The organism is Bordetella genomosp. 4 (assembly GCF_002261185.1).
GTDB lineage: Bacteria > Pseudomonadota > Gammaproteobacteria > Burkholderiales > Burkholderiaceae_B > Bordetella_A.
Map to the genome: position 1 here is coordinate 230,687 of NZ_NEVQ01000012.1, position 57,671 is coordinate 288,357.

The 57,671-nt window shown below is 60.2% G+C and carries 43 protein-coding genes (1 of these 43 cut by a window edge); 29 read left to right on the plus strand and 14 right to left on the minus strand.

Going from position 1 to position 57,671, the window contains the following annotated elements:
* The 4 genes in view from CAL20_RS08955 to CAL20_RS08970 are tightly spaced (at most 2 nt apart) and all read left to right on the plus strand, a layout consistent with a single transcriptional unit that may run on beyond the window.
* Positions 1-727 carry the 3' portion of an ABC transporter permease subunit gene (locus CAL20_RS08955; protein WP_094820751.1) on the plus strand. 194 nt of this gene lie to the left of the window's left edge, so 727 of the gene's 921 nt are visible here — the last part of the coding sequence; its start codon lies off the left edge, out of view; the stop codon is at positions 725-727.
* Complete coding sequence (locus CAL20_RS08960; RefSeq protein WP_094820462.1) at positions 724-1,533, plus strand: ABC transporter permease subunit; 810 nt, start codon at positions 724-726, stop codon at positions 1,531-1,533. Before CAL20_RS08955 ends, CAL20_RS08960 begins: the two co-directional genes overlap by 4 nt.
* Positions 1,530-1,889, plus strand: coding sequence for an arsenate reductase (locus tag CAL20_RS08965; RefSeq protein WP_094820463.1), 360 nt, complete (start codon positions 1,530-1,532; stop codon positions 1,887-1,889). The genes CAL20_RS08960 and CAL20_RS08965 overlap by 4 nt, the downstream gene beginning before the upstream one ends.
* Before the next feature lie 2 nt (positions 1,890-1,891).
* Entirely contained in the window at positions 1,892-2,587 is a 696-nt protein-coding gene (locus tag CAL20_RS08970) for a DNA-3-methyladenine glycosylase (RefSeq protein ID WP_094820464.1), read from the plus strand.
* Here CAL20_RS08970 and CAL20_RS08975 read toward each other — a convergent pair.
* Positions 2,566-3,237 carry a YrbL family protein gene (locus tag CAL20_RS08975; RefSeq protein WP_373558286.1) on the minus strand — a complete coding sequence of 224 codons (672 nt, stop codon included), beginning with the start codon at positions 3,235-3,237 and terminating at the stop codon, positions 2,566-2,568. The two genes, CAL20_RS08970 and CAL20_RS08975, sit on opposite strands and share 22 nt — an antisense overlap.
* A 363-nt stretch (positions 3,238-3,600) precedes the next feature.
* Here CAL20_RS08975 and rmuC point away from each other — a divergent pair, with 363 nt between their 5' ends.
* From rmuC to phoU, 4 genes are all read left to right on the plus strand, one after another.
* Positions 3,601-4,905, plus strand: coding sequence for a DNA recombination protein RmuC (rmuC, locus tag CAL20_RS08980; RefSeq protein WP_094820753.1), 1,305 nt, complete (start codon positions 3,601-3,603; stop codon positions 4,903-4,905).
* 70 nt (positions 4,906-4,975) lie between these two features.
* Complete coding sequence (locus CAL20_RS08985) at positions 4,976-6,730, plus strand: acyl-CoA dehydrogenase family protein (RefSeq protein ID WP_094837663.1); 1,755 nt, start codon at positions 4,976-4,978, stop codon at positions 6,728-6,730.
* Between the two features lie 95 nt (positions 6,731-6,825).
* Positions 6,826-7,503, plus strand: a complete 678-nt coding sequence (gene rpiA, locus CAL20_RS08990; protein WP_094820471.1) for a ribose-5-phosphate isomerase RpiA — start codon at positions 6,826-6,828, stop codon at positions 7,501-7,503.
* A gap of 138 nt (positions 7,504-7,641) precedes the next feature.
* On the plus strand, positions 7,642-8,379 hold the full coding sequence (gene phoU, locus CAL20_RS08995) for a phosphate signaling complex protein PhoU (RefSeq protein ID WP_094820472.1): 738 nt from the start codon (positions 7,642-7,644) through the stop codon (positions 8,377-8,379).
* 53 nt (positions 8,380-8,432) lie between these two features.
* Here phoU and CAL20_RS09000 read toward each other — a convergent pair whose 3' ends face one another.
* Both CAL20_RS09000 and argA read right to left on the minus strand, forming a co-directional pair.
* Positions 8,433-8,705, minus strand: a complete 273-nt coding sequence (locus CAL20_RS09000; protein WP_094820473.1) for an oxidative damage protection protein — start codon at positions 8,703-8,705, stop codon at positions 8,433-8,435.
* 165 nt (positions 8,706-8,870) lie between these two features.
* Positions 8,871-10,226, minus strand: coding sequence for an amino-acid N-acetyltransferase (gene argA / locus CAL20_RS09005; protein WP_094820474.1), 1,356 nt, complete (start codon positions 10,224-10,226; stop codon positions 8,871-8,873).
* A gap of 270 nt (positions 10,227-10,496) precedes the next feature.
* On the opposite strand from argA, the gene hrpA reads away from it, so the two are divergent.
* Entirely contained in the window at positions 10,497-14,648 is a 4,152-nt protein-coding gene (gene hrpA, locus CAL20_RS09010; RefSeq protein ID WP_256981395.1) for an ATP-dependent RNA helicase HrpA, read from the plus strand.
* A 332-nt stretch (positions 14,649-14,980) separates the two neighbouring features.
* Here the strand turns inward: hrpA and CAL20_RS09015 are convergent, their stop codons facing one another.
* Together CAL20_RS09015 and glnE are read right to left on the minus strand one after the other, a co-directional pair.
* A complete protein-coding gene (locus tag CAL20_RS09015) occupies positions 14,981-15,661 on the minus strand; it encodes an epoxyqueuosine reductase QueH (protein WP_094820475.1) in 681 nt (226 codons plus the stop codon).
* A gap of 203 nt (positions 15,662-15,864) precedes the next feature.
* Positions 15,865-18,657 (minus strand): bifunctional [glutamate--ammonia ligase]-adenylyl-L-tyrosine phosphorylase/[glutamate--ammonia-ligase] adenylyltransferase, encoded by a 2,793-nt coding sequence (gene glnE / locus CAL20_RS09020; RefSeq protein ID WP_094837664.1) that lies wholly within the window; start codon positions 18,655-18,657, stop codon positions 15,865-15,867.
* A 79-nt stretch (positions 18,658-18,736) separates the two neighbouring features.
* Here glnE and CAL20_RS09025 point away from each other — a divergent pair, with 79 nt between their 5' ends.
* A complete protein-coding gene (locus tag CAL20_RS09025; RefSeq protein ID WP_179266637.1) occupies positions 18,737-22,459 on the plus strand; it encodes a YhdP family protein in 3,723 nt (1,240 codons plus the stop codon).
* A gap of 235 nt (positions 22,460-22,694) precedes the next feature.
* On the opposite strand, the gene rho is transcribed toward CAL20_RS09025, so the two are convergent.
* Both rho and trxA read right to left on the minus strand, forming a co-directional pair.
* Entirely contained in the window at positions 22,695-23,951 is a 1,257-nt protein-coding gene (gene rho / locus CAL20_RS09030; RefSeq protein WP_094820478.1) for a transcription termination factor Rho, read from the minus strand.
* A gap of 118 nt (positions 23,952-24,069) precedes the next feature.
* Positions 24,070-24,396: a thioredoxin TrxA gene (gene trxA / locus CAL20_RS09035; RefSeq protein ID WP_094820479.1), complete on the minus strand. Its 327-nt coding sequence runs from the start codon at positions 24,394-24,396 to the stop codon at positions 24,070-24,072.
* Positions 24,397-24,706: 310 nt separating this feature from the next.
* On the opposite strand from trxA, the gene CAL20_RS09040 reads away from it, so the two are divergent.
* The 3 genes from CAL20_RS09040 to CAL20_RS09050 all read left to right on the plus strand — a co-directional run bounded on the left by CAL20_RS09040 (position 24,707) and on the right by CAL20_RS09050 (position 30,316).
* On the plus strand, positions 24,707-26,668 hold the full coding sequence (locus CAL20_RS09040; RefSeq protein WP_094820480.1) for a DNA topoisomerase IV subunit B: 1,962 nt from the start codon (positions 24,707-24,709) through the stop codon (positions 26,666-26,668).
* Between the two features lie 158 nt (positions 26,669-26,826).
* On the plus strand, positions 26,827-29,145 hold the full coding sequence (gene parC / locus CAL20_RS09045) for a DNA topoisomerase IV subunit A (protein WP_094820481.1): 2,319 nt from the start codon (positions 26,827-26,829) through the stop codon (positions 29,143-29,145).
* Between the two features lie 232 nt (positions 29,146-29,377).
* Entirely contained in the window at positions 29,378-30,316 is a 939-nt protein-coding gene (locus tag CAL20_RS09050; protein ID WP_094820482.1) for a dihydrodipicolinate synthase family protein, read from the plus strand.
* On the opposite strand, the gene sugE is transcribed toward CAL20_RS09050, so the two are convergent.
* Positions 30,313-30,627 (minus strand): quaternary ammonium compound efflux SMR transporter SugE, encoded by a 315-nt coding sequence (gene sugE, locus CAL20_RS09055; RefSeq protein WP_094820483.1) that lies wholly within the window; start codon positions 30,625-30,627, stop codon positions 30,313-30,315. The two genes, CAL20_RS09050 and sugE, sit on opposite strands and share 4 nt — an antisense overlap.
* A gap of 204 nt (positions 30,628-30,831) precedes the next feature.
* On the opposite strand from sugE, the gene CAL20_RS09060 reads away from it, so the two are divergent.
* The 3 genes from CAL20_RS09060 (at position 30,832) to CAL20_RS09070 (ending at position 34,678) form a co-directional block, all read left to right on the plus strand.
* Entirely contained in the window at positions 30,832-31,878 is a 1,047-nt protein-coding gene (locus CAL20_RS09060; protein ID WP_094820484.1) for a CDP-6-deoxy-delta-3,4-glucoseen reductase, read from the plus strand.
* Positions 31,879-32,084: 206 nt separating this feature from the next.
* Entirely contained in the window at positions 32,085-33,341 is a 1,257-nt protein-coding gene (locus CAL20_RS09065) for a D-amino acid dehydrogenase (RefSeq protein ID WP_094820485.1), read from the plus strand.
* A gap of 5 nt (positions 33,342-33,346) precedes the next feature.
* On the plus strand, positions 33,347-34,678 hold the full coding sequence (locus CAL20_RS09070) for an extracellular solute-binding protein (RefSeq protein WP_094820486.1): 1,332 nt from the start codon (positions 33,347-33,349) through the stop codon (positions 34,676-34,678).
* 135 nt (positions 34,679-34,813) lie between these two features.
* On the opposite strand, the gene CAL20_RS09075 is transcribed toward CAL20_RS09070, so the two are convergent.
* Together CAL20_RS09075 and garD are read right to left on the minus strand one after the other, a co-directional pair.
* A complete protein-coding gene (locus tag CAL20_RS09075) occupies positions 34,814-36,295 on the minus strand; it encodes a phospholipase D-like domain-containing protein (RefSeq protein ID WP_094820487.1) in 1,482 nt (493 codons plus the stop codon).
* 184 nt (positions 36,296-36,479) lie between these two features.
* Positions 36,480-38,066: a galactarate dehydratase gene (gene garD / locus CAL20_RS09080; RefSeq protein WP_254923982.1), complete on the minus strand. Its 1,587-nt coding sequence runs from the start codon at positions 38,064-38,066 to the stop codon at positions 36,480-36,482.
* A gap of 376 nt (positions 38,067-38,442) precedes the next feature.
* On the opposite strand from garD, the gene CAL20_RS09085 reads away from it, so the two are divergent.
* Positions 38,443-39,390, plus strand: coding sequence for a tripartite tricarboxylate transporter substrate binding protein (locus tag CAL20_RS09085; protein ID WP_254923983.1), 948 nt, complete (start codon positions 38,443-38,445; stop codon positions 39,388-39,390).
* Between the two features lie 9 nt (positions 39,391-39,399).
* Here CAL20_RS09085 and CAL20_RS09090 read toward each other — a convergent pair whose 3' ends face one another.
* Both CAL20_RS09090 and CAL20_RS09095 read right to left on the minus strand, forming a co-directional pair.
* Entirely contained in the window at positions 39,400-40,443 is a 1,044-nt protein-coding gene (locus CAL20_RS09090; RefSeq protein WP_254923953.1) for a LacI family DNA-binding transcriptional regulator, read from the minus strand.
* A gap of 1 nt (position 40,444) precedes the next feature.
* Positions 40,445-41,374 carry a LysR family transcriptional regulator gene (locus CAL20_RS09095; protein ID WP_094820490.1) on the minus strand — a complete coding sequence of 310 codons (930 nt, stop codon included), beginning with the start codon at positions 41,372-41,374 and terminating at the stop codon, positions 40,445-40,447.
* A 162-nt stretch (positions 41,375-41,536) separates the two neighbouring features.
* Here CAL20_RS09095 and CAL20_RS09100 point away from each other — a divergent pair, with 162 nt between their 5' ends.
* Entirely contained in the window at positions 41,537-43,036 is a 1,500-nt protein-coding gene (locus CAL20_RS09100; RefSeq protein WP_254923984.1) for a CoA-acylating methylmalonate-semialdehyde dehydrogenase, read from the plus strand.
* Positions 43,037-43,111: 75 nt separating this feature from the next.
* On the opposite strand, the gene CAL20_RS09105 is transcribed toward CAL20_RS09100, so the two are convergent.
* Positions 43,112-43,828: a FadR/GntR family transcriptional regulator gene (locus tag CAL20_RS09105; RefSeq protein ID WP_176456466.1), complete on the minus strand. Its 717-nt coding sequence runs from the start codon at positions 43,826-43,828 to the stop codon at positions 43,112-43,114.
* A gap of 183 nt (positions 43,829-44,011) precedes the next feature.
* Here CAL20_RS09105 and CAL20_RS09110 point away from each other — a divergent pair, with 183 nt between their 5' ends.
* The 3 genes from CAL20_RS09110 to CAL20_RS09120 all read left to right on the plus strand — a co-directional run bounded on the left by CAL20_RS09110 (position 44,012) and on the right by CAL20_RS09120 (position 46,957).
* Entirely contained in the window at positions 44,012-45,220 is a 1,209-nt protein-coding gene (locus CAL20_RS09110) for a mandelate racemase/muconate lactonizing enzyme family protein (RefSeq protein ID WP_094820493.1), read from the plus strand.
* Between the two features lie 109 nt (positions 45,221-45,329).
* Complete coding sequence (locus tag CAL20_RS09115) at positions 45,330-46,295, plus strand: Bug family tripartite tricarboxylate transporter substrate binding protein (RefSeq protein WP_094820494.1); 966 nt, start codon at positions 45,330-45,332, stop codon at positions 46,293-46,295.
* A gap of 290 nt (positions 46,296-46,585) precedes the next feature.
* On the plus strand, positions 46,586-46,957 hold the full coding sequence (locus CAL20_RS09120; protein ID WP_254923955.1) for a TrbG/VirB9 family P-type conjugative transfer protein: 372 nt from the start codon (positions 46,586-46,588) through the stop codon (positions 46,955-46,957).
* A gap of 66 nt (positions 46,958-47,023) precedes the next feature.
* On the opposite strand, the gene CAL20_RS09125 is transcribed toward CAL20_RS09120, so the two are convergent.
* The gene (locus tag CAL20_RS09125) at positions 47,024-48,022 is read right to left on the minus strand and encodes a LysR substrate-binding domain-containing protein (RefSeq protein WP_094820496.1); all 999 of its coding nucleotides are present in this window, start codon (positions 48,020-48,022) and stop codon (positions 47,024-47,026) included.
* A 124-nt stretch (positions 48,023-48,146) separates the two neighbouring features.
* On the opposite strand from CAL20_RS09125, the gene CAL20_RS09130 reads away from it, so the two are divergent.
* The 8 genes from CAL20_RS09130 (at position 48,147) to CAL20_RS09165 (ending at position 57,529) form a co-directional block, all read left to right on the plus strand.
* A complete protein-coding gene (locus CAL20_RS09130; protein WP_141217663.1) occupies positions 48,147-50,432 on the plus strand; it encodes an NADP-dependent malic enzyme in 2,286 nt (761 codons plus the stop codon).
* Positions 50,433-50,672: 240 nt separating this feature from the next.
* Positions 50,673-51,881, plus strand: a complete 1,209-nt coding sequence (locus CAL20_RS09135; RefSeq protein WP_094820498.1) for an MFS transporter — start codon at positions 50,673-50,675, stop codon at positions 51,879-51,881.
* 33 nt (positions 51,882-51,914) lie between these two features.
* Complete coding sequence (locus CAL20_RS09140) at positions 51,915-52,796, plus strand: LysR family transcriptional regulator (RefSeq protein WP_094820499.1); 882 nt, start codon at positions 51,915-51,917, stop codon at positions 52,794-52,796.
* A 98-nt stretch (positions 52,797-52,894) separates the two neighbouring features.
* Positions 52,895-53,806, plus strand: a complete 912-nt coding sequence (locus tag CAL20_RS09145) for an NAD(P)-dependent oxidoreductase (protein WP_094820756.1) — start codon at positions 52,895-52,897, stop codon at positions 53,804-53,806.
* Between the two features lie 34 nt (positions 53,807-53,840).
* A complete protein-coding gene (locus tag CAL20_RS09150; RefSeq protein WP_094820500.1) occupies positions 53,841-54,791 on the plus strand; it encodes a Bug family tripartite tricarboxylate transporter substrate binding protein in 951 nt (316 codons plus the stop codon).
* A gap of 70 nt (positions 54,792-54,861) precedes the next feature.
* Entirely contained in the window at positions 54,862-55,440 is a 579-nt protein-coding gene (locus CAL20_RS09155; protein ID WP_094820501.1) for an amino acid synthesis family protein, read from the plus strand.
* Between the two features lie 141 nt (positions 55,441-55,581).
* On the plus strand, positions 55,582-56,547 hold the full coding sequence (locus tag CAL20_RS09160) for a tripartite tricarboxylate transporter substrate binding protein (RefSeq protein ID WP_094820502.1): 966 nt from the start codon (positions 55,582-55,584) through the stop codon (positions 56,545-56,547).
* 28 nt (positions 56,548-56,575) lie between these two features.
* Positions 56,576-57,529 carry a 2-hydroxyacid dehydrogenase gene (locus tag CAL20_RS09165; RefSeq protein WP_094820503.1) on the plus strand — a complete coding sequence of 318 codons (954 nt, stop codon included), beginning with the start codon at positions 56,576-56,578 and terminating at the stop codon, positions 57,527-57,529.
* Positions 57,530-57,671: the final 142 nt, after the last annotated feature.

Sequence of the window (57,671 nt, forward strand, 5' to 3'; positions counted from 1 at the left end):
TCTGCATCTGGCAGGCTATATCCGGTTATTCACCGACAGCCTGTATCTGGACACGTATCTGAGTTCGCTGAAGATGGCGGCGATCACGACCGTGTGCTGCGTGTTGATCGGCTATCCGATGGCGTATTACATCGCGCGCTCGTCGCCCTCGATACGCAATCTTTTGCTGTTGGGCGTGATTCTGCCGTTCTGGACTTCGCTGTTGTTGCGGGTCTATGCCTGGGTCGGGATTCTGCGTAATGACGGCTTGCTGAATAAATTCCTGATGAGTATCGGGCTGATTTCCAGTCCTCTGGAAATCTATCGCACCGATCTGGCGGTATACATAGGCCTGGTCTACGCGTATTTGCCTTTCTTTATCCTGCCTTTGTATGCCAATCTGGTGAAGATGGATTTGCGCTTGCTGGAGGCTGCCTACGATCTGGGCGCGCGCCCGTGGCAGGCCTTCTGGCGCATTACGGTGCCGCTGTCGCGTCCGGGCGTGATCGCTGGCGCCATGCTGGTGTTCATTCCATCGGTGGGGGAATACGTCATTCCGGAGATGCTGGGTGGCGCCGATACCCTGATGATGGGGCGCGTGATGTGGAACGAGTTCTTCAATAATGCAGACTGGCCGATGGCATCCGCGGTGACTTGCATCATGGTGCTGCTATTGCTCGTGCCGCTGGCTTTGTTCCAGTACAGCCAGGTGCGTCAACAAGACATGGCAACGCGGGGGCAGGCATGAAGGGGCCCAACAAAACCGCGCGCGGCTTGGCACTGGGACTGGGCTACTTCTTTTTGTATGTGCCCATTCTCAGCTTGATGGTGTTTTCGTTCAACGATTCGCCATTGGTCACATCATGGAGCGGCTTTTCGTTCCGCTGGTATCACGCGTTGTTCAACGATAGTGCGTTGTTGAGCGCGGCGTGGCTGTCGTTCAAGATCGCGGCGTTGACGGCCACGGCGGCAGTCATCATCGGCACCTGGGCCGGCTACGTGCTCGGGCGCATGGGGCGGTTTCGCGGTTTTACCCTGTATCTGGGGATGCTCAGCGCGCCTCTGGTGATTCCCGAGGTGGTGCTGGGTATTTCGCTGCTGTTGATGTTTGTGGAAATGCGAGGCCTGCTGGGCTGGCCTGCGGAAAACGGCACCTTTACCATCTGGGTGGGCCATGTCACGTTATGCGTAGCGTATGTGGCGGTGGTGCTTCAGGCGCGGATCCGCGACCTGGATCGCTCGCTCGAAGAGGCCGCGCTGGATCTGGGGGCGACGCCGTTGACGGTGTTTTTCCGGATTACGCTGCCGTTGATTGCGCCGGCATTGATAGCGGCCTGGTTGCTGTCGTTTACCCTCTCGCTGGATGACGTCGTGTTGGCGTCGTTTCTGTCGGGACCGGGTTCGACGACCCTGCCTATGGAAGTCTTTTCTCGCGTACGGTTGGGGCTAAAGCCCGAAGTCAACGCGCTGGCCACTCTGTTTATCCTGGCAGTGGGCATCTGCGTGATCGTGCTCAATCGTCTGCAACAGCGTAAGGAATCCGATTCAAAATGAAGCAACAGACAACGCTATACGGCCTGAACAAATGCAGCACTTGCGTCAAGGCACGCGATTGGTTGTCCGCGCATGGTGTGGCGCACGAGTTCGTCGATTATCGCGATCATCCCGTGCCGGCCGCTACACTGAAAGCCTGGGCAGGCAAGGTCGGCGGCTGGGAAAAGCTGGTCAACCGAACCTCGATGACCTGGCGCGCCCTGTCTGACGAGCGCAAGGCCGCGCAGACCGATGCCGAATGGACGAAGCTGATCGCCGAGTATCCGGCCCTGGTGCGCCGTCCCGTGACGGTGACTGCCGATGGCGAAGTCACCGTCGGGTTCTCGGAAAAGCGCTACGGCGAGCGCTTTGCCTGACGATGGCAAAAGGTCCCGGGCCGGCGCTGCCCGACGATTTTTTTGATCGCGACGCCAGCCAGCTGGCACGCGAACTGCTGGGCAAAGTCATCAGGCGGCGCCTGAATGGTTTGTGGCTGTCGGCGCGCATCATCGAGACTGAGGCGTATTACCTGACTGAAAAAGGCAGCCATGCCTCGCTGGGCTATACGCACAAGCGCCGCGCGTTGTTCATGGATGGCGGCACGGTATATATGTACTACGCCCGTGGCGGCGACTCGTTGAATTTCAGTGCCGGCGGGCCAGGCAATGCGGTGCTGATCAAGTCGGCGTATCCGTGGTCCGATGTCGTATCCGGACCCGAGTCGCTGGCGCAGATGCAGGCGCTGAATCCCGATGCCAAAGGACAGCCTCGGCCGCCAGGGCGTCTGTGCGCGGGGCAAACCTTGCTATGCCGCGCGCTGGGCCTGAAAGTCCCCGAATGGGATGCGCAGCGTTTTGATCCCGAGACCTTTTTTGTGGAAGACATCGGCCAATCGCCTGATCGTCTGATCAGTACGGCTCGTCTGGGCATTCCTGCGGGGCGGGACGAGCATTTGCGTTATCGCTATGTCGACCCGGTGTATGCGGCATTCTGCACGCGCAATCCATTGCGCCGCGGGCAGGTGCCGCATCGTGATTACGACTGGATGGATCGTTACGGCGTGATCGTGCCCTGAGCGGCGGCTTGGCTTTCGTCGTACTGGCGTTGAATGCGGGCCCGCCATTCGGTGTATTTGCGGCGCATGCGCATCTTGTTCAACCGCTTGCTCCAGGCATACAGCGGGATCAACGGCAACACGCCGAATCCATCGATCAGATACATGCCTTTTTTGCCGTCGGCATTGTTGCCCAGGGCAATGTTTTTGGCAGAGAGGTCGCTGATGACGATATGCGCATCAATCAGGTCGTCGAAAAAGGCGTCCAGTTGATCGCTCAGGGCGGGTGAGATCCCCTCGCGGGCAATGATGTTGGCCAGCGTCGGAGCCAGGAGGCCGTTGTCGTCGCTGATTTTTTCTACCAACTGGCCGAGTCCCAATGTGGTTTGCGCCAGGCCGACCACGCGTGACATGGGGACATTCCACACTCCCGACGGAACAGTCGTCGTGGTGACGTATTCCGATAGTTCGTTCAGATAGACCCGATAGGCGCTCTCGCGCTGGAACTGCTTGTAGAAACGCTTGAGCGGCTTGCGTTCCAGGTAGGCCGCGTAGGCATCCATGTTGATGACTTTGATCAGCAACGAGGGCTCATGCGGATGCTGAAAAACATAGCGGTCTGCGCCTCTGGCCAGTACCTGTGCGTGAGTCAGGTCCAGGGGGCCGAACACGGCGGTAAAGCTGCTCGAGCGTATACAGGAGGTGTCTGCGGCGACAGAGGCGGGCAGGAGATCGGGCTGTCTGGCGCCGTTTAGGACATCCAGGGTAGAAAAATTTTGTTGCACAACGATGTTGGCGAATGTTCTTTATGTTTCAGGATTGTCGAAGTTAAGCGGAGATTGTGCAACCTGGGCTTGCGCCAGGGTCGATGGCCTGGCTCGGGCAAGAGTGAGACAGCGTAGAGGAGGCTGCGTGTACAGGGCAGCTTCGTCCTGGATTTGTCGTCTGAGATAGTGTTGTTCCCAGCCTACAATAGCGCTTTCGGGAGATTGCCCTTGATCGATGCTTTTCCGTGGGCGCAAGCCTTGCCTTGGATGATCGTGGTGGCCACTGTAGCCGCCGTTGTGAGTCTTTTGATTCTAGTGCGCCTCTGGTTACGATCACCTGAAGACTCGCACATCGAGACACTGATGGACGGACTGGATCGTCTGGAGCGTGCGTTGCGTGCGGATCTGGACGACAGCCAGCGGGGACTGCGGGCGGAGTTTGCCGAATCAACTCGTGGTTTGCGTACGGAACTGGCGCAAGGCCAGGAATCACTGCGTACCGCCTTGTCGCGCGACGCGCAGGCTGCGCGTGCAGAATATGCGGAGTCCCTGGCGCGATTTTCGGCTCAATTCAGCGAAAGGCTGGAGGGCCTGGTGGCCTTGAATGACCGACGCATGCAGGATGTGCGTCAGACGGTAGACCAACGCTTGCAAGCCTTGCAGGCAGACAATGGGGCGCGGCTCGATGAGATGCGCCGGACCGTCGATGAAAAACTGCATGCCACGCTGGAACAGCGGCTGGGCGAGTCGTTCAAGCTCGTGTCGGATCGATTGGATGCGGTGCACAAGGGGCTGGGCGAAATGCAGTCGTTGGCCGCCGGCGTGGGCGACCTGAAACGCGTGTTGACCAACGTGAAATCGCGCGGCACATGGGGCGAGGTGCAGCTGGCCCGCTTGATTCAGGACGTCATGACGCCCGATCAATACGCCAGCAACGTCAAAACGGTGCCGGGCAGTGATGCTGTTGTCGAGTTCGCCATCAGGTTGCCAGGGCGAGCTGCAGGGGACGAACCGGTGTGGCTGCCGATCGATGCCAAATTCCCCAAAGAAGAATACGAGCGCTTGATGGACGCTTACGACGCCGTGGATTCCGAAGGTGAACGGGCAGCCGGGGCGGCCCTGGCTCGAGCCGTGGAGTTGCAGGCACGCCAGATCGCTGCGAAATATGTGGCGCCACCGCATACGACTGATTTTGCGATCATGTTTTTGCCGACAGAAGGCTTGTATGCCGAGGTTCTGCGCCGGCCCGGCTTGTTGGATAAATTGCAGAGTTTGCGTGTGAACGTAGCGGGGCCGAGCAACTTGGCCGCGCTGCTCAATAGCCTGCAAATGGGATTCCGCACGCTGGCGATCGAACAGCGCTCCTCCGAAGTCTGGCAGGTACTGCGTGCAGTGAAAACTGAGTTCGCGAAGTTCGGCGAGTCCTTGGCAAGCGTGAAAAAAACCTTGGATACCGCCAGCAGCAAGCTCGGGCAGACGGAAGTGCGTACCCGGGCCATGCTGCGCAACCTGAAGACCGTCGAGGCTTTGCCGGACGAGGATGCGCAGCGGGTGTTGGGTGATGAGGGGTGAGCCGATGGCCATTGGAGTATAAAAAGGAAAGTGATCGCTGCGATCGCGCCACATCGAGTCGGAGGCCGGTATGTCGACGTTTCATACGCACGTTGTCCGCAATCAAGTAGCGCCGCTGCAGGATTATTCCTTGTACGACACAGATGTCGTGTTAAGGCAGGCGGTGCAGCGTGAAGGGGCTGCCGATTGGGACACTACGTTGCGCGAGCACGGCGCGTGGCTGGGACGTGCCCACACATTAGAAGCGGGAGAGCTGGCGAACCGCTACTCGCCGCGTTGGGTGGGGTACGACCGCAACGGCCATCGCGTTGACCAGGTGGAATTCAATGTAGCCTGGCACGAGTTGATGTCGGGGATCGTGGCGCGAGGTTTGCATAGCCAGGCATGGCTGGCCTCAGCCACGCAGCCGGCGCATGCGCAAGTATCGACACGGTCCGGTCACCAAGTCGCGCGTGCCGCGGCCTACTTGATGCAGGGGCAGGTCGAGGCTGGTACGTTATGCCCTACGACGATGACATTCGCGGCGGTGCCCTTGCTGCAGAGCGAGCCTGCCGGAGCGATCGATTTTGCTCAACAATGGCTGCCCGCAGTGTTCTCCCATGAGTACGACCCGGCCGACGCGCCTATCTCGGCCAAGCGCGGCGCCTTGATCGGAATGGGGTTGACCGAAAAACAAGGGGGATCCGATCTACGCGCCATTACGACCCAGGCCGTGGCGCAGGACCGGGAAGGGCGCGGCCAGGTATATCGATTGACGGGACATAAATGGTTTCTTTCCGTGCCGCAAGCGGATGCGCATCTGGTGTTGGCAAATACGGATGCAGGGCCAGGGTGCTTTTTTGTTCCGCGCTGGATTCCCGACGGGCCCCGCAATGAAGTGCGTATCCGCCGTTTGAAAGACAAGCTCGGCAATCGCAGCAATGCGAGCGGCGAGGTGGAGTTCGAACAGGCCTGGGGCATGTTGATGGGCGAGCCGGGTCGCGGGCTGCCGTTGTTATTGCAGATGGCGGCGACAACGCGCCTGGATTGCGTGTTGGGCAGCGCGGCACTGTTGCGCCAGGCGGTGGTGCAGGCAGCGCATCATGCGCAATATCGACAGGTGTTTGGTCATTCTCTGGCGGCGCAGCCCTTGATGCGTCAGGTGTTGGCGGACCTCGCTCTAGAAAGCGAGGCGGCAACGACCTGGGCGATGCGTTTGGCGCGCGCGGTCGATCAGCGTGACGACGAGAAGGCGGGGGTCTGCGCGCGGGCCTTGGTGCGAGTAGGGACTCCCGCTGCCAAACTCTGGGTGTGCAAGCGTGCAATCAATGCGATCGCGGAATGTATGGAGATCTGGGGCGGCAATGGCTATATCGAGGACGGCCCTTTGGCGCGCCTATATCGCGAATCGCCGGTGAATTCGATCTGGGAAGGGTCGGGGAACATCATGGCGTTGGACGTATTGCGCGCGTTGCAGCGCGATGTCGACGGACTGGCGATGTTGCGAGCGGAATTGGATGTCGCGCGCGGTGCATGGCCGGCTTATGATCATGCTTTGGATGTATGGCTGATGCAGGTATCGGACCAGCTGCCCCAGGCCGCTACGGGGTCGGCGAAGGCGGCGGCGAACGCCGTACAGGCGATCGATCCCGCTCAGGCGCGGCATGTGGCAGCGGGACTGGCGCGATTGTGGCAAGCAGCGTTGTTGATCCAGACTGCGCCTGCGGCGGTGGCGGACGCATTTGTAGCCAGCCGGCTCGTGCAGCCGGGCGGAATCATCGGCGAATTGCCTCCGGGACTGGATATAGACGCGATTTTGGCGCGGGCGTGGCCGGGTATCTGCTAAATTGCTGCGCTGGCATCCCAGGTTCGATATTGCTATCAAAAGTGGGATATCGGTTTTTTACTGACTTTTTGCGTGCTCCAGCACGCTAGCGCACCATGCTTACTCAGCAAGAACTTAAGCAACAGGCCGCCGATGCGGCGCTGGCTTTGATTGAACCTCTGGTCGGCCCTGACGTCATCATCGGCGTAGGCACCGGCTCGACCGCCGATCTTTTCATCGATGGCCTGGCCAGGTTTCAAGGCCGGTTGGGCGGCACCGTGGCCAGCTCCGAGCGCAGTGCTGCGCGCCTGGCGAGCCATGGGCTCAAGGTCCTGGACCTGAACGACGTGACGACCATGCCGGTCTATGTGGACGGGGCAGACGAGATCGACGGCCACCTGCACATGATCAAAGGCGGCGGCGCAGCCCACACGCGCGAAAAAATCGTGGCGTCGGTGGCCGAGCAGTTCGTCTGTATTGCAGACGAGTCCAAACTGGTCGAGCGTCTGGGGCGCTTTCCCTTGCCGGTCGAGGTCATTCCGATGGCGCGCGAATCGGTGGCGCGTTCACTGGTTGCCCTGGGCGGCCAGCCCAAGCTGCGTGAAGGCGTGACGACGGACAACGGCAACATCATTCTGGATGTGTCGGGTTTGCAGATTGACGATGCGCCGAATCTGGAGCTCATCGTGAACAATCTGGCGGGGGTAGTGACCTGCGGTCTGTTCGCGCGCGTGGGGGCGCATATTGCGTTATTGGCCACGCAGAACGGCATTCGGCGCCTTGAGCGATCCTGACGTTCCGCCGCTTGCGGGGCGGCGCGGCACGATTAATAATCTTGTCATAATTAAGTCATAACCTTGCGGGTCGGCAGGCCCATCACGCATTGCGCATCAAAGGGTAACGCCATGAACAAACCTACGCAGGGAGTCCGGATGACGGAGCACACTAACAAGCAATTCGACGCCGATCTGGAAAGCGTCCGTTCGCAGTTTTTGCAAATGGGCGGCGTCGTCGAGGCCATGATTCAGGAATCGGTCGACGCAATCCCTACGGGCGACATGGAGTTGGTCGAAAAGGTGCGCGAGCGCGAAAAGCAGGTCAACCGCTTCGAGGTCGAGATCGACGAGCGTATTGGCCTGATTCTGGCGCGTCATCAGCCGACGGCGATTGATTTACGCACGTTGCTGGCCGTGTCCAAGATGCTGACGGACATGGAACGTTGCGGCGACGAAGCAGAAAAGATCGCCAATACTGTGCGCCGCATGTACGAGGCCGATCAACGTTTTATGCCGGTCATCGAGATCCGCCATATGGCCGCCAGCGTGGGCCGTATGCTGCACGATGTGCTGGACTCCTTTGCCCGTCTGGATCCTGTGTTGGCTGCTCAGGTCGTTCGCAATGACAAAGAAGTCGATCGCGAATGGAAGGGCGCGCTGCGCAATCTGATCACCTACATGATGGAAGACCCGCGCACGATTTCGCGCGCCATCGATATGGTGTTCATCGCGCGGGCGCTGGAGCGCATCGGCGATCACGCGAAAAACATGGCTGAACGTGTGATCTATCTGGTCAGGGGCGCGGATGTCCGTCATACCGGCGCCAAAAACGCTGAACGCCAGGCTCGCGGCGAGGTAGAGGCCGAGACTGCGGAATCGAACGGCGAGGCGTGAGCCCCGCCGCCCGGGCCCGCGAGGGCCTGGGCATGATGATCATTCGATCGCGATCATTCCGAGGGCGGCACGAAACCTTGGGCTTCGACGTTGCCGTCTTCGAACAAAAAGCGTTCCATTTGTTGTTGCAGGTATTTGCGGGCGCGGGCGTCGGCCAGGTTCAAGCGGTTTTCATTGACCAGACGCGTCTGGACCTGTTTCCACTCTTCCCAGGCTTCTTTGGAAATGCTTTGCCAGATGCGCGTGCCCATTTCACCAGGGTACGGCGGAAAATCGAGCCCTTCGGCTTCGCGTTTCAGTTTTACACAGTTGACGATACGGGACATGGTTTGCTGCCGGTTTGAATGAGATCTGCCATTTTACCGGGCTTGGCATGGGCGTGGGAGCCAGGAGCAGACTGATAGCGCCAGCAGGCCCGCTGTCCAGGCCTGCTCGATACGAGCCGCCAGTCCAGCAGGCCTGGTTCAGGGCCGATGCGGCCGCTCAGGTGATCACAATTTCTTGATGAAAATCAGGCTGTTACGCGAGCGGTTGTAATTGTTCTGCTTGTCACGGGGCAAATCCGCGATGCCGCCTTGGACAAAGCCCCGCTTGATAAACCAATGCGAGGTGCGCGTGGTGAGCACGAACAGCCGCCGCGCGCCCATTGCGCGGGCGCGCGACTCCATGTGTCGCAGCAGGATCTCGCCTTCGCCCGTGCCTTGCCATTCCGGATGCACAATGAGACAGGCCATCTCGGCCATGTGCTCCTCGGGGTAGGGGTGCAGTGCTGCGCAACCGTAGATGACGCCGTCGTGCTCCAGCACGGTGAAGTGTTCCACCTCGCGCTCGATGACGCTGCGCGGACGTGGCACCAGCGTACCGTCGGCCTCCAGCGGCTCGATCAGGCTCAGAATCGCGCCTACATCGTCCAGCGTGGCGGGACGCAGATCATCCAGCGTGTCCTCAACCACCATCGTGCCGACACCATCGTGGGTAAAGATTTCCAGTAGGACGCTGCCGTCCAAGGCGTAGGGGACGAGGTGAGCACGGGCCACGCCGCGTTTGACCGACAACGAAGCGTGCCGCAGGTAAAACGCAGTGTCTTCGTCCAGATCGCCTTGCTGCAGCAAGGCGTCGGCGTCTACGCGCGCGAGCTCAGTGTCCACCGATCCATCGGGGGACAACACGCCCGGTGAACTGGACAAGAAAATCAATTTTTCGGCACGCAGGGCCACTGCGACGCTGGTGGCGAGGTCCTCCATGGCCAGATTGAAGGCATCGCCCGTGGGTGAAAATCCCAAAGGCGACAGCAGGACAATCGAGCCCCGCTCAATGGCGAATTTCAGCGCATCGACATCAATCTTGCGAACCTGTCCGGTGTGCTGGTAGTCCACGCCGTCAACCACGCCCGTGGGGCGGGCCGTGACAAAATTGCCCGAAATCACCCGAATATGCGAATGCGACATGGGCGTGTTGGGCAAACCCTGACTGAACGCGGCTTCGATATCCAGGCGGATTTCGCCTGCGGCTTCTTTGGCGCATTCGAGCGCAGCAGGGTCGGTGGGCGCCAGGCCGCGATCGAACTGCTGGGTGAATCCCTTCAGGCGCAGTTGTTCGTTCACCTGGGGACGCGATCCGTGTACCAGGATCATGCGTACTCCCAGCGCCGACAATAGCGACAAGTCTTGTACCAGCGCATTGAGCGCTCCCGCCTGGACCAGCTCGCCGCCAAAGGCGATCACAAAGGTCTTGCCTCGGAATGCATGTACATATGGCGCCACGTCCCGGAACCATCGGACAAACTGGGCAGCGGCGAATTCGGGGGCTTCTTGGGCAGAGACGGTGTCGGGTTCCTGATCGGGCATGATGGGCGGATGAGCTTCCTGATGACGTAGGCACGCTCACAGGCGTGGCCGGTGCCGCGTGGGGCGGCGCTGCACGAAATTATATGACTGTGACAGGGGCTAACCCTAAATCAATCGAATCAAAACGGGTATCTATGCAACAGTCTGCACCAGCTCGGTCTCACGGACCGCCCATTGAGCGCGGCTTCGTTCCATTGCGGCGGGACAAAGGGCACTCTCAGTGCCGGCATGACAAGTTTTTATAATGGCGGCTTAAAGGATAAATCGCACATGTCAGAAGTTTCCCCTCCGCCCGCGCGCGGCAAGACGCCAGGCAAGCGTGAGCAAGGTCCACGCGATGAGCATGCGTCAGGCAAGCGCGAGCAAGGCCAGCGACGCGACGCGCCCTCGTCGGGCAAGCCTGAGCAAGCCCCGGTACGCGACGCGCCGCCGTCGGGCAAGCGTCAGCCAGGCCGGCGCGATGCGTTGCGTCCGTCTGCGGCGGACAAGGCGCCGCCGCCTGAGCGGCCCATTCCCGTTATTACGTATCCCGAGGACTTGCCGGTCAGCGCTCGGCGAGAGGAGATCGCGCGTGCCATTGCCAGCCATCAGGTGGTGATCGTCAGCGGCGAAACCGGGTCGGGCAAGACAACGCAGTTACCCAAGATCTGCCTGGAACTGGGCCGAGGCCGCCAGCGCATGATCGGCCATACTCAGCCGCGCCGGCTGGCCGCCACGTCGGTAGCCAAACGCATCGCCGAGGAATTGAACACGCCTCTCGGTGAAATCGTTGGTTACCAGGTGCGCTTTAATGATCGCACCGGCCCGAATGCTTCGGTGAAGCTGATGACGGACGGCATCTTGCTGGCCGAGTCGCAGCGTGATCCGTTGCTGCGCCGTTATGACACACTGATCATCGACGAGGCGCACGAACGCAGCCTGAATATCGATTTCCTGCTGGGCTATCTGAAACAGTTGCTGCCGCGGCGCCCCGACCTGAAGGTCATCATTACCTCGGCGACTATTGATGCCGAGCGGTTCGCGCGCCATTTTGCGTCGATCGAGGGGGCGGCGGGTTCGCCAGAAGTCGCATCAGCAGCTTCGGCAGACGAGAGAAACGGCAGTGAAGATCCGGGCCAGGATCATACCGGGTTACGTTTGGCGCCTGTCATCGAGGTATCGGGACGTCTGTATCCCGTCGAGGTACGCTATCGTCCGGTGCGTGACGAGGCGGACGAAGACGAAGCCTCAGGCAGCAATAAGTCGAATCGCGAGCGGTTGGCGGGTGACGAAGAGCGCGATCTGATCGACGCCATCGTGGATGCTGTCGATGAATGCGCGCGTCATGGCCCTGGCGATGTCTTGGTGTTCTTGCCAGGTGAACGCGAAATCCGTGAATCGGCCGAGGCCTTGCGCAAACACCATCCGGCGGGCACCGAGGTGCTGCCTTTATACGCACGTCTGTCGCAGGCCGAGCAGGAGCAGATTTTCCATCCGCGTACCAATGCGCGCCGCATTGTGTTGGCGACCAACGTGGCAGAAACCTCGTTGACGGTGCCGGGCATTCGCTTTGTGATCGATAGCGGTCTGGCGCGTATCAAACGCTATTCGTGGCGCAACAAGGTCGAGCAACTGCGTATCGAGCCGATCAGCCGCGCCTCGGCCAATCAACGTGCCGGGCGTTGCGGACGTATCGGGCCGGGCGTGTGTATTCGTCTCTATGACGAGCTGGATTTCAACGGCCGTGCGGCGTTCACGGATCCTGAGGTGTTGCGTTCCTCGTTGGCCTCCGTGATCCTGCGGATGAAGTCGCTCAAGCTCGACGACATCGAACAGTTTCCTTTTGTCGAGGCGCCACCGGGGCGTGCCATCGCCGACGGCTATCATCTGCTGCAGGAGTTGGGCGCGATCGAATTGGTATCGGCCTCGGATGATGACGAGGCGAACGAGGCCTCGCGCACGGGCTCGTCATATGTGCTGACCCGCACGGGTCACGAGTTGGCGAAGCTTCCTGTCGATCCTCGCATTGGCCGCATGATTCTGGCGGCACGCGAGCAACAATGCTTGGCGGAGATGCTTATCATCGCGTCGGCGCTGTCTGTGCAGGATCCGCGTGATCGTCCCATGGCCGAACGTGAGGCGGCAGAGGCTGCGCACGCCAAGTTCGCCGACGACAAATCCGAGTTCATGTCGTTTCTGAAGCTCTGGCGTTGGTATGGCGAACAAGTGCAGCATAAGGCGTCGCAGCGCAAACTTGTGGCGTTGTTGCGTCAGAATTTCCTGTCCCCCATCCGATTGCGTGAATGGCACGACGTACACACCCAGTTGTCGGCCCTGGTGGGCGAGCAGGGGTGGCGAGTCAATCAGACCGAGGCGACATACGAGCAGCTGCACCTCGCGCTGTTGTCCGGGTTGCTGGGCAATATTGGTTTCAAGAGCGACGAGGGCGGCTATTACCGTGGTGCGCGCGATATCCGCTTTCATATACACCCGGGCTCGCGTCAGGCGAAAAAAGGCGGCCGTTGGATCGTGGCCGCCGAGCTGGTCGAGACCACGCGGTTGTATGCCCGTTGTGTGGCACGTATCGAGCCTGTGTGGCTCGAGCGCGTGGCCTCGCATCTGCTGCGTCGCAATTGGTCCGATCCTCGTTGGGAAAAGAAAGCCGGGCAGGTGGTCGCCAATGAGCGCGCGACGTTGTATGGCCTGATCGTTTACGCTGGGCGGCGCGTTCAGTATGGCCGCGTCAATCCGCAGCATGCGCGCGAGTTGTTCATTCGTCAGGCCTTGGTGCCGGGCGAGATTGACACGCGCCTGCCATTCGTTGCGCACAATCGCAAACTGATTGCTGGCATTGAAAAGCTCGAACACCAGGCGCGTCGTCCCGATATTCTGGTCGACGATGAGTTGATCTATGCGTTCTACGATCGTCAGTTGCCCGAGGGGATTTCACAGACGGCGAGCCTGGAAAAATGGGTGCACGGCCTGGATAAAACGGCCGCTGCCGCACTGATGCTCACGCGTGACGAGCTCATGAGGCATGAGGCTGCGGGCGTGACCACGGATGTGTTTCCGAAACAGGTGGAGTGGCAGGGCGTAGTCATGCCGCTGGACTACCATTTCGAGCCGGGCTCGCCGCGTGATGGCGTGACTTTGTCTGTGCCCTTGTTTGCGCTGAACCAGATAGACCCTGCTCGTTGCGAATGGCTAGTGCCGGGCATGCTGAAAGAAAAGGCGCATCTGTTGCTGAAGTCGCTGCCGCAAAAGCTCAGGCGTCATTGTGTGCCGCTGCCTGATTACGCGGCCGGGTTCTATGATCGCTGGTACGACCGCATGGCGGATCCGCAACGCGGGCTGGTGGATGCCTTGATCGCCGACATGTGGGATCAGGTCCAGGTTCGTCCGGCTACCGGCGATTTCAAGCTGGAGACCTTGCCTGCCCATTTGTTCATGAATTTCAAAGTGGTCGACGAGCACGGACGCATGCTCGCGGCGGGCCGCAATCTGGCGCAGTTGAAGGCCGAGTTCGGCAAACAGGCGCAAGCGACGTTTCAGCAGTTGGCAGTGCGCGATGCGGGTGTTGCTCAGGCCTTGGCGCATGAGAATCTGACCTCGTGGTCTTTTGGTGCGTTGCCGGAGATCATGGAGATCAAGCGCAAGGGGCAATCGGTCATTGGCTATCCGGCGCTGGTGGATCGTGGCACGCATTGCGATCTGGATGTGTTTGACGATCCCGATGAGGCCAAGCGCCATCATCGTGCGGGGTTGTTGCGGTTGTTCCGGATCGGCTTGCGTGAGCAGGTGAAGTTTCTGGAAAAGAATTTGCCTGATCTCACCAAGATGAGCATGCTGTATATGAACTTGGGCACGCAGGAGGATTTGCGTGACCAGATCATTGACTGTGCGTTGGCGCAGGCTTGCTTGACGGATCCGTGGCCTGCTGATGAACAGGCGTTTGAGGCGCGGCGGCAAGATGGCAAGGGGCGGTTGGGGCTGTTGGCTCAGGAGGTCGCTCGGCTGTCGCATGCGATTCTGACCGAGTATGCAGCGCTGCAACGCAAGCTGCCTCAGGCTAAACCGCATGCGGCGGCTTATGCGGATCTGCAGCAGCAGATCGGGGCGCTGGTGCCGAAGTGGTTCATTCGCGATACGCCGTATGCGCATCTGACGCATTTTGCGCGCTATCTGAAGGCTGCTGTGGCGCGTATCGATAAGCTGCGGGCTGATCCGGCTCGGGATGCGCGGTTGATGTCTGATATGGCGCCTTTGCTTACGCAATATCAGCGTGCGAGGGCGGCGTTGAAGGGGGCTTCGGATCCGGGGTTGGATGAGTTTCGGTGGTTGTTGGAGGAACTGCGGGTGGCGTTGTTTGCGCAGGAGCTGCGGACGCCTGTGCCGGTTTCGGTGAAGAGGTTGATGAAGGCTTGGGAGTCGTTGCGACGGTAGGGTGGGGTTCTTGAACCGCCGGGGTCTGCCGTGTAAAGGGCATGCCGACCCATTCGGCCGGTCTGGACGCCTGCGCGTCCAGACTTCCCTTCGCCTGGTGCGTCAGGCGGGGCGGCTGGGCAAACTCGCTCCGCTGCGCTGCGCTCAGACATGCCCAGCCGACTTCCCCCCGCCTGACACACCAGGCTCGGCGGCCTCAACGGGTCGGCATGCCCTTTACACGGCAGACCCCGGCTCGCGGTGTTTAGAATTCCACGCTGCTCCTGCAGGGGCGGTCGTTGCATGTTGGCGGCGCTGGAGTGTTCACCCGCAGTGGGTGAGCTACTACGTGCTCAGTCTTTCAACGTAGTCAGATCGACGATCTCTTCTTTGCCGTAAAACTTCACGCCGATATGAATCCGATCACGCCCCTGCGAGCGGCGATGCCGGTTTGTATCGCGCAGTGAATATACGCATCCGCAGTATTCCTGCTGATAGAAGTTTTCTCGCTTGGAAATCTCGATCATGCGCTGAGATCCGCCGCCCTTGCGCCAGTTGTATGTCCAGTAGACCAGATCGTCATAGCGGCCCGCTGCACGCTCGCCGCAGCCGTTGATCTGGTTCATGTCCTTCCAGCGCGAAATCCCCAGTGAGCTGGTGATCGTATCGAAGCCGTGTTCGTGCGCATACAGCGCCGTGCGCTCGAAACGCATGTCGAAACAGACCGTGCAACGCTCGCCGCGCTCGGGTGAGTTTTCCAGTCCTTTGACCCGATCAAACCAGTTATCCATGTCGTAGTCGGCGTCGATGAATTCGATGCCGTGTTTCTCGGCAAAGCGGATGTTTTCCTGTTTGCGGATCTCGTACTCTTTGACGGGATGGATGTTGGGGTTGTAGAAGAAAATCGAATAATCGATGCCCGATGCCTGCATGGCTTCCATGACTTCGCCAGAACAGGGCGCGCAGCACGAGTGCATCAGTACCTTGCGGCGACCGGTGGGCAGTTCGAGTTTGGGACGCACGAATTCAGACATGGCAGGCAGGGGTGTGGCGGTAAAAACCCTTATTTTACGATGATTTGCGAGAGCCCCATAGGGCTGCTCGCGTGGCGCACCTGTCCCCAGGACACGCCGCGCGGCTAGCGCGCGGTCTGCTCCAGGACGAAATAGGGCCGCTTCGTCTGGGAGAGCCTCGACACTAGACGCGGCCCGGCAGCTGCTGGGCCGCGTTGCCGCCGTTATCCCAATACCGTGTTCCACAGTGCCGTGACGGCCGCGCGCTCGTCGATCAATCGATCCTGAGGCACACGGGCTTTTTCGACACCTTGCAGGCGTAGTTGGTGTTGGGTGCGTCGCAAGGTGCGGTAAGCGTCGCCTGCGAGCTGGGCCAGGTCAGCGGGGATCAATCCCGCCTCTGCCGCCAGGCGCAACAGCGCAATATTGCCCAGGTTGTTGACCAGCACCCGATGGGTGGCAGCGTGGCACAGCACGAGATACTGGGTGACGAATTCGACGTCGACCATGCCGCCGCGATCGTGTTTCAAATCGAAATCGCCGCTCTGGTTGGGATGCCCGGCGCTGATCTTGTCGCGCATGGCCAGGACTTCGTCGCGCAAGGCGGCGGTGTCGCGAGGTTGGACGAGGACGTCGGCGCGAATGCGCTCGAAGTGTGCGCCGATACTGGTGTCGCCAGCGGCATAGCGGGCGCGGGTCAGTGCCTGATGTTCCCAGGCCCATGCGTGTTTCAACTGGTATTGTTCAAAGGCTTCGACGGACACGGCCAAGAGGCCGGCATCGCCATCGGGCCGCAAGCGCAGGTCGGTTTCGTACAGGCGGCCCGACGAGGTCATGGTCGATAGCCACGAGGTCATGCGGCGGCCCAATTTGGCGTAGGTCTCGGCTGCGTCATCGCGCGGATCGTCAAAGAGAAACACCAAGTCCAGGTCGGAGGCGTATCCCAGCTCTTTGCCGCCGAGTTTGCCGTAGGCAATGATGGCGAACTTTGGCGCCGCGCCGGGCTTTTTGTTCACCAGTGGCCAAACGCGGTGAATGGTTTCGGCCAGCAGCATGTCGGCCAATGCGGATAGCTGGTCGCCGAGTGCCTCGACAGTGAGTTCGCCTTCGAGATCCTGGGCCAGCAGTTGGAAACTCGCCTGGCGTTGGACGTCGCGCATCAGGTTCATCTGCCGTTCGATATCCGGCTCGCCGTCGGGCAATTTGCAGGCATCGAGATCAGCGGAGAGCTGGCGTGCGATCTGCGCGAAATCCAGCGGCTGAAATAGGGTGCGCCAATCGATGAGGCTGTCCAGCAGCAGCGGATGCTGCGTCAGGTATTGAGCTGCCCACGGGCTGGCGGCGACCATGCGGGCCACGCGCGCCAGCGTGTCCGGGAATTCGGCCAGCAAGGCGAGATAGGCGCTGCGCTGCGCGATGGTTTCGATCAGGTCGAGCAGGCGTGCGGCCGCTTGCTGCGGGGCCGATGTCTGCTGGGCGGCTTCGATGGCGGCGGGCAGCAATGTTTCCAGGCGGCGCCGGCTGCTTTCCGGCAGGGTGCGTACGCGCAGGCTGTTCAACAACGATTCGGCACGGCGCAGCAGGTCGTCTGCCTGGTCGCCAAAGGCTTGTTTGATTTGTTCCGCCAAACGGCTTTCCGCGTCATGTTCCTCGTCGGCGGATGATTTGGCGTCCAGGGAATGGCCCGTTCTCGTTGCGGCGGCGGGATGATCATCGCCGTCACCCATGCCGGCCAGCCGGAAAGCGTTGCGAAACGTCTGTTCTACAAAAGTCCGGTGTTCCGTCAAGGCACGTTCGAATTCATCCGCACCCAGTCCCAGTGCACTTGCCAGACGTGCGCGCTGTTCGGCATCACCAGGCAAGAGGTGGGTCTGCTCGTCTTCGCGATATTGCAGTGTGTGTTCGACGCGGCGCAAAAAACGGTAGGCGTTTTCCAAGCGTTGGGCATCGTCGGTGCTGATGAGACCGGCATCGCGTTCCGCGTGCAGTGCCTGCAATAGACCGCGTCGCTGCAGGGCGGGCATGCGGCCGCCGCGGATGAGCTGGAATAACTGCACGACGAATTCTATTTCCCGAATGCCGCCATCGCCGAGTTTGATGTTGTTGGCACTGTCGATGCCGTTGCGCGCAAGGGCACGCCGCTGCCAGTCCTGGCGGATGCGTTCGCGCAAGGCACGTAACGAGGCCAGGGCATCGAAGTCAAAGTATTTGCGATAGACAAACGGTACGCGCAGGCTTTCGAGCTGGCGGGCTTGGGCGGTGGAGTCGCTGTCGGGAAAGGCCTGCGCCGGAATCAAACGCGCCTTGAGCCAGGCATAGCGCTCCCATTCGCGGCCTTGAGCGACTAGGTAGTGTTCCAGCGCGTCCAGGCTCCACGCGGGTGGACCGGAGTCGCCGTCGGGGCGCAGGCGCAGGTCGGTGCGAAACACCTGGCCGTGGGCATCGGCCTCTGACAGCACCGGCATCATGCGGCGTGTGAGACGCCCGTAGAACTCGTGATGGCTGATGCGGCGCGGGCCGTCGGTTTCTCCTTCTTCGCCATACAGCATGATCAGATCGATGTCTGATGACACATTCAACTCGCCGCCACCGAGCTTGCCCATGCCGAGGATCAGCATTTCTTGAGGTGCGCCGGTGGCGGGGTCGCGGGGGATGCCGTGGGTCTCGGCCATTTCTGCTGCGACGCTGCGATATGTGATGGCCACCGCCAGATCCGCGAGGGCCGTCATGGCGCCTACGACTTCTTCCAATGTCGCCTGGCCCGCCAGGTCGCGCACCATCAACGTCGTGAATACGCGTTCGCGCAGTTTGCGCAGGACCTCACGGCATTGAGGGACCGACAGGACGGCTGACGCCTCGGCGCCTGCCAACTCGGCTTGCCAGGCGGCCAAGACATTCGGCGTGACGGGGTGACGGCTGGCGACTTCCAGCCAGGCAGCCAGATCGGGATGGGTATCGACACGGCGGCGCAGATAACCAGACCAGGCCAGGGCGGGGGCGAGCAGAGAGGCAGACATGGGAGGAAGTGCAGACGGATAGACGCGTTTCAGGTATAAGGGGACGATACCCCAAGAAGTTCTTTCTGCCCACTGCTCTGTGTCGTTAATCGCCAAAGTCTTCCGTTGTCTATTCTGGACCGGGTTCGCCATATATATTGCCGCGGCCGCTACGCTGCTCGGCTTGCGATATTGGGTCCTGCCCAATATCGATCAGTGGCGTCCCCGCATTGAGGCCTATGCCAGCGAGGCGCTGGGCGCTCGCGTGCAGATTGGCGAGCTAAAAGCGAATTGGCGCGGTTTGAATCCCAGTCTGCGATTGACCTCGTTGGTGGTGTACGGTTCGGACAACGAGCCTGTGTTGACCTTGCCGACGGTCTCGGCGGTGTTGGGCTGGCGCAGCGTACTGGTGTTGTCGCCGCGTTTACTCAGTCTGCGGGTGGACGGCCCGGAACTATGGGTCCGCCGCGATGCGACAGATCATCTGTGGGTGGCGGGCCAATCGATTGATCTCAATACCGATGCAGATAATGTGCATGGCCGCTCGCCGTTGGTGCGCTGGTTGGGTAATCAACGTGATCTGGCCTTGGTCGACGCGACGGTGCACTGGCAGGATGAGTTGCGGCAGGCTCCCGATGTGGTGTTGCGTAACGTCAGTCTGCGGTTATTCAATGGGCTGCTGGCTCACCGCTTTGCCTTGTCGGCAGAGCCGCCTGCCACGCTGGCGAGCGGGGTGCTGGTGCGGGGCAATTTTTCTCGCAATCCTTTGCAGGCGGGGGCACCCCGTTGGACAGGCGAGCTCTATGCGGAAATCAAAGACGCGGAACCCCGGGCTTGGGCTCCCTGGCTTTCTGTCCCGGCCGTATCGGGCCGAGGGGCGGCGCGTGCCTGGTTGACCTTGGATGAGGGCAAGGTCACTGATCTGACGGCGGATGCGGCGTTGCGCGGGGTGAGCTGGCATGCGGCGGATGAGGGCACTGTGGCGTCCACGTCATCGCAGACGGGCGATGCGACAGAGGAGGCATCCGCATCCCACACGAGACCGCATACTGCCGCATCATCTCAGGCGCTGGCGTTTCGTCTGGAATCCGGCATACTTCATCTGCAAGGGCCGCCCGGCAGCGTCACACAGTGGGACGGTGTGCCATTGGCGCCCGCGGCCGAGGACGCGGGCATGACAGTCCGTGCCGAGTTGGCCGGTGTGCAGGCCAATCTGCCCGAAACATTCGATCCCGCCTTGCTGCAGGTCGATACACTGCGTCTGGATGCAACCGTGCGTCGTCTGTCGCAGCAGCCATTGGTGGTTGACGTCAGGCAGCTCGATCTGGCGAATGATGATTTGGATGCCCGTCTGAATGGACGCTGGACCTCGCAGGGCAAGACCGTCGCAGGCACCGCGGATTTCCAGGGTAATCTGGCTCGCGGCAGTATGTCGGCAATTCACAAGTACCTGCCTCTGACGGTGAACGCCGATGCGCGCGAGTGGCTGGCGCGTGGCTTGCCTGCGGGACATATCCGCGATGCCTCGGTCACGGTAAAAGGCGACCTTGACGAATTTCCCTTTGAAGATAAAGAGGACCACGGCCAGTTTCGTATTGCGGGCGCCTACAGCGGGGCGATCGTCGACTATGCGCCGCCCCAAGGCCGAAACAAAGGCTGGCCGCGCCTGGAAAACGTTTCGGGCAATTTTGCCGTGGACAAAGTCAGTCTGTCGCTGGACACGCCCGGCGGAGCGATTGCGCATATCGGCGATGACCATACGCTGACGATCGGGGCGGTCAGGGCCACGATCCCCGACATGGAGCACGCATCGACGCTGCATCTCGACGGTGAGATCTCTGGCGCCGTGCCAGCCTATTTGGCGTTAGCAAACCATTATCAATTGGGGCAGTTGTTGGACGGCATACTCGACACGGCCGAGGGCACCGGTGCGTGGCGTGTGCCGTTGAAGCTCGAGGTGCCGCTGCTGAATGCTGAGGACTCCAAGGTCGACGGACGGATCGTGTTTGCGGGCAATGACTTCCGCTTTGTGCCCCAGATGCCGATGTTGCGGGACTTGCAGGGCGAATTGATGTTTTCCGAGCGTGGGCTGCGGGTCGATGTGCTGCGCACCGAGTTTCTGGGTGGGCAGGCACGTATCAGCGGCAAGCTCGAGCAACGCCAGGATGCGTTGCGTGTCGAGGGAACCTTGCCTGCCTCCGGGCTGGCGCAATGGGTGCGCAATCCTCTCATGGATCGCTTGTCTGGCCAGACTTCGTATCGCGCGCATGTGGGGTATGGGCCGGGCGGGATATTGGACCTTAGCCTGGATTCGGATCTGACCGGGATGGCCATCGACTTGCCCGCGCCGGTGGGCAAACCCAAGACGACCGCGGTGCCGCTGAAGGCCAGTTGGGGGGCGTCGAGCGCGGCCGATAGCGGCAAGCGGGACCAACTATCGGTGAGTCTCGGCGGCAATGTTGCCTTGCTACTGGAGCATGATCGCGCTGCGCGTGGCAGTTACTTTACGCGCGGCGCATTGGGCGTGAGCCGCCCGGCAGTGCTGCCTGCAACTGCCGGGATGCTGGTCGATGTGCAGATGCCGGAATTGGATTTGGATGCCTGGCAACAGGTGGCCGACGAGGCCGAGGCCCCAAAAAAGGCGGACGCAGACAAAGCCGCTGCGCGTTCTGATGCGTTGCCCGTACTGAATCGGATCAATTTAGCAACCCAGCATCTGCGGGTGGGAGGTTGGTCAATAGACAATCTGACGCTTGCCGCGACGCGTCCGCAGCCCACGCAGTGGCAGGTATCGTTGAATTCCAAGCAGGCTGCCGGGTCACTATCCTGGCAGGAAGCCTCAGGCGCCATTGCAGGGCGTGTCACCGCGCGACTCAAGCACCTGGCCCTTGGCGGGGATTCAGATGTCGCTACCAGCATGCCCGTCAAAGAAGGGCCGACGCCCGACGAGGACTTGTCGGATATCCCGGCTATCGACCTGCAGGCGGATCAATTTTCGATATACGGCAGTAATGTCGGCAAGCTCGAGGTCTTGGGAACCAACCTGGAACGAGGCCAGTCATGGCGCCTGGACAAACTGCACATCGGTAATGAGTCGGCCACGTTGGATGCGACGGGAAATTGGAGCCTCAAGGGGGCGCAGCGCGGTCTGACCGTGGATGCCAAAGCCCAATTCAAGGACCTGGGCGCGTTCGTGGATCGCATCGGCTACAAAGATCACGTGGGCGGCGGCAGCGGTTCGATCGTGGGCAAAATGACGTGGCGCGATCTGCCTTGGACGCATGATCTGGCCAATCTGGAAGGCAATGTGCAGATCAGCCTGGACAAGGGGCGTTTCCTGAACGTGAATTCGCGCAGCGCCCGTTTGCTGGAGCTCCTGTCGCTGCAATCATTGCAGCGCCTGGCCAAGCTGGAGGCCAATCCGGCCGATGCGTGGCGGGATGGTTTTCCTTTTGACACGATCCGGGGTGATATGGCCTTGAGCCGCGGCATCGCGCACACCGAGGGTTACAAGCTCAACGGTCCGGTGGCGACGATTGTGCTGGCCGGCGATACCGACATCGTGGCTGAGCAGTGGAATATGAAAGCGGTCGTGATTCCCAATCTCGACGCCAGCGGTGCAGCCGTTGTGACGGCGTTGGCCGTGAATCCCCTGATCGGTCTCGGAGCGTTTGTGACGCAGTGGTTATTGAAACACCCACTGGCTCAGGCAATGACGATGGAGTACGCCGTGACGGGATCATGGGATGACCCCCAGGTCCATCCCATCGAGACGAAGCGTACACCCAACCATCCCTCGAGCCGCGACTATATCGAGCATTAAAAACACCCCTCCACGCCGCGCCTTTGGCTTGCTGCCCCCCGAGGGGGCTTTTTACCTTGGGGCGGCCCGGCGGTAAAAAAAGGCCCCCACGCTGCGCCTTCGGCTTGCAGCCCCCCGAGGGGGATTTTTTACCTTGGGGCGGCCCGGCGGTAAAAAAACAGGCGCCCTAGGGCGCCTGTTTCAGATCTGAGGCGGGGCCGCGCATCAACGTACGGACAGTCCCGGCGCCTCGGATTTATTTCTTCATCATGTCGAAGAACTCGGCGTTGGTCTTGGTAGCGCGCATCTTGTCCAGGATGAATTCCATCGACTGGATTTCGTCCATGTCGTGGATGAACTTGCGCAACACCCAGACTTTTTGCAGCAGATCGGGCTTGATCAGCAGTTCTTCGCGGCGGGTGCCGGACTTGTTCAGGTTGATCGCGGGATAGACGCGCTTTTCGGCAAGACGGCGCTCGAGGTGGACTTCGGAGTTACCCGTGCCCTTGAATTCCTCGTAGATGACTTCGTCCATACGGCTGCCGGTTTCGATCAGCGCCGTACCCAGGATGGTCAGCGAGCCGCCTTCTTCGAGGTTGCGCGCGGCGCCGAAGAAACGCTTCGGGCGTTGCAGGGCGTTGGCATCGACACCGCCTGTCAGTACCTTGCCCGAAGCGGGCACCACGGTGTTGTAGGCACGTGCCAGACGGGTAATGGAGTCCAGCAGGATCACCACGTCTTTTTTCATTTCGACTAGGCGCTTGGCCTTTTCGATGACCATTTCCGCGACCTGCACGTGACGGGTGGCAGGCTCGTCAAAAGTCGAGGCGACGACTTCGCCGCGCACCGTGCGCTGCATCTCGGTGACTTCCTCGGGCCGTTCGTCGACCAGCAGGACGATCATGATGGCTTCGGGGTAGTTCGTGGTGATGGCGTGCGCAATGTGCTGCATCATCACCGTTTTACCGGATTTGGGGCTGGCTACGATCAGACCGCGTTGGCCTTTGCCGATGGGGGCAAAGATGTCCATGATCCGGCCGGTGAGGTTTTCTTCGCTCTTGATGTCGCGTTCCAGGCGCAGCGGCTGATTCGGGTGCAGCGGCGTCAGGTTTTCGAACATGATGCGATGCTTGATCGCTTCGGGGGCCGAGCCGTTGACCTTGTCGACTTTGACCAGGGCAAAGTAACGCTCGCCGTCTTTGGGCGTACGAACCTCGCCCTCGATGGAGTCGCCGGTATGCAGGTTGAAACGGCGGATCTGCGACGGCGAAATGTAGATGTCGTCGGTGCTGGCCAGATACGAGGTCTCGGGAGAACGCAGAAAGCCGAACCCGTCGGGCAGGACTTCCAGTACGCCGTCGCCGAAGATCTGCTCGCCTTGTTTGGCCCGTCGCTTCATGATGGCGAACATCAGCTCTTGCTTGCGCAAGCGGTTGGCGTTTTCGATTTCCAGGCCGGCGGCCATTTCCAGCAACTGCGAAACGTGCAGCGCCTTCAGTTCATTGAGGTGCATCGCGGTGAAAGGGGGATAGTAGAGAAGGGTCTTGGCGGCAGGCCACGGACGGGCCCGCGCGGTAATCTCAGACGGAGCGCCGACCAGGTCGGCGCATGTGTTTACAACACGTAGTGTATTACAACGCGCCGTCCAGGAAAGCAGTTAATTGCGATTTCGACAGGGCGCCGACCTTGGTGGCGGCGGCTTGGCCGTCCTTGAACAGCATCAGCGTGGGGATGCCACGAATGCCGTATTTGGCGGCGGTCTCCTGGTTTTCGTCGACGTTCAGCTTGGCGACCGTCAGGCGGCCGGCGTACTCGGTGGCGACTTCCTCCAGGAGGGGGGCGATCATCTTGCAGGGGCCACACCAGGCCGCCCAGTAATCGACCAGCACCGGCTGACCGGATTTGATCACATCGGCATCGAAGCTTGCATCGCTGACGTTCTTGATTTGCTCGCTCATGGTGATTCTCGGTTCCGCGGCATGATGGGCGTCAGACGCCCCTGCCATTTTTGTTCTACTAAAAGGTAGGTGAGGCATTAAGCATACCACTGTTGAAAACAACAGGGTTTGCCAGTTTTGTGTAGCATGTTGCGTCGTGGTCGACGGAATCCAGAAACTGGCAGAACGCCATTCTGTCATTCTTTGACCTGCAAACTACTTATCCTACCGAATTCGGACTGGTCAGGACGTGCGCATCCTACCTAAGGCCGCGCAAAACCTAGACTTATCCGTAAAATGTCGGTTTTTTTCCACAGATCTTGGGGATAACTTGGCTACACCACGTTACACCGAAGCCTCCATCCGAGTCCTGAAGGGGCTGGAGCCGGTGCGTCAGCGTCCGGGCATGTACACCCGCACCGAAAATCCCCTGCACGTCGTGCAGGAGGTCATCGACAATGCCGCTGATGAGGCGCTCGCCGGCTACGGCAAGCAGATCCAGGTCACCCTGCATACCGACGGCAGTGTGTCGGTCGAGGACGATGGCCGCGGTATTCCCGTCGGCCTGCACCCCGAAGAAAACGCGCCCGTCGTCGAATTGGTCTTTACGCGGCTGCACGCCGGGGGCAAGTTCGACAAGCAGGGCGGGGGCGCCTATGCCTTTTCTGGCGGCCTGCACGGCGTCGGGGTATCCGTCACCAACGCGCTGGCGACACGGCTCGAGGTGGTCGTCTGGCGCGATGGCGCGACCAACCGCCTGGTGTTCCAGGGCGGTGATGTGACCGAGCCGCTGGCGCCGTATCCCGAGGCAGGGCGAAAGAAGTCCGGTACCCGGGTGCGCGTCTGGCCCGATGGCAAATATTTCGACAGCCCGCAGATCCCGCTGGGCGAACTGAATCATCTGCTGCGCAGCAAGGCCGTGCTGTTGCCGGGCGTGAAAGTCACGCTGATCAACGAAAAAACTGGCGACACCAAGGTCTGGCAATACACCGACGGCCTGCGCGGCTATTTGGCCGAGGCGCTGTCCGGTTCGGAGCTGATGGTGCCGTTTTTCGAGGGCCAGCAGTATGCCGGCGCCGATCACGAGAGCTTTGCCGACGGCGAGGGCGCGCAATGGGTCGTCGCCTGGACTGAGGACGGCAACGCGGTGCGTGAGTCCTACGTCAACCTGATTCCGACACCGGCTGGCGGTACGCACGAATCTGGTTTGCGCGAAGGCCTGTTCTCGGCGGTAAAGGGGTTTGCCGAGCTGCACAGCCTGCTGCCCAAGGGCGTCAAGCTGTTGCCCGAGGACGTGTTTTCGCGCGCCAGTTTCGTGCTGTCGGCCAAGGTTCTCGATCCGCAATTCCAGGGCCAGATCAAGGAACGCCTGAACAGCCGCGACGCGGTGCGCCTGGTGGGCGGCTTTGCAAAAAGCGCGCTCGATCTCTGGCTTCACAGCAACGTCGAATACGGCAAGAAATTGGCCGAACTGGCGATCCGTCAGGCCCAGGCGCGGGCGCGTTCGGCGCAGAAAGTTGAAAAGCGCAAGAGCTCCGGCGTTGCGGTGTTGCCGGGCAAACTCACTGATTGCGAGTCTTCTGATGCCACCCGTACCGAGGTGTTCCTGGTCGAGGGCGACTCGGCTGGCGGCTCGGCCAAAATGGGCCGCGACAAGGAATTCCAGGCCATCCTGCCGCTGCGCGGCAAGGTCCTGAACTCCTGGGAAGTCGACCGCGACCGTCTCTTTGCCAATAACGAGATCCACGATATATCCGTGGCGATCGGCGTGGACCCTCACGGCCCGAACGATTCGCCCGATTTGTCGGGATTGCGTTATGGACGCATCTGCATTTTGTCGGACGCAGATGTGGACGGCTCGCACATTCAGGTGCTGCTGCTGACCTTGTTCTACCGTCATTTCCCCAAGCTGGTCGAGCGCGGGCATGTATATGTGGCCAAGCCGCCGCTGTTCCGCCTGGACGTGCCGGCCCAAGGCAAGCGCCCCGCGCGCAAGATCTATTGTCTGGATCAGGGCGAGCTCGAGGCGGCGCAAGACAAACTCCTCAAAGAAGGCGTGCGCGAGGGCGCATGGAGCATCAGCCGATTCAAGGGGCTGGGAGAAATGAATCCGGAGCAACTGTGGGAAACCACGATGAACCCCGATACGCGGCGCTTGTTGCCTGTTGGTTATGGCGCGTTGACCCCCGAGGACACCACCAGCATGTTCGACATGCTGATGGGTAAAGGCGAGTCATCGCAGCGCCGTGCCTGGATCGAGGAAAAGGGCAATCTCGCTGAACTCGATATCTGATCCTGAATCCATCAGGCAGCCAGACCGACATGGATCAACACTGCCTTGGCCGACCCGGTAAAAATGCCTTCTGGGCTGTGCTTTGCGCAGTCCGCCTTGCAAAGGGCAGACTGCGTGTAAGCGCGGGGGGCTTTTCCTGAAAGCAATTTCGACGACAAATGACTGACAGCAATCAACCTGGCTTGTTTGACGAAGCCGCCGGTGGGTCCGACGAGGCCATCACGCTGGGCCGCTATGCCGAGCAGGCCTACCTGGACTACGCCGTTTCCGTGGTGCGAGGCCGCGCCTTGCCCGATGTGGGCGATGGGCAAAAGCCGGTACAGCGCCGTATTCTTTTCGCCATGCAGGACATGGGCTTGGGCCCCGGCGCCAAGCCAGTCAAATCCGCGCGCGTGGTAGGCGATGTGCTCGGTAAATACCACCCGCACGGCGACCAGGCGGCGTATGACGCCATGGTGCGCATGGCGCAGGATTTTTCGCTGCGCTATCCGCTGATCGATGGGCATGGCAACTTTGGCTCGCGCGATGGCGACAATGCTGCCGCGATGCGTTATACCGAAGCGCGTTTGACGCCGTTTTCGCGTCTGCTGCTCGATGAGCTCGACGAGGGCACCGTCGATTTCGCGCCGAATTACGACGGCAGCCAACAAGAGCCGCAAATGTTGCCGGCGCGTTTGCCGGTGATGTTGCTCAATGGCGCCTCGGGGATCGCCGTGGGGATGGCGACGGAGATCCCCTCGCATAATCTGCGCGAGGTGGCGCAGGCGTGCGTTGCATTGATCAAGCAGCCTAACTTGCCGGACAGCGAGCTGCACGCCATGGTGCCCGGCCCCGATTTCGCCGGCGGCGGTCAAATCATCACGCCCGAGGCCGACATCGCCCAGATCTACCAGAGCGGCCGCGGCTCGCTCAAGGCGCGCGCGCGTTGGCAATTCGAGGAAATGGCGCGCGGCCAGTGGCAACTGGTCGTACATGAACTGCCTCCCGGCACGTCCTGCCAGAAAGTCCTCGAGGAAATCGAAGAACTCACCAACCCGAAGGTCAAGTCCGGCAAGAAGAGCCTCACGGCCGATCAGCAGCAGTCCAAGGCAGTCATGCTGAACTTGCTGGATGCCGTGCGCGACGAGTCCGGCAAGGACGCCGCCGTACGTTTGGTATTCGAACCCAAGACCTCGCGTGTCGATCGCGATGAGTTCGTCAATACACTGCTTGCGCAAACCAGTATGGAAAGCAGTGTGCCGATCAACCTGGTGTGCATCGGCACCGACGGCCGTCCGCGTCAAAAGGGACTGCGCGAGGTTTTGACAGAATGGCTGGCATTTCGCACCGATACCGTCGTGCGCCGTACTCGCCATCGCTTGGACAAGGTCACGGATCGCATCCATGTGCTCGAAGGGCGCATGGTCGTGTACCTGAATGTCGATGAGGTCATTCAGACGATCCGCGAATCCGACGAGCCCAAGGCGGCGTTGATGCAGCGTTTCTCGTTGTCTGAACGCCAGGCCGAAGACATTCTGGAAATGCGCTTGCGGCAATTGGCGCGTCTGGAAGGCTTCAAAATCGAGCAGGAGCTCGCCGACAAGCGCGACGAACAGGCAAAGCTGCAAGAGCTGTTGGATAACCCCAATTCGCTCAAGCGTCTGCTCATCAAGGAAATCGAGGCCGACGCAAAGCAATACGGCGATGACCGCCGCACCTTGATCGAAACGGCCGAGCGCGCCGTTCTGGAAACCAAGGTATTGGACGAACCCGTCACGGTCATCGTCTCGCAAAAGGGATGGTTGCGCGCTCGCCAGGGCCACGGCCATGATGCCTCGCAGTTTGGCTTCAAGCAGGGCGATGATCTGTACGGCGCTTTTGAATGCCGCACCACGGACACGCTGATCGCGGTGGGTGACAACGGCCGGGTATACACCGTTGCGGTGTCCGGTTTGCCTTCGGCGCGAGGCGACGGGCAGCCCGTCACCACGATGGTCGATTTGTCGCCCGGGACGCGCATCGTCCATAGTATTGCAGCGGCCCCGGATAGCCGCTGGCTGCTGGCCACGCAACGTGGTTTTGGTTTCGCAGCCAAGCTCAGCGATATGACCTCGCGTCAGCGTGCGGGCAAGCAATTCATCACGCTCGAGGATGGCGATGCGTTGTTGCGGCCGGTTCCCTTGTTTGCCGGGGCGCAGCAACTGGCGTTGTTGTCGGCCAAGGGCAAGTGCCTGGTGTTTGGATTGGATGAGGTCAAGTCCCTGTCGGGCGGCGGCCGCGGCACCATCTTGATGGGCCTGGACGCTGCCGACAAACTTGAACAAGCCGTGCCTGTCGGGGTAGGCGGGTTGCGCGCAACAGGCGTGTATCGCAACAAGCAAACCGAAGACATTCTGGTTGGCCCGACGCTCGCACCCTACATCGGCAAGCGGGCTCGCAAAGGCCGCGCGCTGGATGTGCGGCCCAAGCTGCCCGTGCTGCTGTCGCCGGTGCTTTAGTCGACGTCATGCGCTAATCGGGGGGCATATGCCCCGATCGTTGGGCCGCTATCCGTTTCGGATAGCGGCCCAATCTGTTTTCACCAAAGTACTTCTCTGGCGGATGATGCCGAGCCCGGTAGGTTTGGTGTGCGCTGCTTCGGCAGATACTGGAATGTTTTCAGGTTTTCATTCCTCGTCATCATGCGTCACAATAATCAAAAATTTAATTTGCCTAGTCGAGGATGACCGAATGAAACTGACCGCCGATGCCCGCGGGGTATTCCCCATCGCTCCCACACCCTTTTTTGACGATGGGGCGGTGGATCATGCCTCCATCGATCGGATGATGGATTTCTATCACGGCTGCGGATCCACCGGGCTGACCGTGTTGGGCCAATTGGGCGAAGCCCCCAAACTGGATTTCAACGAGTCGCTGGAAATCGCTTCTCAGGTCATCGGCAAATCTGCTGGCATTCCCATCGTCGTCGGCGTGTCCGCGCCTGGCTTTGCCTCGATGCGTTCCCTGACGCGAGCAGTCATGGATCGCGGGGCGGCAGGCGTCATGATCGCGCCGCCCAACACCCTGCGTACTGACGACCAGATCGTCAATTACTACCATCAGGCTGTAGAAGCCATCGGCGACGACGTGCCGTTTGTGCTGCAAGACTATCCGCTGACTTTTTCGGTACAGATGGCGCCTGGTGTGATCAAGCGCATCGTGGACGACCTGGCCTCATGCGTGATGCTCAAGCACGAGGACTGGCCTGGCCTGGAGAAAATCTCCACGCTGCGCCGCTACGAGGCTGAGGGCACCATGCGTCACATCTCGATCCTGTGCGGCAATAACGGCCTGTTCCTGGACTACGAAATGAATCGTGGCGCGGACGGCGCCAACACAGGCTATTGTTTTCCCGACATGCTGTGCGATTTCGTCCGCATGATCGGCGAGGGCCAAAAAGAAGAGGCGCATGACCTCTTTGACGCGCACCTGCCGCTGCTGCGTTACGAGCAACAGCCCGGCGTCGGTCTGGCGGTACGCAAATACGTGATGATGCGGCGTGGCATTCTGTCCAGCGCCGCACAACGCCGTCCCGGTGGCGCGCTGACGCCTGCAGCGCGCAGCGAGGTCGATCATCTGCTGACACGCCTGGCACGTCACGATCCTCGCGCAGGAAAGCTCGTCGCTTAACTGGACAGCTTCAACCCGATCAAGCCGGCCGCGATCAAGAGCACGCTGATGACTCGCATGGGGCTCAACGCCTCGTGAAACAGGATCAGGCCGGCGACGAATGCGCCGATCGCCCCTATGCCGACCCAAATGGCATAGGCGGTGCCTAGCGGCAGCGTTTTCATGGCGAGCGAGAGCAGCCAGAAACTGATCAACATGCCGATCAGGGTGATGACAGAAGGAACGAGACGGGTAAAACCCTCGGTGTACTTCAGGCCGACGGCCCAGACGACCTCAAACAGCCCTGCGAGTACAAGAATAATCCAGGCCATGATGTGCCCCTTTTAATAGCCAGCGAGATGCTGGCACTGGGGCCGTCCCCGGATACGAAAGCGACCGGCGGGTCGCCGGCGGCTGCGTCGGGCCGTCCCGAAGCAGCAAAGATTATAGAATAGCAAATTGACCGCCGGGTGGCAGGGAATCTTCTATCCCAGTCACGGTGTCGGTGCCACGCATTTTCCTAAAGATTCGTACACATGAGTTTCCAGGTCACTGTTCAACCCAGCCAGCATCAATTTTCCGTCGAGGCCGGCCAGACCGTGCTGGACGCCGCCTTGGCCGCAGGTATTGTGCTGCCCTATAGCTGCCGCAATGGCGCGTGCTCCACCTGTAAAGGCAAGGTCGTCTCGGGCCAAGTCGATGCAGGCGAGTATCCCGCCCAGATCCTGTCGCCCGAGGAGCTGTCCCAGGGTTACACGCTGTTTTGCCAGGCTCGCCCGCAATCGGACCTGGTGGTCGAGTCTACCGAGGTCAGGCTGGCCAGCGACATCCAGATTCGCAAGCTGCCCGCACGCGTACAAGAAATGACCCTGGCCGCGCCGGATGTGACAGTGCTGCGTCTGCAACTGCCTGCGGCCGATCCTTTCCGCTATTACGCCGGGCAATATGTCGAAATCATCCTGAAAGACGGCAAGCGGCGCAGTTACTCCATGGCCAGCGCACCGCATACCGGCAGCCCGCTGGAGCTGCATATCCGGCATATGCCGGGTGGCGTGTTTACGGATCACGTTTTCGGCGCGGGCGATACGCAAATGAAAGTCCGTGAAATTCTGCGCCTGGAAGGGCCGTTCGGCTCGTTCTTCCTGCGCGAAGACTCCGACAAGCCGATTGTGCTGTTGGCCAGTGGCACGGGCTTTGCACCGGTCAAGGCGATTGTCGAGCACATGGCGCATCACAATATTCAACGTCCTGTATCACTCTACTGGGGCGGCCGCCGTCCCCGGGACCTGTACATGGACGAGTTGGCGCAGTCCTGGGCTGGCACCCTGCCGGATTTTCGTTACATTCCCGTGGTGTCCGATGGTTTGCCCGAGGATGCCTGGGCGGGCCGCACGGGCTTCGTCCATGAGGCGGTCATGCAGGATCTGCCGGATCTGTCCGGCTATCAGGTGTATGCCTGCGGCGCGCCGCCCATGGTGGATGCAGCACGCCGGGAATTCACGGCCCAGTGCGGCTTGCCGGCCGAGGAGTTCTACGCCGACGCGTTCACCTCGCAGGCGGATCTGGCCGTCGCCGGCGGCTGAGACAGAAATGCCGCTCGCGCCAGCAATGACCGTCGCTAAAAAGCCGCACCGAAACCTTTGGGTGTAAATAGATACCGACCCTGCTTTTATGTCATAGGCGAGGGTCCGCTGGCGCTGTACACTGCGGCACGAAACTTTGATCGGATTCAAGCTGCGACAGCAGGGGGCATGACCCTGCGGCCAGCGGCGCAAGGAGCAAGTCGCGCATGAGAGTTGTGGTTTTGGGTAGCGGCATTATTGGCATTTCCAGCGCCTGGTGGTTGAACCAGGCGGGCCATGACGTCGTGGTGATTGATCGTCGCCCCGGCGCAGCGCAGGAAACCAGCCTGGCCAATGGTGGACAGATCTCGGTGTCGTACGCCGAGCCCTGGGCCAACCCCCAAGCCCCCCTGAAACTGCTGAAATGGATGTTTCAGGACGATGCGCCACTGTTGTTCCGTCCCCAACTCGACTGGCGGCAGTGGGTGTGGGTCTTGGCGTTTCTGCGCGAATGCCTGCCGGGGCGGTTGGCGCCCAATATCCGCGCTATGGTGCGCCTGGCGGAATATAGCCGCAGCACCTTGCAGGGCATGCGCGCTGAGCTGGGGATCACCTACGATCATCTGGAACGCGGCATTCTCAATTTCTATCGTGATCAGCGCGAGTTCGAAACCTCGCAAAGGGCCGCAGGCTTGATGCGCGATTTTGGCGTCGAGCGCCGTGTCGTCACTGCTGATGAGGTGGTTGCCATCGAGCCCGCGCTGGCATCTTGCCGGGCTACGATTGTCGGCGGTGATTACACGCCGGAAGACGAAAGCGGCGACGTGCATTTATTTGCCACGAGTCTGGCTCGCCGGTGCGAGGCCGCAGGCGTCGAATTCCGTTTCGAAACCAGCGCGACGCGCTTGGTCACCGAAGGCGGTCAGGTGCAGAGCCTGGAAGTCATTCAGCCCGATGGCCGCTATGCCCGCGTGGCGGCCGATGCCTACGTCGTAGCGATGGGCAGTTTCAGTCCGCGTTTGCTGCGGCCGTTGGGCGTGCCGTGCAATGTGTATCCGGCCAAAGGCTATTCGGCGACCTTCGACATTGTGGACCCGGCACGCGCGCCGTCTGTCAGCCTGACCGACAGCAGCCACAAAGTCGTAGTGTCGCGTTTGGGCAATCGCTTGCGCATGGCGGGTACCGCCGAGCTGTCGGGCTATTCCCGTTCGCTGAATATGGGCCGTTGCGAGGCCTTGACGCGCCTGGCGCGTGAATTGTTTCCCGGCGCTCTCGATGTCGAGGGCGTCAGCTATTGGTCGGGTTTGCGCCCGGCCACCCCTTCGAACGTGCCGCTCATCGGCCGGACCCGCATTCCCAACCTGTATCTGAATACAGGCCACGGCACGCTGGGCTGGACCATGGGTGTCGGTTCGGGTCGGGCTTTGGCCGATCTGCTCAGCGGACGTAAACCAGAGCCTGAATTTCCTTTTCTTGGTCTATAAAGCCTATGAAGACATTGCAATTGGCGGGCCTGGCCCGTGGATTGGGCGCCAGCCGGCGCACCTGGGTATTCGGCGTAGCTATGGCGGTCGCAGGAGCCGCGCACGGTGCTGGCGTCGAGATTCAGGTGTGGCATACCCTGAGCGGTCCCAACAAAGCCGAATTTGAAAAGCTCACGAAGAAATACAACAAAGAGCAGGACGAGGTCGTGGTTGAATTGCGCGACTTCCCGGATTCCAAAGCCCTGCAAGCTGCCGCTACCGAGGCGATTAAGAAAAAGTCCGGTCCCAACCTCGTGCAATTGGCGGACAACCGCTCTCCCGAGATGGTCTCGGAGCACAAGGCGATCCTGCCTCTGTATCAGTTGCTGGCTAAATATCCGATCAAGGACTTGAACTGGTTCCTGCCGTCCACCTCCAGCTTTATCCGCGACAGCAAAGGACGCTTGCTGGCCTTTCCGTGGATGGCCGAAGTGCCGGTCATGTTCTACAACCTGAGCTACTACAAAAAGGCCGGGCTGGATCCCAACAACCCATCGCGTACCTGGGCTGACCTGCAAGGCGATCTGCTCAAGCTGCGCGACGTGGCCAACCTGGATTGCCCCTACGCGTCCAGCAACCAGGTGCAGGTCCACCTCGAAAACCTGGCGCCCATCAACAAGCAGTTGTACACCTCGAACGACAACGGCCTGGCTGCCAGCAAAACTGCGCCCGTGCTGAAGTTCGATACCTTGTACATGCGCCATATCTCGTTGATGGTTAGCTGGAAGCGCTCGTACCTGCTCACGGCGCACTCTGAGGGCACGCAAAGCGATGCCTTGTTTGCCCAGGGCAAATGCGGTGTGCTGATGTCGGGGTCTGGTGCCGCCGGTACGTTCATGCATACACGCAACCTCTCGTTTGGGGTCGCGCCGCTGCCGTACTATCCGCAGGCGACGCCCAGCGCGGGACGTCCTTTTGTCAGCGGGTCTGCGTTGTGGGCGATCGACGGCCGTCCGCAAAACCAGGAAAAAGCGACAGCGCAGTTCCTGGCTTGGCTGTCCAAGCCGGTCAATGCGGCCGAGTGGCATCAGCAAACCGGTTATCTGCCTTTGACCGATGCGGCATTGCGTGCGGCTGACGTGTCGTTTTACGACAAAGTCCCCGGCGCGAAGGCGCTGGTAGACTCGATGAAAGGCGATGCGGGCGCGACCAGCCGAGGCTTTCGCATGGCCAACTATGACCGTGTCGAGCCCGTCTTGAGCAACGAGTTGAGCCAGGCATTGGAGGGCAAAACGCCTCCCATGGCCGCGCTGAACAGCGCCTCGGATCAAGCACGCAAAATCGTGCAGCAACGTTGATCGTCATCGCGACGTTCGCGCGTCGCATCCGGGCCGTGGCGGTTAGTACCGCCACGGTCTTTTTTTTTTGGGGCCGCCGGCCCGACGTCCGTGTGCCGACCGCGATAGCGGGCTCCTCGCTTGACAGTCAGACGATCACCGCCGTGTGCGTTGCCGCCACCACGCCTTGCCCTGCATCCAGCGCTTGCGCAGCCCTCGTGCGGCAATGGGGTCCAGAAAGCCATCCGCGCTTTCGGGATCCAGAATCTCGTTGTCGGCAATAAAGGTATCTAGCGGGTTGGGTTTGATGAGGTCCAGTAGCTCCAGTGTTTTGCCTGCGCCCCGGCAGGCTTCGATGGCATCAACCAATGAGCCGCAGCGTTCGAAATGACTGGCAAATTTCTGGGTCTCGATGCCTAGATGTTCTGCAATCAATCGGTGAAGAATTCCGGTAATGATAGGGGGAGTGTGGCGATTTGCCTCCAATCCCGCATCGATGATGACATCACATTCGCTATCCAGCCCCAGCGACCGGTTGTTGAGATTGGATGAGCCAATACGCAGCAACCGGTCATCGACGATAGAGACCTTGGCATGGACGTAAATGTCCTCGCCTTGCGCGGTGACCGGCACATAGATCCTGAATCGATTGTTCTTATCGACCTTCCCAATGGCCCGCGCCAGCCGGATGCGTGCTGCATCCATCGCCATTTGCTCCAGCCATCCATCGGCGTTGCGGGGCATGACCATTACGATTTCTGGAGGCTCATCTTCTTCCATGCGTTTCGCAATAGCCCCAGCGATCTTGGCGGACGTGAAATATTGATTCTCGAAATAGATGAAATCCTTGGCCGCAGCGATCATGTCCAGGTAGAGCGCTTCGATTTCCCGGATTTCGGATAGCTCTTGATAACATGCACGGGTTCGAGCAATCGCAATCTCGACGTTCTCAAACTGCACAGCGAGATCATCGGGCCATAGGTCGGTATCGCTCACAGGGATGGGTTTGAGCCGTGTAGTGGTGGCAGAGTACCAGCGGTCTCGCGACAGCTCTGCCAGGGCTTGCGCTGCCGGTCCCGTCAGCATCATGGTCGTATCGTGCCAAGGCGGATACGCCTTGCCGTTGGGTAGCCGTCGCTTGGGCTCGTCGTCGAGGTGTTTCGAGGTATCCCAGCGTGCTGTCGCGATATCGATACCTCCGCATACGGCGAGTTGCTCGTCGATGCTGACGATTTTCTGATGATGGCTGCATCCTGCGGGATGCACGCTATCAAAGCAGTAACCGATGGCCTTGGTACGACGCCATTTCCATAGCATCCACGCAGCGCCTGGATGCAGGAATTGTTTCTTCGCGCCAAAGCTCCACTTCAGGATGTCTATGCGACGTTGGGGGTTCTCTCGCGCCAATCTCAGAAAGAATTCGCCCAATGTCTCGCTCTGATCCGGTTTGCTGGGTTCGAGTTGAATACGAGTATCGAAGTCCCAACCAAGAATCAGAACCTGATGTGCGGACGCGGACATTGCCTCGCGCACAAAATGGTAATAGTCGGCTGCGTCGATAATGACGGAGGCCTTCTTTGCGCGTTCAATACGCCAACAGTTTTTACCGGAAACGACGATAGGCAGTTCGGCTGGCATTATCCTGGCGACAATCAGTCATCGAGGCTGGTTAGGATAAAGCGAGTGTACAAACTGCTTGCTACAAAATGTATTTCGGGATGTGCGTCCATGCCCTGGTGTAGTCCGGAGCATGGCGCAATCGCTCAAGCAGGACTCGCGTAGCGGTCCGCACAGCGTGCGGACCACGCGCATGGCACGGCTATCAAGTCACCGGACCCGGATTGAACAGCACCAGTGCGTTGTGCAATTTCCAGCGTTCCGCCCAGGTTTGCTTGCGGCCGCTGGCGACATCCAGCAGCAGGTGGAACATCTCCCAGCCGAGTTCCTCGATGCTCAGCTCGCCATCGGCGATACGTCCCGCGTTCACATCCATCAGGTCATGCCAACGGCGCGCCAGATCGGTGCGAGTCGCGACTTTGACGACGGGTACTTCCGCCAGGCCGTACGGCGTACCGCGGCCTGTCGTAAAGATATGCAGATTCATACCGGCTGCCAATTGCAGCGCGCCGCAAATGAAATCGCTCGCAGGCGTGGCAGCATAAACCAGGCCCTTTTCGATTCCCCGATCGCGCAGGCTCTCGCCCGGACTCAGGACCCCGTTGATGGCCGAGGTACCGGACTTGATCACCGAGCCCATCGCTTTTTCGACGATGTTCGAGAGCCCGCCTTTTTTGTTGCCCGGAGAGGTATTGGCGCTGCGGTCTGCTTGCCCGCGTTGCAGGTACGCGTCGTACCAAGCCATTTCGTGGATGATGGCTTCGGCGACCTCGACCGATTCCGCACGTTTAGTCAATTGCTCAACGCTGTCGCGCACCTCGGTGGTCTCTGAGAACATGATGGTCGCGCCCGCCCTCACCAGCAGGTCCGCGCAGAAACCCACCGCAGGATTTGCCGTCACGCCGGAAAACGCGTCGCTGCCTCCGCACTGCACACCTACGACCAGATCCGATGCCGGACACGTCTCGCGTCGGCGGCGATTCAGCCGTTCCAGGTGAGGCACAGCCTGAGCCAGAATGGCATCGATCATCGCTTGAAACCCGACGTGCTCGTCGTCTTGCAGCCGCATGACGTCCAGCCCCTGACTCATCGATCCATCGGCCTGAATCGGGATACTGTTGGCCGGCATCAAACGCTCGGGTTGCAGCTTTTCGCAGCCCAGGCTCACGATCATGACCTCGCCGCCGAAATTCGGATTGCGGCTGATGTTGCGCAGCGTACGTATTGGAACTATCGCGTCAGGCGCGTCAATGGCGACACCGCAGCCATAACCGTGTTCCAGCACGACCACGCCATCTACGTTCGGATAGCGCGGCAGCAGTTCAGCGCGAATGCGCTGCAGGGCATGTTCCACTACGCCCGCCACACACTGCACCGTGGTGCTGATTGCCAGCAAATTACGTGTGCCTACCGTGCCATCCGCGTTGCGGTACCCTTCAAACGTATAACCCTCCAGCGGGGGCTGGGCGGCCGGTGTATGGGTAGCCATCGGCAGATCATCCAGGCCGCGTGCGGCTGGCATCGTCAGTACGTTTTCATTGACCCAGCTGCCGGCGGGCAAATCACGATTCGCATACCCGATGGTCACGTTGTAACGACGGACCTCTGCACCCTCGGCGATATCGGTCAAAGCGACCTTGTGGCCTTGCGGGACGCGTTCGCGCAGTTGTGGACCATTCGGCAATTGAGCGCCGGCAGCGAGGCCGCCCAGGTTCGCCACAATGGCGACATTGTCGTTCGGATGCATGCTGATCGCACGCGGAGTATCAGTGGCGGGGGAGGCCACTGCCATAGCGGATGAAGTACAGGTCGACATACCTAAAGGCTGAGAAGGGGGAGTAAAGGGATGATCGTTGACGTTATGAATGTTAACGTTAACTATTTTTGGCGTCAATGTGTTCGATGTGGCTCGGATAAATCCCAGCCGCGGGCCCTGAATGATGGACCAAGCTATCGCATTCGATGAAACACGATAGCTTTACCGCAGGCGATCGCCCTGATGGACTTTGTTCAGATATTCCATCTGGTGGAATTCATGGGCTCTCAAACGTGGTGTCGGGAACTACAGTCTGCTTTCGGACTGCTGCACGGGGGAGGTTGCAGCGGTCGGCCCACAGACACCAGAACAAGGAGACCTCAGAATGAAGTTATTTTTACAGCGCGTGCTGATGCGTGCGTGTATCGCTGTCGTCGGCAGCGCTTGCATCACGACGGCGCTGGCCGCATATCCCGACAAACCCATCCGCCTCGTTGTGCCATTTTCACCGGGGGGCGGGACCGATCTGATTGCGCGTACTCTTGCGGCTGGCATGGCAAAGGACCTCGGACAACCTGTCGTCGTCGAGAACAAACCAGGCGCCGGCACGATGATAGGCACGGACAATGTGGCCCGCAGCGCTCCCGATGGATATAGCGTCGTGGTTGCGTCTTTTGCGCACGCGGTCAATCCCTCTTTGCAGCCGAAACTCCTGTACGGCAGCAACAAAGCCTTTGCGCCCGTGATGCTCATCGGTCGTGGTCCGAACGTCCTGGTTGTGCGTCCAGACGGTCCCTACCATTCTGTCAGCGATATTCTGCAGGCGGCAAAGGCGAATCCAGGGAAACTGACATACGCATCGCAAGGTATCGGAACCTCCGCGCACCTGGCGGGCGAGATGTTTGCCAACTTGGGGAAAGTCTCGCTCACGCATGTCCCGTATCGTGGCGCGGGACCTGCGCTGACTGATTTATTGGGTGGTCAGGTCGACATGATGTTTGCCACTGCCGCAGCCGTTTCCGCCTTCATCGACAATGGCAAGCTGCGAGCCATCGGGGTGACGACGGCTGAGCCATCAGCGGCCTTTAAGGGCGTACCGACGATCGCGTCCACCGTACCGGGATATCAGGTAGAAAGCTGGTACGGCTTGTATGTGCCTGCCGGGACACCCGGTCCCGTCATTGATCGATTGAATGCATCGGCCCGTAAAGCTGCCGCGTCGCCTGAATTTGCCAGCAAGATTGAAGAGGAAGGCCTGCAGGTCAGTGCCGGTGCGCCTGCCGAGTTGGATGCCTATGTCCAGGGCGAAGAGGCTAGATGGGCGCGTGTCGTCAAGGAAAATAACCTCAAACCTGAATAGGGATTGTCGTTAGCCGCTTTCGCGTCGGACGAGCCTGAAGCCGACATCCTGAATCGGATTGTCCGGCGCAATGCCTTCGATACGATTGATCAGCATGCTGGCTGTACGGCGTCCGATATCCTCGTGATCCACCCGTACGGTGGTCAGGGCAGGGGTGACGTTGCAGGCAAAATCGAAATCACCAAACCCCACGACGGCGAGGTCCTCTGGAACGCGCAGTCCGCGCAATTGCGCTTCCATCAAGGTGCCCAGGGCCACCATGTCAGTGGCCGAGAAAATAGCGTCGACATCGGGGTCGCCCTCTAGCGCCCGAACCAGGCCGCTGCGTCCGTGGCCGAGCTGGCTGGGCGGTTCGATCACAAATGACGAGCCTTCCTGCAGATGGCGGCCCGCGATACCCAGGCGCAATGCCTCATCGGCAAAACCGTGGAACCGTGCCGCCGTACGCGCCTCTGTTGCCGCGATCGAGGCAACACGGCGCCTGCCTTGCTCATGGAAATAGCGCGCAATGGCCACGCCCACGTCATAGTGAGAGAAACCGACCAGCATATCGATGGGCGTATCGGTCATTTCCCAGGTCTCGACGACAGGGATGCCTGATGCAGCGAGGTGTTGCCGCGCACGCGGCGATTCCATCAACCCTGTCAGCACAATCCCATCGGGCCGGCGGGCAATCACAGAGTCCAGCACCATGTCGTCGCGGGAGCGGTCATACCCGCGTTCGCTCAACATCACCTGATAACCGGCCTCGACCAGGATTTCCGTCATCGCGTGCACGGCCAGAAGGAATGCCGAGCCTGAGGCAATGGATGGCACCATCAGTGCAATCATGCGTGTGCGTTTTGAACGCAGTCCGGCCGCATGCAGATTCGGCACATAGCCGCTGTTGGCGACGGCTTCGAGCACCTGTTTGCGCGTGTCATCAGATACCAGATGAGGTTGGTTCAAGGCTCGCGACGCCGTCATGACAGAGACTCCCGCCTGGCGTGCGACATCGGTCAGCGTGACGCCGCCACCGCTGCGCCGTCCGAGACGCGTCGTGGTCTTGCTCACCTTAGAATCCTTGCGAATACTTGTCACGTAAAAACTCCACCAGGCATTTCACCGATTGCGGCACATGCGCGGACCAGGGGCGCAAGGCATAGAGTTTGCCACCAAAAAAGCCATGTACCCGCCAGTTGGGCAGAACCTCGACCAGCCCATTGGGCGGCGTCGTCACAGCGCTGAAGTCCGGCAGCATACCTATTCCCACGCCTTCGAGCACGGCTTGACGCAGTACCTCGCTGTTATTTGCCCGAAAATTGGTTCGTATCGGTATCACGATGGGCTGCGCCGATTGGCGCCGGCCTTCGCGTACAAACGACCATGTTTCATAGGTGCGATTGCCGAGATAGGTGACGCAGGCGTGGTCGCTCAAGTCGCGCGGATGCCGCGGTTCGCCGTGAGTCTGCAGGTATTGTGGACTGGCGACCAGCATCGAGCGCGACGAGCAGAGTTCCCACGCGATGTAGGATTCCGGCGGATGATCGGTATGGCGGATCGCCAGATCAAAGCCCTCGTGCGCCAGATTCACCAGACGGTCGACCAGCTCCAGGTCGATGCGGACCTCAGGATATTGCCGCAGAAATGCAGGCAGGACCGGCGCCAGATGTTGCCGACCAAACGCAACAGGCGCTGTCACGCGCACCGTGCCGCGCGGCACATCCGACAAATCCTTTACAGCTAAAAACCCTGCGCTGATGCGATCAAACGCCGGCGCTGCGTTTTCGACCAGATTGTGTCCTGCTTCGGTCAACATGACATGCCGCGTCGTGCGGCGCACCAGCGGCAGACCGACGGCTTTTTCCAGCGCATTGATGCGCGTACTCACCGAGGCCTTTGAGACGCCCAGGCGTTTGGCCGTCTGGGTAAAGCTGCGCGTTTCCGCCAGCGCGGTCAATAGATAAATATCCGCCACGAGCGGCGCAATCTGATCAGTGGCCATTGTGATGATTCCCGGGCTGACGATTGTTCATTTTATCAAACACTGATGTCGCAAAAACGGTCTTCTCGCGCACCGGATGCAGCCGTAGACTGAGCCTGTTTTCCGATCAACTCCATCTGGATACCGCCTGTGACTACCGCATCCTCCAACGCTTCCACGTCCCTGATTGGTCACTGGATCGACGGCCATCGTGTCGATCCGCAATCTCCCAAAACCCGCGACGTTTTCAATCCCGCGCTGGGACAGGTTTCGGCGCGTGTCGCATTGGCCGAGCCGACAGATGTCCAGGCCGCCGTGGCATCTGCCCGCAAGGCGTTTCCCGCCTGGGCCGCCACGCCGCCGCTGCGCCGTGCACGAGTGCTGTTCCGTTTTCTTGAGTTGCTGCATCGTCACCAGGACGATCTGGCCCGCATCATTACCTCCGAGCATGGCAAAGTTTTCAGCGATGCCCAAGGCGAAGTCGCCCGCGGCATCGACATTGTCGAGTTCGCCTGCGGCGCGCCGCAGTTGCTGAAAACCGACTTCACCGAACAAGTGTCGGCCGGCATGGATAACTGGACCTTGCGCCAGCCGCTGGGTGTGGTGGCCGGCATCACGCCGTTCAACTTCCCGGTGATGGTGCCCATGTGGATGTTCCCCATGGCGTTGGCCACCGGCAATACCTTCATCCTGAAGCCGAGCCCCATTGATCCCAGCGCATCGTTGTTCATCGCCGATCTGCTCAAGCAGGCCGGCTTGCCCGATGGGGTTTTCAACGTCGTGCAGGGCGATCATCATGCTGTGCAGGCCTTGATCGAAGACCCCGACGTCAAGGCGATCTCATTTGTGGGCTCGACACCGGTGGCGCAACAGATCTACGAAGCGGGCGCCCGCCACGGCAAGCGCGTACAAGCCTTGGGCGGCGCCAAGAACCACATGGTGATCATGCCCGATGCCGACCTGGACCAAGCCGTCGACGCCTTGATGGGCGCTGCCTACGGCTCGGCGGGCGAACGCTGCATGGCGATCTCTGTTGCCGTCTTGGTTGGCTCCGCCGCGGATCAAGTCGTGCCGCGCATTGCCGAGCGCTTGAAGCAACTGAAAGTACTGAACGGCACGAACCCCCAGGCTGAAATGGGCCCCATCGTGACAGCGGAAGCGCGTCAACGCATCGCCGGCTATATCGATATCGGCATCAACGAAGGCGCGACGCTGTTGGCCGATGGCCGCGAGTTCAAGGGCGCTCAGGCTGGCGAGGGCTGCGACAACGGCTTCTGGCTGGGCGGTACGCTGTTCGACAACGTCACCCCTGACATGCGTATCTACAAAGAAGAAATCTTCGGCCCCGTGCTGTCATGCGTGCGTGTGCCCGATTTCGCTTCCGCGGTGCAATTGATCAACAGCCACGAGTTCGCCAACGGTGTCAGCTGCTTTACGCGTGATGGCAACGTCGCGCGTGAGTTCGGCCGCCAGATCGAAGTCGGCATGGTGGGTGTGAATGTGCCGATTCCGGTGCCGGCGGCATGGCATGGTTTTGGTGGCTGGAAGCGTTCCTTGTTTGGCGACATGCATGCGTACGGTGAAGAGGGCGTGCGCTTTTACACCCGTCAAAAGAGCATCATGCAGCGTTGGCCCGAGAGCATCGGCAAAGGCGCGGAATTCGCCATGCCGACGATACGTTAAACGTCATCAGCGGCCGCGTGATTCTGTAGGGCGGCCGTTAAGATCGACATGCGCAGCCTCGTTGCCGTGCAGTTTTTAAGCCCCGGAGGAGTCATTCCCTCCGGGGTTTCGCACATTATCGATACCAAATAATCGTGTCATTCCGCCGCGCAGATGATCGACCATTGCCGTGCGCGCTGCCTCTGCATTACCTGCTTTGATCGCCTCGCCTATGGCGCGATGTTCATTACGCACATCCACAGCCCGTCTGACCATCGGCAGCGGCGACAGCTCGCGGATTAGTTTGATGGAAACTCGAGTCTGTTCGGCGAGCGCGGCCATCGTCATGCTGAAAAACCGATTGCCGCTGGCCGCCGCGATGGCGCCATGAAAGGCGATGTCTTCTTCGATGCCCAGTTCACCGCGCGACCAAGCAGATTCCAGCAGGCGTTGGCGCCGTTCGATTTCCGCGAGCATCTGCGCGTCGGTGCATCGAGCTGCCTCAGCAGCGCTTTCACCCTCGATCAGACAGCGAAACTCCAAAAAGCTGCGCACATCCGGAATGCTGTGCAACGGGCCGAACGTCGTGCTTTGCAGGGCAGGTGGCTTGCCCACAAAATTTCCCGAGCCGCGCCGGGCATAGACCCATCCCTCTGAACGTAATCGGGCGAGGGCCTGGCGCAGGACCGGACGCGAGACGCCCAGCTTGCGCGCCAGTTCGTCTTCGCTGGGGAGCTTGCCGTCCGGCTCCTGTTTGTCGATGATTTCCAGCACCTGCTTGTAGGCGAAATCGCTCAGCGGGGAAATGGCCATTGCTGTCATCCATGATCTGTAAATCGATACTGCAGAAGTAGTAATACTGCTTTGTCATTTTATTGACAAGATAACCGTCGACCACGAGCATGACAAGTCGCGCACGGATCGATGTGATTCGGACCCGATCCCGGCGACAACCGATTCCCCTTTCCTTTCCACAGACAAGAGCAGATCAACGGCATGGCAACCATCACGGCGTTACGCAGTATTCGCATCAACGAACGTCCCAATCTGATTTGGGTGGAAATCGAAACCGACGAGGGTCTCATTGGCCTGGGCGAGTCATTCCGGGGGGCGCAGGCAGTCGAGGCCGTCCTTCACGAGACCGTTGCTCCCTGGCTGCTGGGCCGCGATGCACGGCATATCGAAGCTGTCTCGCAGCAACTCATGAACCCGTACCTGGGATTTCACAGCGCCAGCGCCGAGGTTCGTGCAGCGAGTGCCGTCGATATCGCATTGTGGGACTTGGCCGGCCAGCGCCAAGGCGTGCCGACCTACATCGCCATGGGCGGGGGCGTGCGCGATCGTATCCGTGCCTACAACACCTGCGCGGGCTACGCCTACAACACGGGGGGCGTAGCACGACGCAGCACTGACGGCACTGAGCTTTCTGCCGGGCCGTACGACGACCAGATCGCTTTCATGCGCGACGCGGGAACTCTGGCGCAAAGCCTGTTGGACGAAGGTTACTCCGCGATGAAAATCTGGCCGTTCGACGCCTATGCCGCTGCTACCGGCGGGCATTTGATCAGCGCACAAGACTTGAAGCGCGGCCTCGAGCCCTTTAAAAAAGTTCGCGAGGCCGTGGGTGACCGCATTGAGATCATGTGCGAACTGCACAGCCTTTGGGGCGCCAATGCCGCCTTGCGTATTTGCCGCGCGCTAGAGGACTACGGCGTCTTCTGGGCCGAAGATCCCATCAGCAAAATGGACGATGCGCAGGCGCTCGCCGACCTGCGCCGTCAGACCAGCGTGCCGATTTGCGGCAGCGAAACGCTGGCCGGTACCGTGCCATTCCGTGATTTGCTCGCCAAAGACGCTTTGGACATCGTGATGCTGGACTTGGCGTGGTGCGGCGGCCTCACCGAGGGGCGCAAGATCGCTGCGTTGGCCCAGGCCTACGCACGGCCCTTGGCGCCGCACGATTGCACTGGCCCTGTCACGCTGATCGCCGGCCTGCATCTGGCCATGCATGCGCCTACGGCGATTTTCCAGGAAGTTGTGCGCGCCACGCTGAGCACCTGGTATCGCGACCTGGTGACGCATTTACCTATCGTCGATAACGGCATGGTGCTCGCGCCCAGCGCGCCCGGGCTAGGGACGGCTTTGAATCCTGCTATCAAAACCAGACAAGACGCCGTCGTGCGCGAGAGCGCGGCGCAGTCGTGACGTAAACCGCTCGCCAAACAACGACATCACCACATTCGCACACATATCGACAAATAAGCGATGCCGCCATCCGCGCGGCCGCTCAATGCTTACATCGAGGAGACAAACAATGAAAAAACTATTGGCCACCGTGATGCTGTCATGCGCCGCGTTCACCGCAGCGGCTCAAACGCCATGGCCCAAAGAAAAGCCTGTGCAAGTCGTCGTGCCGTTCCCGGCGGGCGGCGCCACCGATACGCTCGGCCGGATGATGGCAGAGCAACTGCAGCGCCGCTTGGACCAATCGTTCGTGGTGTACAACCGGCCTGGCGCCACGGGCACTATCGGCGGGGGTCAAGTCGCGCGTGAAAAACCCGATGGCTATACGCTGATGTTTTCCTCGCTGGGCACATACGTTATTGCGCCGCACCTGATCAAATCCACGCCTTATGACGCTCTCAAGGATTTCGATTACATCACCGTCGCCGTACAGACGCCCAATGTCCTCGTCACGCCGCCCAGCAAATCGGCGCGCACAGTACAAGACGTGATCGCCGAATTGAAAGCCAAACCTGGACAGGTCAGTTTCGCCAATTCGGGGTATGGCGCTTCGGATCATTTATCCGCTGAGGTCTTTCTGCAGCAAACCCATACCGAGGGCATGCACGTGGCTTACAAAGGCGGTGCTCCTGCCATCAACGATCTGATGGGCGCTCAAGTCGATTACTCATTCCAGAACGTGAACTCCGTATTGCAGCACATCCGTGCCGGCAAATTGAGAGCCATCGCTGTCACCGGCGAAAAGCGTTCAGCCGTACTGCCCGACGTGCCTACGCTGACTGAAGCCGGCGTACCGAATGTCGTAATTTATTCATGGCAAGGCTTATCGGCCCCCAAAGGCTTGCCGGCCGATGTCAAAGCCAAACTCGCCGAGACTGCGATCGCCAGTTTTAAAGACCCCGAAGTCGCTCATAAACTCGAAGAGCAGGGGTTGGAAATCGTCGCCAATACGCCCGAGGAGTTCACTGCTTTTCAGGCGCAGGAATTCAAACGTTGGAAAGATCTGATCGAAGAGCGCGGCATCACGATCGAATAGGCCGCGGGCCTAACGTTCAATGGGCGACGGGTGCAGCTTGCGCCCATTCCCTTTTCGCGCGGGTGCGCACGTGCGCCGGGCGCCGGCCAACGGTAGACCCAGGCGTCGCGCAAGTGCTTCATCTCAAGAGTGAACGAAAAAGTCCGTTCGTATAAGTCAGTCTAGTCACCATCACGGCAACTCGTCACCATGTTAGGGATGCGCTTCTTTTTGGAGCGCTCCTTGATTTCAGGAAAAGCATGGTTCGAGGTTTATGTGCTGGCGTGCTGTCACTGTGTCTCGCAGGGTGTATGACATGGCCAGATAATGCGCCCGGCTGGCCACGTGATGGTGCCCCCGTGGCTGACTACGATTTCAACTGGCAGTTGTCCGGCGATCCCATGGTCGCACCGTTGCAGGTGTTCAGCGGAGCGGGGCGTATCTGGCTGCAATTCGCGCCAGGTCGTACGCCTCCGGCGTTATTCGCGCAAACACCCGCCGGGCTGCAGCCGCTGCCGTATCAACGGCAGGATCCCTACGTCATCGTCGACGGCATGTGGCCCGTATTGATTGTGCGCGGCGGGCATCAGGTGGCGCGAGTAGAAAAGCATATAAAACATATGCCGTACGTCTCTGACGTTGATGACTCCAGTCGTGACATGGGGCCGGGGAGCGACCAGTGAGAGGAAGTCGGAGCATACCTCATGCATGACATGCGATTTGACCTGACGGCAAACGGAACGCGACGCTCAGAAATCCGTCTGCCGCCCCGGATGTATAGCCCTGCGCGGCATACCGCTCGATGCAAGGCGCACCGCTTCCAGGAAACGCCGATGCGATTCGCTATTGCCTACATCATTGCGAACAATCGCCGCCACTGGCGGCAGGTTCCATTCGATGGTGTACGGCACAATCGCCACACCCGCGATATGCACGAGTTCGGTGGCAATATCCGCCGGCAATAGCGACACGGCGCGCTCGGACGAGGCGATGATTTCACCGATGAGCTTTGCCGAATAGCCCTCAGTGATTGGCACGGGCGGCGCAATGCCGGCCTGGATGAACAGGCTGGCGACTTGCTCGCGCAGCGCGGTGTTCGGTTCTCCCAGTACCCAATCCAGTTCGGCCAGTTGCGCCCAGGATAGCGGCACTCGCCCCAATTGCGCTGCCAGTTGTCTGCTGCTGATGAGTCTGGCCTGTTGGTGATAGAGCGGTTCGAACCCCAGTCCTTGCAGATCCAATTGGGGGCTCGCCCGGGCAATGACTACATCCAATTCATGATCGCGCAGCGCGCGCAGCAGGCTCTCGCTGGTGCCGTCATGAATGCGCACAGCCAACCGCTGAGTGCCGGTCTGCACCGCACAGACGGCATCGGCGATCAGCCGCCCCGAAACATACGGCGTCACGCCCACGTGCAGGCGTGCGGCCAGGCCGACGCTGGACGCCTCCATATCCCGCACCAGGTGCCCCAGGTCTTGCAAGATCGCCTGGGCCCGGGCCGCCACGACACGCCCCATGTCCGTCGGGGCCATCCCGCGCGCCGTCCGCGCGAACAATGGGGCGCCAAACATGGACTCCAATTCCGACAAGGTATTGGTCACCGCAGGCTGGCTGGTCGCCATTTGCTCGGCGACCCGCGTCAGCGAGCCGAGCTGGTGAACCTGCACGATCAACTGCAGATGACGCATTTTGAGCCGGGAAATCAGCCGGCGGACGACATCATCGGAGGAAAAAACGGATTCGGGCATGCCGGAAGGGGTGAGATATTAGATAAATGATATGGATATATCTTTAATCAGAATATTTCAATGATAACCCACCACCTAGAATGGTCATTCTTTCGCAATATTCGCCGTCATCAGGAAAATCACCATGAGCGATCGCCAAGCCGCCCTCGACTACCACGAGTTTCCCGTTCCGGGAAAAATCTCCATCGCTGCGACCAAGCCCCTGGTCACGCAGGGTGATCTCGCGCTGGCCTACACCCCCGGCGTCGCCGCCGCCTGCGAGGAAATCGCCGCGGACCCGGTCAACGCCTTTCGGTTTACGGCCCGCGGCAATCTGGTCGGTGTGATCACCAACGGTACCGCCGTATTGGGGCTGGGCAATATTGGTCCGCTGGCCTCCAAGCCTGTCATGGAAGGCAAGGCGGTACTGTTCAAGAAATTCGCGGGCATCGACGTATTCGATATCGAGATCGACGAGACCGACCCCGACAAACTGGTCGATATCATCGCCTCACTAGGCCCCACCTTTGGCGGCATCAACCTCGAGGACATCAAGGCGCCCGAGTGCTTTACGGTCGAGCGTCGGCTGCGCGAACGCATGAGCATCCCGGTGTTTCACGATGATCAGCACGGAACCGCCATCACCGTGTGCGCCGCGTTCATCAACGGCTTGAAGGTCGTCGGCAAGGACATCACACAGGTCAAGGTCGTTGCTTCGGGCGCCGGTGCCGCAGCGCTGGCCTGTCTGGACCTGATGGTGGATCTAGGCTTGCCGCGCGAAAACATCTGGGTCACCGATATCGAAGGCGTGGTGTACGAAGGACGTACCGTGCTCATGGACGAGCAGAAAGCCACTTTCGCGCAGAAAACCGATGCGCGTAAATTGGCCGACGTCATTGCCGGGGCTGACGTGTTCCTGGGTCTGTCCGCCGGCGGCGTGCTAAAGCCCGAAATGGTCGCGGCCATGGCCGCGCGGCCCTTGATCCTGGCGCTGGCCAATCCGACGCCGGAGATCCTGCCCGAAGTGGCTCATTCGGTCCGCGACGACGTCGTCATGGCTACCGGGCGTTCGGATTACCCGAATCAGGTCAACAACGTACTGTGCTTTCCGTACATTTTCCGTGGCGCCCTGGACGTGGGCGCCAGCACGATCACGCGCGAAATGGAGATGGCCGCGGTCCGCGCCATTGCCGCCCTCGCCGAAGAAGAGCAAAACGAGGTCGTAGCCGCGGCCTACGGGACCTACGATCTGCGGTTTGGTCCCAACTATCTGATCCCTAAACCTTTTGATCCGCGCTTGATCGTGCGCATCGCACCCGCCGTGGCCGCTGCCGCCATGGAAAGCGGCGTGGCGACACGACCCCTGGCAGATCTGGAGGCATACGCCGAGCAACTGCAGCAGTTTGTCTACCGGTCGGGGGCCTTCATGAAACCGCTGTTCGCCAGTACCAAGCGTCTGGTGCGTACAGGAGGCAAGGCCCGCATCGTCTTTACCGAAGGCGAGGACGAGCGCGTCCTGAGGGCCGTGCAGGTGGTGGTCGATGAGGGCCTGGCCAAGCCTATTCTGGTTGGCCGTCCTGCCGTGTTGATGGCTCGTATCGAGAAATATGGATTGCGCCTGCGTCTGGGCCAGGACGTTGAAGTGACCAATCCAGAATTCGACGAACGGTTTCACCAATATTGGACGACCTACTGGGACAAAATGTGCCGCCGCGGGATCACCAAGGAAATGGCCCGTGTGGAAATGCGCCGCCGTATGACCTTGATCGGTGCGATGATGGTGCACCTGGGCGATGCGGACGGCATGATCTGCGGCACTGTGGGGGCGTATCACGATCACCTGCGGTTTATCGATGAGGTGATCGGCCTGCAACCGGGGCACAAGGTCTACGCCGCGATGAATATCCTGCTGCTGAACGAGCAGACGATCGCGCTGGTCGATACGCACGTCAATGATGATCCCAGCGCCGAGCAGATTGCCGAATACACTGCGATGGCTGCCCAGACCATGCGGCGCCTGGACGTGATGCCCAAGGTCGCCCTGTTGTCGCGCTCGAACTTCGGCTCGGGCAGCTCCGCATCCGGCGCCAAAATGCGCCGCGCGCTGGAGTTGATACATGAACAGGCGCCGGACCTCGAGGTGGACGGCGAAATGCACGGCGATTGCGCGCTGGATGAGGCGCTGCGCCAGCGCCTCTTGCCCGAATCTCCCTTGAAGGGCGCTGCCAACCTGCTGGTCTGCCCGAATGTGGACGCGGGCAACATCGCCTATAACCTGCTCAAGACCGTCGCGGGCGGCAACGTCGCCGTGGGGCCATTCCTGTTGGGCGTCAACGCACCGGTGCATATCCTGACCTCGAGCGCCAGTGTTCGTCGGATCGTCAATATGGCGGCGCTGGCGGTGTTGGAGGCGAATGGCGGATTGGGCTAGGCCGCGCGTTTCGCGCGGTGTAGTCCAGGCTTCCCCGGGGGCTGCATTCCGCATGCAGCCCAGCTCCTGCGGCAGCAGGCGAGCCAAAACAATACTTGACTTAAAGTCAACTTTAATTTCTAGACTTCAGCCATCCCCGAGTCCGGATGCATCCCAGCAGCGACCCGCTGCTGGGAGACACGGTTCAGATATCCAGAACCAGGCGTCGCGCACCAGCTCATGAATCTGTGATCGGCTGACATGACACCACCACCCATAACCGTCTGGCGCAACATCGCATTGGCGATCCTTGCCGCGCTGATTGCTTCATTCCAGATTGGCAAGGCCATTATCGCTGCGCCCTTGCTGCAAGGCGATCCTCTGCATCTGAGTCTGGGGCAAACGGGGCTGGTGATATCGGCCTTGGCGATGGTCGGCGCCATATTGGCGATGCCGCTCGGCGTGCTTATTGCGCGCTTTGATGCGCGCAAGGTCCTCGTGGGCGGATTGGTCATCATCGCCGTGACCAGCTTTTTGGGCGGTGGCGCGTCGAGCGTCGCGGTCTTGCTGGTATCGCGCGTTATCGAGGGCATAGCCGTTGTCACGCTATTGATCTGCGCGTCGAGTATCGTGGGGCGTCAGGCGTCCCTGGAAGACCGCGACTTGGCGATGGCCTTATCGAGTACTGCCGTTCCCAGCGGGATTGCGTTGGTGATCTTTGCGACGACCCTGTTCTCATCGTTGGGTCAGCCGCTGTCGTGGCCTGCGATTTGGCAAATCAACGCAGGCTTGGCCGTCATATGCGCGATCGTGATGCTGTTCGGGTTGCCGTCTATGCCTGCCATAGCAACGCCGCAGCTCAATGCAACACCTTCCGGAAATCCGCAGTCGGGTAGCGCATGGACTGCCATACGCAACGTCGGCATAGCACGTGGCCCGCAGTTCATTGCTGTCTGTTTTGCCCTGTACGCGATTGTCTACTTTGCATTCTCCGGGTTTCTGCCATTGTTGCTGCGCGATCTTCTGGACCTGACGCCCATACAGGCAGGCTTTGCGAGTGCGGCAGTTGTCGCGTCCAATGTGTTGGGGAACATCGGTGCAGGCATGTTGATGCGGCGCGGCATTGCCTCGCGCCGGATTGTGTCGGTGAACTTCATTATTGCGACACTCTGCATACCGGCGTTGTTTTGGCTACATCCGCCGCCTGTCGTTGCCGTGTCCATCGCCGTGGCGATGATCGGCTGCATGGGCGGCATCCCAGGTGCGTTGACTGCCATTGCACCTAGAGTTGCTCCCACCCCCGCGCTGGTTGCTCCGACAATCGGCTTGATGTTGCAGGGCAGCTATGCGGGGCAATTGATAGGGCCGATGTCAGCCGGCGCGCTGGCGCAAGCCGGCGGTTGGATGTTAGTAGCACTGATGCTGTTGCCGCTGGCGGTGGGCGGTGCGATGTTAGCACGTAAGCTCTAAACTGCATCTGGTTCAAGACGGGGAGACACCCGCATGCGATTCAGCTTGCGTCAGATGGAAGTATTCCGAGCGGTCATGTTGACCGGCTCGATAAAAGGGGCATCTCGCTTACTCTTTACCTCGCAGCCTGCGCTGAGCCGCATCGTCGCGCATACGGAATTGACACTGGGACTGACGCTTTTTAACCGGGTCAAGGGCAAACTGGTTCCTACCTCAGAGGCCGAGGCGCTGTTTCGCGAAGTGGACCAGTGTTACCAGCAAGTGCTGCGCGTGGACGATTTCGCGCGTGGGCTGGTCAGTGGCCCGTCGGGGGTGCTGAATCTGGCATGCAGTCCTGCACTCAGCCGTGGCATTGTGGCCCGGACGATCACACGGTTCGTTCAGCAGTATCCCAATATTCAGGTGAACTACTGCCTCACGCTCTTGAACAGCATGGCGCAAGACGTGCTGAGCAACAAGGTGGATCTGGCCATCTCGGTGCTGCCCATCGAGCATCCCAACCTGCATGTGACGCCGTTCCTCTCTGGCCGTATGGTGTGCATCGTGCCGCGCGGGCATGTGCTGGCGGACCTGAAATGCGTGAGTATCGCGGATCTGGCGAGATACCCGCTGATTGCCCATCATCCGAGCATCCCTTTCGGCCAGCTGGTTTCGGCGGCATTCAACAAGGCCAATATCAGTCTGCAGGCTTGTATCTATATTCATCACACTGATATGGCCTGCAGCCTGGTTCGGGCTGGCGCCGGCGTTGCCATGGTGGATCAGTTCACCGCCGAGAGCATGGACTGGCCGGACATTCAGGTATTGCCGCTGGCAGAGGATATTCCGCTGAACCCCAGTATCGTGCGATCGGCTTTCGATACCGGAAAGACGCACGCCACGAAGTTCCTCGACCTGCTGCTGAAGCGCGATTAACCTGAAGCTATACCCCATCGAGGAATCAGCACTCGCCCAGTTTCCTTCTGATCCCTAGGATTCCATTGATGACGCCAGGCCACTGGCCGGTGCGAATCATGAATCCTGTGGAGGCATCAATAATGAAGTTGGGACTGATAGGTCTGGGTAACATTGGCCAGCATTTTGCAAATCGCCTGTTGGCCGCAGGCCATGAGCTGATTGTGCATGATCGCTCATCGGCGGCGCAGGAGCGCATCGTGGCGCGTGGCGCAAAAGGGGCGGGCAGCGTTGAAGAACTGGCGGAACAGACGCCCATTGTGTTGTTGTGTTTGCCCATGCCGGCGGTTGTCGCAGAAGTCGGCGCCCAAGTCTCCAGGGTAAAGAACGTACGTATCCTGGTGGACCTGTCCACGACAGGCCCTTCTGTCACCAAGACCGTCGAAACCTTGTTGAGCGAGCAGGGCATCGCCATGATCGGTTCGCCCGTCAGCGGCGGTACCGTGGCCGCTGAAAAGGGCACCTTGGCCGTGATGGCGGCCGGCCCTAAAGGGGCGTTCGACGAAATCGAGCCGGTGCTGCGCGTCATCGGCAAGAACGTGTTCTATCTCGGGGCCGATCCCAGTCTGGGCCAAACCACAAAGATCATCAACAACACGCTTTATGCCACCAGCATGGTGGCCAGCTGCGAGGCCCTGGTCTATGGCGTGAAGGCCGGGCTGGATCCTCAAACGCTGCTGGACGTGATCAATGTCTCCAGCGGACGTTCGTTCGCGACGCTGGAACGTATTCCGCAATGCGTCCTGGACCGCAGCTTTCCCGTCCGTTTTACGACGGAATTGCTGCACAAAGACGTCAAGATGTGTATCGACGAGGCCGAGAAACTGGGTGTTCCCATGTCGGTGAATCCGGCGGCGCGGCAATTTCTGGCGTTCGCGATCACGCAGGGCGACGGCCAGCGCGACAACGTTTATCCCATTCGGCATATCGAACAATGGGCGGGCGTGGAGTTTGGCGCCAAGCCGCAGTGACGGGGTTGCACTGAGATAGATGAGGAGACATTTAATGAAGCGACGTCTGTTCGCGGCCTTGATGTGCGCCTTGCCCGTGCTAGGGTGGGCAGCCTATCCAGAAAAACCTGTTCGTTTGGTCGTACCCTTTACGCCGGGCAGCATCACCGACGTGGTGGCGCGTGCCCTGGCCCAGGGCTTGGATAGGGAGTTCGGTCAATCCGTTGTGGTCGAAAATCGCGCTGGGGCCAACGGCACAGTGGGTACGGCTTCTGCGATACGCTCGGAGCCGGATGGATATACCTTGTTCATGGTGGGCGTCAGCACCGGAGCTAGCAACGTTAGCGCATTCAAGTCGTTGCCCTATGACCCCCGCAAGGATTTCGCCCCCATCGGCCTCGTTGCCGAAGCGCCTTTCATGTTGGTCTCGCGCGGTGATTTGCCTGTAAATAGCGTAAAGGACCTGATTGACTACGCCAAGGCGAATCCCGGCAAGCTGTCCTATGGCTATGGATCCGGCAGCGCGCAGTTATGCGGGGCGCAGGTCGTATCCATGGGTGGGTTTACCGCCACGGCCGTGGCCTACCGTGGCGTGCCCCAGGTCATGACAGATCTGATGGGTGGGGTATTGGATTTCACCGTTGCCGACATGGTCAACGGTCTGCAGCAGTCTCGGGCAGGGCGCGTAAAAGCCCTGGGCGTCACCAGCAAGACGCGTTCGCCATTAGCCCCGGAACTGCCGACCCTTGCAGAGGCAGGGTTGCCAGACTACGACTTGAACGTATGGTTCGGCGTAGCTGCGCCGGCCGGCACTCCAGCTGATGTGGTCGCACGTATCAACACCGCCTTGGGAAATGTCTTGAGCTCCCCATCGGTGCAGCAGCAGTTCGCGACCAACGGGCTGACTGTGCGCACCTCTACTCCTGATGGGTTCAGGCAACTGATCGCATCGGACATCGACAAATGGGGCAAGGTGTTCGCCGATGCCGGTTTAACCCCTCAGTAGCAATTATCGCCACGGCATAGAGCGCGGTGGCGGCGTTTATTTCATTCACGAAACGAAGGAGTCAATCCACATGGCAATCCAGATCCGCAAAAAACTGTTGAACGTCGAGTCGATCTATCACGAAGGCGGCCCGGTACGTGACAAACCTATCAAGATGGCGTCGATTGCGGTGGTGATCAAGAATCCCTATGCGGGCCGCTATGTAGAGGATCTGTCTCAACTGGTCGAGGACTCCAAAGTGCTGGCCAAGGAGATCGTGCCGGAGCTCATGGAGGCCGTAGGCGGGCCTCAGAACGTCGAGGCCTACGGTAAAGGGGCGATCGTGGGGTTGAATGGCGAATTGGAACACGGGGCCATTTGGCATGAGGCCGGGGGTTGGACGATGCGTGCGGTGTTGCCCAAGGCAAAATCCATCGTGCCGGCAGCCAAGGTTGTTGCGTCGGCAGGTACTCGACTGCAGATTCCGCTGCACCATATCGAAGCCTGCTACGTGCGCAGCCACTTCAGCACCATGGACGTAGGCGCTATTGATAGTCCGCGTCCCGATGAGCTGCTGTACGCATTGGTTGTTTCCACTGGTACACGTGTACATGAGCGCCTGGGCGGTTTGCGCGCCGATAATTTGACGGTTGGTGACGGCCAACGTTGAACGTTTCGCCCTTGTCAGAGTACTGGCCTGGGGGCGCGACATGGCGCATTTCCGCTAGGGAATGGCGCCATATTTTTATAAATCGATAGGCGTTGCGCGGATCCCACTGCCGGGGCGACGCACGCCAGCAAGGAGACAAGCATGATCAAGACAGTTAGCACCATCATGGCAAGCCTGTTGTGCCTCGCCGCTGCCCCTTTGGCTTACGCTGAAAATTGGCCCACGCGTCCGATTACGTTGGTGGTGCCGCTGGCCCCTGGCGGCAGCACGGATGCTACCGCGCGCCTGATCGCCCAGAAGCTGCCGAAAGAACTGGGGCAGCCTGTGGTGGTCGAAAACCGTGCAGGCGCGGGTGGCAACATCGGCGCGGATTATGTGGCCAAGGCGACACCGGATGGGTATACCTTCCTGATGCACACCAGTACGCTGATGACCAACGTGACGCTCTACAAGAAAATGCCGCTCGATGTTCAAAAGGACCTTGCGCCGGTGTCTCGCGTCTCGCTCATCCCGAACGTCTTGATGGTCAATACGAGTTTTCCGGCAAAGACGCTGAATGATTTCATTGCCTATGTTAAGGAGCACAAGGGCGCCGTCAATTACGGCTCGGCGGGCAATGGCACGTCGCAACAGCTGTCGGGGGCGTTATTTGGTCAGATGGTGGGCGCGGAGATGACGCATGTGCCCTATAAAGGCGGCGCACCCGCGAATACGGATCTGCTGGCAGGGCAGATACAAGCCGTTTTCTCGCCTATGGTCGAGATACTGCCCTTCATCGATAGCGGCAAACTGCGCCCATTGGCCGTCACCACGGCCGAACGGTCGCCGCGATTGCCTGATGTGCCAGCGGTGTCCGAAGCTCTGCCCGGATACGAAATCGTATTATGGAACGGTGTATGGGCTCCCGCAGGCACGCCCAAACCGATCATTCAGCGCATGAATCTGGCTATCAATGCGGTGCTGAACGACCCCGATGTGAAGAAAATCCTGCGTGATCAGGGTTCGACTCCAGCGGGTGATACGCCGGAGGCTTTCCAACAATTGGTCGGTACCGAAATCAAGAAATGGGGTGAGCTGGTAAAACTGTCGGGCGCGAGTATTCAATAATCAAATCCCGTTGACGGAGAGACGTTGCATGAAACCTGTATTGCTGGTGCTGGTGTTTTTGTCAGAAGAACATCGTGCTTTGGTGAGCGAGCGATTCGACATGATCTACGCGCCGAATGCCCACTTGGGCAAGGACCGGTCAAACGGTGAGGCGCAGATCGCGGCGCGCGGGCATGAAATCAAAGTGGTGTTGACTAATGGCACCAACGGCTTGTTGGCTAGCGAAATCGACCGGCTGCCCGCGCTGGAGTTGATCTGTACTGTGGGCGTCGGTTATGAAAACGTGGCCGTCGAACATGCCAAGGTGCGCGGAATTCCGGTTGCCAATGCGGCGGGTACCAACGACGACTGTGTCGCCGATCACGCAATGATGCTGTTGTTGGCGGCGATTCGGCGTTTGCCCTTTCTTAACAATGGTGTACGGCATGGCATGTGGCGCGACGATATTCCGCGTCCACCGCATGTGTCATATCGCCGGCTGGGCATTCTGGGCATGGGGGCGATCGGCAAAAAAGTCGCCCGCCGGGCCTTGGGTTTCCATATGGAAATCGGCTACCACAATCGCAGGGTCCGCGATGACGTGGATTTTCAGTACTTCGGGGATGTGAAGAGTTTGGCTGAATGGTGCGATTTTCTGGTGGTTGCTGCACCCGGGGGCAAGGAGACGTACCACATCATCGATGAGACCATCGTTAATGCCATCGGGCCGCAGGGCGTGCTGGTGAACATTGCTCGTGGCACATTGGTCGATACGGAGGCGGTCGCGCGGGCACTACGCGATGGCAGATTGATGGCAGCGGCGTTGGACGTCTATGAGAACGAGCCTACACCGCCGCAGCCGCTGCTCGACCTGGATAATGCGGTGTTAACCCCGCATATTGCCGGGATTTCGCCTCAGGCGATCGATATGTCGGTGCGTAAGTTCCTGGAGAATGCCGAATGCTTCTACGCGGGTAAGCCGTTGGTTACGCCGGTTGTGTGATGTGCATGTCCCGGTCGGGTATGAATAGTCTTGCCGTTCGTATGTTATGCGGTGGTCATTGATCGAGATTGGTTTGCTTATTGGACGTCGAGCCGAGGCAATCGGGCCGTGAGGGCTTCACAAAGCCGGTCCGGCGCGCGGG

Coding starts and splice junctions, on each gene's coding strand:
- hrpA (WP_256981395.1), top strand. CDS start 10,497: ATGTCAGAAGTTTCCCCTCCGCCCGCGCGCGGCAAGACGCCAGGCAAG.
- CAL20_RS09165 (WP_094820503.1), top strand. CDS start 56,576: ATGAAACCTGTATTGCTGGTGCTGGTGTTTTTGTCAGAAGAACATCGT.
- CAL20_RS09070 (WP_094820486.1), top strand. CDS start 33,347: ATGAAGACATTGCAATTGGCGGGCCTGGCCCGTGGATTGGGCGCCAGC.
- glnE (WP_094837664.1), bottom strand. CDS start 18,657: ATGTCTGCCTCTCTGCTCGCCCCCGCCCTGGCCTGGTCTGGTTATCTG.
- CAL20_RS08970 (WP_094820464.1), top strand. CDS start 1,892: ATGGCAAAAGGTCCCGGGCCGGCGCTGCCCGACGATTTTTTTGATCGC.
- rho (WP_094820478.1), bottom strand. CDS start 23,951: ATGCACCTCAATGAACTGAAGGCGCTGCACGTTTCGCAGTTGCTGGAA.
- CAL20_RS09140 (WP_094820499.1), top strand. CDS start 51,915: ATGCGATTCAGCTTGCGTCAGATGGAAGTATTCCGAGCGGTCATGTTG.
- CAL20_RS09150 (WP_094820500.1), top strand. CDS start 53,841: ATGAAGCGACGTCTGTTCGCGGCCTTGATGTGCGCCTTGCCCGTGCTA.
- CAL20_RS09085 (WP_254923983.1), top strand. CDS start 38,443: ATGCGTGCGTGTATCGCTGTCGTCGGCAGCGCTTGCATCACGACGGCG.
- CAL20_RS09075 (WP_094820487.1), bottom strand. CDS start 36,295: ATGCCAGCCGAACTGCCTATCGTCGTTTCCGGTAAAAACTGTTGGCGT.
- CAL20_RS09015 (WP_094820475.1), bottom strand. CDS start 15,661: ATGTCTGAATTCGTGCGTCCCAAACTCGAACTGCCCACCGGTCGCCGC.
- CAL20_RS09000 (WP_094820473.1), bottom strand. CDS start 8,705: ATGTCCCGTATCGTCAACTGTGTAAAACTGAAACGCGAAGCCGAAGGG.
- CAL20_RS09110 (WP_094820493.1), top strand. CDS start 44,012: ATGGCAACCATCACGGCGTTACGCAGTATTCGCATCAACGAACGTCCC.
- CAL20_RS08960 (WP_094820462.1), top strand. CDS start 724: ATGAAGGGGCCCAACAAAACCGCGCGCGGCTTGGCACTGGGACTGGGC.
- garD (WP_254923982.1), bottom strand. CDS start 38,066: ATGGCAGTGGCCTCCCCCGCCACTGATACTCCGCGTGCGATCAGCATG.
- rpiA (WP_094820471.1), top strand. CDS start 6,826: ATGCTTACTCAGCAAGAACTTAAGCAACAGGCCGCCGATGCGGCGCTG.
- CAL20_RS09120 (WP_254923955.1), top strand. CDS start 46,586: ATGACATGGCCAGATAATGCGCCCGGCTGGCCACGTGATGGTGCCCCC.
- CAL20_RS09095 (WP_094820490.1), bottom strand. CDS start 41,374: ATGGCCACTGATCAGATTGCGCCGCTCGTGGCGGATATTTATCTATTG.
- phoU (WP_094820472.1), top strand. CDS start 7,642: ATGACGGAGCACACTAACAAGCAATTCGACGCCGATCTGGAAAGCGTC.
- CAL20_RS09135 (WP_094820498.1), top strand. CDS start 50,673: ATGACACCACCACCCATAACCGTCTGGCGCAACATCGCATTGGCGATC.
- CAL20_RS08965 (WP_094820463.1), top strand. CDS start 1,530: ATGAAGCAACAGACAACGCTATACGGCCTGAACAAATGCAGCACTTGC.
- parC (WP_094820481.1), top strand. CDS start 26,827: ATGACTGACAGCAATCAACCTGGCTTGTTTGACGAAGCCGCCGGTGGG.
- CAL20_RS08985 (WP_094837663.1), top strand. CDS start 4,976: ATGTCGACGTTTCATACGCACGTTGTCCGCAATCAAGTAGCGCCGCTG.
- trxA (WP_094820479.1), bottom strand. CDS start 24,396: ATGAGCGAGCAAATCAAGAACGTCAGCGATGCAAGCTTCGATGCCGAT.
- CAL20_RS09060 (WP_094820484.1), top strand. CDS start 30,832: ATGAGTTTCCAGGTCACTGTTCAACCCAGCCAGCATCAATTTTCCGTC.
- sugE (WP_094820483.1), bottom strand. CDS start 30,627: ATGGCCTGGATTATTCTTGTACTCGCAGGGCTGTTTGAGGTCGTCTGG.
- CAL20_RS09130 (WP_141217663.1), top strand. CDS start 48,147: ATGAGCGATCGCCAAGCCGCCCTCGACTACCACGAGTTTCCCGTTCCG.
- CAL20_RS09145 (WP_094820756.1), top strand. CDS start 52,895: ATGAATCCTGTGGAGGCATCAATAATGAAGTTGGGACTGATAGGTCTG.
- CAL20_RS09160 (WP_094820502.1), top strand. CDS start 55,582: ATGATCAAGACAGTTAGCACCATCATGGCAAGCCTGTTGTGCCTCGCC.
- CAL20_RS09105 (WP_176456466.1), bottom strand. CDS start 43,828: ATGGCCATTTCCCCGCTGAGCGATTTCGCCTACAAGCAGGTGCTGGAA.
- CAL20_RS09050 (WP_094820482.1), top strand. CDS start 29,378: ATGAAACTGACCGCCGATGCCCGCGGGGTATTCCCCATCGCTCCCACA.
- argA (WP_094820474.1), bottom strand. CDS start 10,226: ATGCCCGATCAGGAACCCGACACCGTCTCTGCCCAAGAAGCCCCCGAA.
- CAL20_RS09115 (WP_094820494.1), top strand. CDS start 45,330: ATGAAAAAACTATTGGCCACCGTGATGCTGTCATGCGCCGCGTTCACC.
- CAL20_RS09155 (WP_094820501.1), top strand. CDS start 54,862: ATGGCAATCCAGATCCGCAAAAAACTGTTGAACGTCGAGTCGATCTAT.
- CAL20_RS09065 (WP_094820485.1), top strand. CDS start 32,085: ATGAGAGTTGTGGTTTTGGGTAGCGGCATTATTGGCATTTCCAGCGCC.
- CAL20_RS09125 (WP_094820496.1), bottom strand. CDS start 48,022: ATGCCCGAATCCGTTTTTTCCTCCGATGATGTCGTCCGCCGGCTGATT.
- rmuC (WP_094820753.1), top strand. CDS start 3,601: ATGATCGTGGTGGCCACTGTAGCCGCCGTTGTGAGTCTTTTGATTCTA.